This is a genomic window from Megasphaera massiliensis (assembly GCF_036305205.1).
In the GTDB taxonomy this organism is placed as follows: domain Bacteria; phylum Bacillota; class Negativicutes; order Veillonellales; family Megasphaeraceae; genus Megasphaera; species Megasphaera massiliensis.
The window spans coordinates 1-57459 of record NZ_JAXIXE010000009.1; the positions used below are offsets into that span (position 1 = coordinate 1).

At 51.6% G+C, this 57459-nt stretch carries 59 protein-coding genes, 1 pseudogene and 3 riboswitches (1 of these 63 only partly in view); of the genes and pseudogenes, 6 read left to right on the forward strand and 54 right to left on the reverse strand.

The window, feature by feature from the left end; all coding sequences use genetic code 11:
• Positions 1 to 178: 178 nt before the first annotated feature.
• The 15 genes and pseudogenes from UCI88_RS01370 to metK form a co-directional block, all read right to left on the reverse strand.
• Positions 179 to 591: pseudogene (locus tag UCI88_RS01370) on the reverse strand (HI0074 family nucleotidyltransferase substrate-binding subunit).
• A complete protein-coding gene (locus UCI88_RS01375) occupies positions 549 to 866 on the reverse strand; it encodes a nucleotidyltransferase family protein (RefSeq protein ID WP_288159831.1) in 318 nt (105 codons plus the stop codon). The pseudogene UCI88_RS01370 and the gene UCI88_RS01375 overlap by 43 nt, the downstream one beginning before the upstream one ends.
• 144 nt (positions 867 to 1010) lie before the next feature.
• The gene (ribH, locus tag UCI88_RS01380) at positions 1011 to 1475 is read right to left on the reverse strand and encodes a 6,7-dimethyl-8-ribityllumazine synthase (RefSeq protein ID WP_044504051.1); all 465 of its coding nucleotides are present in this window, start codon (positions 1473 to 1475) and stop codon (positions 1011 to 1013) included.
• A gap of 36 nt (positions 1476 to 1511) precedes the next feature.
• On the reverse strand, positions 1512 to 2153 hold the full coding sequence (locus UCI88_RS01385) for a riboflavin synthase (protein ID WP_044504052.1): 642 nt from the start codon (positions 2151 to 2153) through the stop codon (positions 1512 to 1514).
• Complete coding sequence (ribD, locus tag UCI88_RS01390) at positions 2134 to 3273, reverse strand: bifunctional diaminohydroxyphosphoribosylaminopyrimidine deaminase/5-amino-6-(5-phosphoribosylamino)uracil reductase RibD (RefSeq protein ID WP_044504053.1); 1140 nt, start codon at positions 3271 to 3273, stop codon at positions 2134 to 2136. Before ribD ends, UCI88_RS01385 begins: the two co-directional genes overlap by 20 nt.
• Before the next feature lie 104 nt (positions 3274 to 3377).
• Positions 3378 to 3509, reverse strand: a riboswitch (FMN riboswitch).
• 55 nt (positions 3510 to 3564) lie between these two features.
• Complete coding sequence (gene rpe, locus UCI88_RS01395) at positions 3565 to 4209, reverse strand: ribulose-phosphate 3-epimerase (RefSeq protein ID WP_256179974.1); 645 nt, start codon at positions 4207 to 4209, stop codon at positions 3565 to 3567.
• 2 nt (positions 4210 to 4211) lie between these two features.
• The gene (rsgA, locus tag UCI88_RS01400; protein ID WP_256179973.1) at positions 4212 to 5075 is read right to left on the reverse strand and encodes a ribosome small subunit-dependent GTPase A; all 864 of its coding nucleotides are present in this window, start codon (positions 5073 to 5075) and stop codon (positions 4212 to 4214) included.
• Positions 5076 to 5083: 8 nt separating this feature from the next.
• Positions 5084 to 7036 (reverse strand): Stk1 family PASTA domain-containing Ser/Thr kinase, encoded by a 1953-nt coding sequence (gene pknB / locus UCI88_RS01405; protein ID WP_044504056.1) that lies wholly within the window; start codon positions 7034 to 7036, stop codon positions 5084 to 5086.
• Positions 7037 to 7072: 36 nt separating this feature from the next.
• Positions 7073 to 7780 carry a Stp1/IreP family PP2C-type Ser/Thr phosphatase gene (locus UCI88_RS01410; RefSeq protein WP_044504057.1) on the reverse strand — a complete coding sequence of 236 codons (708 nt, stop codon included), beginning with the start codon at positions 7778 to 7780 and terminating at the stop codon, positions 7073 to 7075.
• A 69-nt stretch (positions 7781 to 7849) separates the two neighbouring features.
• Positions 7850 to 8878, reverse strand: a complete 1029-nt coding sequence (rlmN, locus tag UCI88_RS01415; protein WP_256179972.1) for a dual-specificity RNA methyltransferase RlmN — start codon at positions 8876 to 8878, stop codon at positions 7850 to 7852.
• A 1-nt stretch (position 8879) separates the two neighbouring features.
• The gene (gene rsmB / locus UCI88_RS01420; RefSeq protein ID WP_256179971.1) at positions 8880 to 10211 is read right to left on the reverse strand and encodes a 16S rRNA (cytosine(967)-C(5))-methyltransferase RsmB; all 1332 of its coding nucleotides are present in this window, start codon (positions 10209 to 10211) and stop codon (positions 8880 to 8882) included.
• 45 nt (positions 10212 to 10256) lie between these two features.
• Entirely contained in the window at positions 10257 to 11192 is a 936-nt protein-coding gene (gene fmt, locus UCI88_RS01425; RefSeq protein WP_256179970.1) for a methionyl-tRNA formyltransferase, read from the reverse strand.
• Complete coding sequence (def, locus tag UCI88_RS01430) at positions 11192 to 11653, reverse strand: peptide deformylase (RefSeq protein WP_044504061.1); 462 nt, start codon at positions 11651 to 11653, stop codon at positions 11192 to 11194. The genes fmt and def overlap by 1 nt, the downstream gene beginning before the upstream one ends.
• A 268-nt stretch (positions 11654 to 11921) precedes the next feature.
• Positions 11922 to 14282: a replication restart helicase PriA gene (priA, locus tag UCI88_RS01435; RefSeq protein ID WP_256179969.1), complete on the reverse strand. Its 2361-nt coding sequence runs from the start codon at positions 14280 to 14282 to the stop codon at positions 11922 to 11924.
• 110 nt (positions 14283 to 14392) lie between these two features.
• Positions 14393 to 15583, reverse strand: coding sequence for a methionine adenosyltransferase (gene metK, locus UCI88_RS01440; protein ID WP_256179968.1), 1191 nt, complete (start codon positions 15581 to 15583; stop codon positions 14393 to 14395).
• Between the two features lie 60 nt (positions 15584 to 15643).
• Positions 15644 to 15744, reverse strand: a riboswitch (SAM riboswitch).
• 194 nt (positions 15745 to 15938) lie between these two features.
• Between metK and UCI88_RS01445 the strand changes: the two genes are divergently transcribed.
• Entirely contained in the window at positions 15939 to 17549 is a 1611-nt protein-coding gene (locus tag UCI88_RS01445; protein WP_256179967.1) for a hypothetical protein, read from the forward strand.
• A 73-nt stretch (positions 17550 to 17622) separates the two neighbouring features.
• Here the strand turns inward: UCI88_RS01445 and UCI88_RS01450 are convergent, their stop codons facing one another.
• From UCI88_RS01450 to UCI88_RS01475, 6 genes are all read right to left on the reverse strand, one after another.
• Positions 17623 to 18291, reverse strand: coding sequence for an NAD(P)H-dependent oxidoreductase (locus UCI88_RS01450; protein WP_256179966.1), 669 nt, complete (start codon positions 18289 to 18291; stop codon positions 17623 to 17625).
• Positions 18292 to 18496: 205 nt separating this feature from the next.
• Complete coding sequence (coaBC, locus tag UCI88_RS01455; RefSeq protein ID WP_044504065.1) at positions 18497 to 19723, reverse strand: bifunctional phosphopantothenoylcysteine decarboxylase/phosphopantothenate--cysteine ligase CoaBC; 1227 nt, start codon at positions 19721 to 19723, stop codon at positions 18497 to 18499.
• Between the two features lie 16 nt (positions 19724 to 19739).
• A complete protein-coding gene (gene rpoZ, locus UCI88_RS01460) occupies positions 19740 to 19949 on the reverse strand; it encodes a DNA-directed RNA polymerase subunit omega (RefSeq protein ID WP_044504066.1) in 210 nt (69 codons plus the stop codon).
• A 16-nt stretch (positions 19950 to 19965) separates the two neighbouring features.
• Positions 19966 to 20580, reverse strand: coding sequence for a guanylate kinase (gene gmk, locus UCI88_RS01465; RefSeq protein ID WP_044504067.1), 615 nt, complete (start codon positions 20578 to 20580; stop codon positions 19966 to 19968).
• A gap of 4 nt (positions 20581 to 20584) precedes the next feature.
• On the reverse strand, positions 20585 to 20872 hold the full coding sequence (gene remA, locus UCI88_RS01470) for an extracellular matrix/biofilm regulator RemA (protein WP_044504858.1): 288 nt from the start codon (positions 20870 to 20872) through the stop codon (positions 20585 to 20587).
• A complete protein-coding gene (locus tag UCI88_RS01475) occupies positions 20872 to 21759 on the reverse strand; it encodes a YicC/YloC family endoribonuclease (protein ID WP_044504068.1) in 888 nt (295 codons plus the stop codon). Before UCI88_RS01475 ends, remA begins: the two co-directional genes overlap by 1 nt.
• 292 nt (positions 21760 to 22051) lie before the next feature.
• On the opposite strand from UCI88_RS01475, the gene UCI88_RS01480 reads away from it, so the two are divergent.
• Positions 22052 to 22291: a hypothetical protein gene (locus tag UCI88_RS01480; RefSeq protein WP_256179965.1), complete on the forward strand. Its 240-nt coding sequence runs from the start codon at positions 22052 to 22054 to the stop codon at positions 22289 to 22291.
• A gap of 123 nt (positions 22292 to 22414) precedes the next feature.
• Positions 22415 to 24121 carry an Rqc2 family fibronectin-binding protein gene (locus tag UCI88_RS01485; protein WP_256179964.1) on the forward strand — a complete coding sequence of 569 codons (1707 nt, stop codon included), beginning with the start codon at positions 22415 to 22417 and terminating at the stop codon, positions 24119 to 24121.
• A gap of 51 nt (positions 24122 to 24172) precedes the next feature.
• Here the strand turns inward: UCI88_RS01485 and UCI88_RS01490 are convergent, their stop codons facing one another.
• The 30 genes from UCI88_RS01490 to UCI88_RS01635 all read right to left on the reverse strand — a co-directional run bounded on the left by UCI88_RS01490 (position 24173) and on the right by UCI88_RS01635 (position 50504).
• Positions 24173 to 24808, reverse strand: coding sequence for a class II aldolase/adducin family protein (locus UCI88_RS01490; protein WP_256179963.1), 636 nt, complete (start codon positions 24806 to 24808; stop codon positions 24173 to 24175).
• 9 nt (positions 24809 to 24817) lie between these two features.
• Positions 24818 to 25582 carry an adenosylmethionine decarboxylase gene (gene speD, locus UCI88_RS01495; RefSeq protein ID WP_044504073.1) on the reverse strand — a complete coding sequence of 255 codons (765 nt, stop codon included), beginning with the start codon at positions 25580 to 25582 and terminating at the stop codon, positions 24818 to 24820.
• A 31-nt stretch (positions 25583 to 25613) separates the two neighbouring features.
• Entirely contained in the window at positions 25614 to 26114 is a 501-nt protein-coding gene (locus tag UCI88_RS01500; protein WP_044504074.1) for a metallophosphoesterase family protein, read from the reverse strand.
• The gene (locus UCI88_RS01505) at positions 26111 to 26701 is read right to left on the reverse strand and encodes an XTP/dITP diphosphatase (RefSeq protein WP_044504075.1); all 591 of its coding nucleotides are present in this window, start codon (positions 26699 to 26701) and stop codon (positions 26111 to 26113) included. The genes UCI88_RS01500 and UCI88_RS01505 overlap by 4 nt, the downstream gene beginning before the upstream one ends.
• 23 nt (positions 26702 to 26724) lie before the next feature.
• On the reverse strand, positions 26725 to 27387 hold the full coding sequence (locus UCI88_RS01510; RefSeq protein WP_044504076.1) for a coenzyme F420-0:L-glutamate ligase: 663 nt from the start codon (positions 27385 to 27387) through the stop codon (positions 26725 to 26727).
• Between the two features lie 13 nt (positions 27388 to 27400).
• Positions 27401 to 27943, reverse strand: coding sequence for a hypothetical protein (locus UCI88_RS01515; protein WP_044504077.1), 543 nt, complete (start codon positions 27941 to 27943; stop codon positions 27401 to 27403).
• Positions 27944 to 27978: 35 nt separating this feature from the next.
• Positions 27979 to 28782 carry a glutamate racemase gene (gene murI / locus UCI88_RS01520; protein ID WP_044504078.1) on the reverse strand — a complete coding sequence of 268 codons (804 nt, stop codon included), beginning with the start codon at positions 28780 to 28782 and terminating at the stop codon, positions 27979 to 27981.
• On the reverse strand, positions 28772 to 29221 hold the full coding sequence (locus UCI88_RS01525) for an acyl-CoA thioesterase (RefSeq protein ID WP_044504079.1): 450 nt from the start codon (positions 29219 to 29221) through the stop codon (positions 28772 to 28774). Before UCI88_RS01525 ends, murI begins: the two co-directional genes overlap by 11 nt.
• Positions 29222 to 29362: 141 nt before the next feature.
• Complete coding sequence (locus tag UCI88_RS01530; RefSeq protein ID WP_225069656.1) at positions 29363 to 29584, reverse strand: YkvA family protein; 222 nt, start codon at positions 29582 to 29584, stop codon at positions 29363 to 29365.
• 131 nt (positions 29585 to 29715) lie between these two features.
• Entirely contained in the window at positions 29716 to 30699 is a 984-nt protein-coding gene (locus UCI88_RS01535; RefSeq protein ID WP_044504081.1) for a hypothetical protein, read from the reverse strand.
• A 57-nt stretch (positions 30700 to 30756) separates the two neighbouring features.
• On the reverse strand, positions 30757 to 31494 hold the full coding sequence (locus UCI88_RS01540; RefSeq protein WP_256179962.1) for an SDR family NAD(P)-dependent oxidoreductase: 738 nt from the start codon (positions 31492 to 31494) through the stop codon (positions 30757 to 30759).
• Positions 31495 to 31504: 10 nt separating this feature from the next.
• On the reverse strand, positions 31505 to 32293 hold the full coding sequence (locus UCI88_RS01545; RefSeq protein ID WP_256179961.1) for a TSUP family transporter: 789 nt from the start codon (positions 32291 to 32293) through the stop codon (positions 31505 to 31507).
• Between the two features lie 67 nt (positions 32294 to 32360).
• Positions 32361 to 33509 (reverse strand): MGDG synthase family glycosyltransferase, encoded by a 1149-nt coding sequence (locus UCI88_RS01550; RefSeq protein WP_330023922.1) that lies wholly within the window; start codon positions 33507 to 33509, stop codon positions 32361 to 32363.
• A 110-nt stretch (positions 33510 to 33619) separates the two neighbouring features.
• Complete coding sequence (locus tag UCI88_RS01555) at positions 33620 to 33898, reverse strand: HU family DNA-binding protein (RefSeq protein ID WP_044504084.1); 279 nt, start codon at positions 33896 to 33898, stop codon at positions 33620 to 33622.
• Between the two features lie 48 nt (positions 33899 to 33946).
• On the reverse strand, positions 33947 to 34963 hold the full coding sequence (mazG, locus tag UCI88_RS01560) for a nucleoside triphosphate pyrophosphohydrolase (RefSeq protein WP_256179959.1): 1017 nt from the start codon (positions 34961 to 34963) through the stop codon (positions 33947 to 33949).
• Between the two features lie 157 nt (positions 34964 to 35120).
• Positions 35121 to 35603 (reverse strand): MarR family winged helix-turn-helix transcriptional regulator, encoded by a 483-nt coding sequence (locus UCI88_RS01565; RefSeq protein WP_044504086.1) that lies wholly within the window; start codon positions 35601 to 35603, stop codon positions 35121 to 35123.
• A gap of 103 nt (positions 35604 to 35706) precedes the next feature.
• Positions 35707 to 37440: a proline--tRNA ligase gene (locus tag UCI88_RS01570; RefSeq protein WP_044504087.1), complete on the reverse strand. Its 1734-nt coding sequence runs from the start codon at positions 37438 to 37440 to the stop codon at positions 35707 to 35709.
• 3 nt (positions 37441 to 37443) lie between these two features.
• Positions 37444 to 38511 carry a flavodoxin-dependent (E)-4-hydroxy-3-methylbut-2-enyl-diphosphate synthase gene (ispG, locus tag UCI88_RS01575; protein ID WP_256179958.1) on the reverse strand — a complete coding sequence of 356 codons (1068 nt, stop codon included), beginning with the start codon at positions 38509 to 38511 and terminating at the stop codon, positions 37444 to 37446.
• A 15-nt stretch (positions 38512 to 38526) separates the two neighbouring features.
• Positions 38527 to 39549: an RIP metalloprotease RseP gene (gene rseP, locus UCI88_RS01580; protein ID WP_044504089.1), complete on the reverse strand. Its 1023-nt coding sequence runs from the start codon at positions 39547 to 39549 to the stop codon at positions 38527 to 38529.
• A 13-nt stretch (positions 39550 to 39562) separates the two neighbouring features.
• Complete coding sequence (locus UCI88_RS01585; protein WP_256179956.1) at positions 39563 to 40708, reverse strand: 1-deoxy-D-xylulose-5-phosphate reductoisomerase; 1146 nt, start codon at positions 40706 to 40708, stop codon at positions 39563 to 39565.
• Between the two features lie 13 nt (positions 40709 to 40721).
• A complete protein-coding gene (locus UCI88_RS01590; RefSeq protein WP_044504091.1) occupies positions 40722 to 41549 on the reverse strand; it encodes a phosphatidate cytidylyltransferase in 828 nt (275 codons plus the stop codon).
• A gap of 20 nt (positions 41550 to 41569) precedes the next feature.
• Positions 41570 to 42337: an isoprenyl transferase gene (locus UCI88_RS01595; RefSeq protein WP_044504092.1), complete on the reverse strand. Its 768-nt coding sequence runs from the start codon at positions 42335 to 42337 to the stop codon at positions 41570 to 41572.
• Complete coding sequence (locus UCI88_RS01600; RefSeq protein WP_083122463.1) at positions 42330 to 42584, reverse strand: hypothetical protein; 255 nt, start codon at positions 42582 to 42584, stop codon at positions 42330 to 42332. The genes UCI88_RS01595 and UCI88_RS01600 overlap by 8 nt, the downstream gene beginning before the upstream one ends.
• On the reverse strand, positions 42581 to 43141 hold the full coding sequence (gene frr, locus UCI88_RS01605; protein ID WP_065360529.1) for a ribosome recycling factor: 561 nt from the start codon (positions 43139 to 43141) through the stop codon (positions 42581 to 42583). The genes UCI88_RS01600 and frr overlap by 4 nt, the downstream gene beginning before the upstream one ends.
• Before the next feature lie 46 nt (positions 43142 to 43187).
• Positions 43188 to 43913 carry a UMP kinase gene (gene pyrH, locus UCI88_RS01610; protein ID WP_044504093.1) on the reverse strand — a complete coding sequence of 242 codons (726 nt, stop codon included), beginning with the start codon at positions 43911 to 43913 and terminating at the stop codon, positions 43188 to 43190.
• 82 nt (positions 43914 to 43995) lie between these two features.
• A complete protein-coding gene (gene tsf / locus UCI88_RS01615; protein ID WP_065360530.1) occupies positions 43996 to 44643 on the reverse strand; it encodes a translation elongation factor Ts in 648 nt (215 codons plus the stop codon).
• A gap of 107 nt (positions 44644 to 44750) precedes the next feature.
• A complete protein-coding gene (gene rpsB / locus UCI88_RS01620; protein ID WP_044504095.1) occupies positions 44751 to 45488 on the reverse strand; it encodes a 30S ribosomal protein S2 in 738 nt (245 codons plus the stop codon).
• Between the two features lie 236 nt (positions 45489 to 45724).
• On the reverse strand, positions 45725 to 46726 hold the full coding sequence (locus UCI88_RS01625; protein ID WP_256179955.1) for a G5 domain-containing protein: 1002 nt from the start codon (positions 46724 to 46726) through the stop codon (positions 45725 to 45727).
• A gap of 57 nt (positions 46727 to 46783) precedes the next feature.
• Positions 46784 to 48952, reverse strand: coding sequence for a polyphosphate kinase 1 (gene ppk1, locus UCI88_RS01630; protein WP_225069667.1), 2169 nt, complete (start codon positions 48950 to 48952; stop codon positions 46784 to 46786).
• A gap of 7 nt (positions 48953 to 48959) precedes the next feature.
• On the reverse strand, positions 48960 to 50504 hold the full coding sequence (locus UCI88_RS01635; RefSeq protein ID WP_044504098.1) for a Ppx/GppA phosphatase family protein: 1545 nt from the start codon (positions 50502 to 50504) through the stop codon (positions 48960 to 48962).
• A gap of 410 nt (positions 50505 to 50914) precedes the next feature.
• On the opposite strand from UCI88_RS01635, the gene ppx reads away from it, so the two are divergent.
• Positions 50915 to 52450 (forward strand): exopolyphosphatase, encoded by a 1536-nt coding sequence (gene ppx / locus UCI88_RS01640; protein WP_044504099.1) that lies wholly within the window; start codon positions 50915 to 50917, stop codon positions 52448 to 52450.
• Between the two features lie 78 nt (positions 52451 to 52528).
• Here ppx and thiC read toward each other — a convergent pair whose 3' ends face one another.
• On the reverse strand, positions 52529 to 53830 hold the full coding sequence (gene thiC, locus UCI88_RS01645; protein ID WP_044504100.1) for a phosphomethylpyrimidine synthase ThiC: 1302 nt from the start codon (positions 53828 to 53830) through the stop codon (positions 52529 to 52531).
• Positions 53831 to 53904: 74 nt separating this feature from the next.
• Positions 53905 to 54008, reverse strand: a riboswitch (TPP riboswitch).
• A 153-nt stretch (positions 54009 to 54161) separates the two neighbouring features.
• Here thiC and UCI88_RS01650 point away from each other — a divergent pair.
• Both UCI88_RS01650 and UCI88_RS01655 read left to right on the forward strand, forming a co-directional pair.
• Positions 54162 to 54881 carry an SIMPL domain-containing protein gene (locus UCI88_RS01650; protein ID WP_044504101.1) on the forward strand — a complete coding sequence of 240 codons (720 nt, stop codon included), beginning with the start codon at positions 54162 to 54164 and terminating at the stop codon, positions 54879 to 54881.
• Between the two features lie 128 nt (positions 54882 to 55009).
• Positions 55010 to 55879, forward strand: coding sequence for a phosphoribosylaminoimidazolesuccinocarboxamide synthase (locus UCI88_RS01655; RefSeq protein ID WP_044504102.1), 870 nt, complete (start codon positions 55010 to 55012; stop codon positions 55877 to 55879).
• A gap of 59 nt (positions 55880 to 55938) precedes the next feature.
• Here the strand turns inward: UCI88_RS01655 and UCI88_RS01660 are convergent, their stop codons facing one another.
• Together UCI88_RS01660 and UCI88_RS01665 are read right to left on the reverse strand one after the other, a co-directional pair.
• Positions 55939 to 57003 carry an ABC transporter substrate-binding protein gene (locus UCI88_RS01660; protein WP_044504103.1) on the reverse strand — a complete coding sequence of 355 codons (1065 nt, stop codon included), beginning with the start codon at positions 57001 to 57003 and terminating at the stop codon, positions 55939 to 55941.
• Between the two features lie 14 nt (positions 57004 to 57017).
• A protein-coding gene (locus tag UCI88_RS01665; protein WP_044504104.1) for an ABC transporter permease crosses the window boundary here: on the reverse strand, positions 57018 to 57459 show its 3' portion. The gene runs 338 nt beyond the window's last position; the window shows 442 of its 780 coding nt (coding positions 339–780); its start codon lies off the right edge, out of view; its stop codon occupies positions 57018 to 57020.

The following is a 57459-nucleotide window of genomic DNA, read 5'->3' on the forward strand; positions in this document are numbered from 1 at the left end:
AGCTTGGATGGCAGAGCCCGATTTCCTATCGGCTAGCCAATCAAACTGCATAAAAAAATTCCGAGCAACTATTTCGGGTTGCTCGGAAATAAAAGTCTAACTTTTTGGGGTCACATCAAGAACAGCCGCCTCTTTTTACCGGTAAGGTTTCATGAAAGCGTTCAACAAGGCCATCATGTCACTTCAATTTCTCCAGCCATGAATGCATGACCGCGTCGTATTCAGGAAAGCGGCCCATCAAACTTTCGACGAAAGCCTCATCGTAGGTATAAGTCGTCAAATTCCGATCATCGACCATTTTTAAGGCCTGTTTCGCTTCTGCGTCGCTCAAAAGGCCCGTTTCCCGGCAGGCACGGATCACTTTTTCGGCGATGCGGCGTCGATGCCGTCTTGGACATAGAGGTGCTCCTTGGCACATTTCCAAATCAGTTCAAAAGAGAACTCAAACCGCTGAATCAAGGCGTCCCGCTCAATTTCATTCAAGGTGTCACGGGAGGCTAATTCGTGAAATTTCTCCAAGGCCCTGACGGCTAATCGATACCGTTCGGTTATGCTTTCCACAAAATGCCCTCCTCTCGAATTCGCCGGCATAAAGCGGCTCCGGCGTGATGCATATCCACCACATCGACGTGACGAGGAATCGTAGATTCTTCCAATCGTTCTCTCAGCAACGTAATTTCATAGGAAATATCGTCCCGGCTATCGATGGCTATATCAATATCGGAGCTCCGCTTCTGTTCTCCTCGTGCCCAGGACCCGAAGAGATAAACGCGCACATCTCGTTCTTTGAAATGCTGCAAAACCACTTCTTTTACGCGCTGTACAGGCTCTTCATAGATGCTGTAGACTGTCATAATAATCCCCATCTTCCGATAAATATCTTTCTCGTTTCACTATAGCAAAGGTTCCTTAACTTCGCAAGGGATTGGCAGGACAGACGCCAGACAGCAAAAGGCTGCCCTGCCGATATTGGCGGGACAGCCTTTCCAATCCGGGATGTTCCCGGCTTTTTATAACTGTTTGATGAGGTTGACCATTTCGATGGCACCGGTGGCGACGTCGAAGCCTTTGTTCCCCGCTTTTGTGCCGGCCCGTTCGATGGCCTGTTCGATGTTTTCCGTCGTGATGACGCCGAACATGATGGGCACGCCCGTCTTCAGCGATGCCTGAGCAATGCCTTTAGCCGATTCGCCGCAAACGAGGTCGTAGTGGCTGGTAGCACCGCGGATGACGGCACCGAGGCAAATGACGGCGTCGTATTTACCCGATTCAGCCATTTTCTGAGCAATCAGGGGGATTTCAAAGGCTCCCGGAACCCAGGCCGTCGTAATATCGTCATCGTTGACGCCGTGACGATGGAGGGCATCGTAGGCGCCGCCGAGCAGTTTGCTGCAAATAAATTCATTGAAACGAGCGACGACAATACCAAACTTCGCACCAGAACCGATTAATTGACCTTCTTTAATGTGTGCCATAATAACAACACTCCTATTCTAAATTATATATTGAAGTTAAAATCCATTTTCCAGCAGTTTGTCCAACGTCAGGCCTGATGAGGACTGAGGCGAACCGACTGTGAATCGATGGACGTATTTCCCAATGACATCTGTTTCCAAATTGACGATGGCTCCCGGATGTTTATCCATGAGGGTCGTATTGGCCATCGTATGGGGAATGATGGAAACGGAGAACTGACTGTTACCGACGGAAACGACGGTCAAACTGATGCCGTCGATGGTAATCGACCCTTTTTCAACGATGAAGATTTCCATATCTTTCGGAATGGAAATGGTGATGACCCGGGCAATGCCGTCATTGGCAATGCGGGCTACGTGACCGACGCCGTCGATGTGGCCGCTGACGATGTGGCCGCCAAGTCGTCCTCCGACCTGCATGGCTCGTTCCAGGTTAACCTTAGAACCGCTCTTAATCGTGCTGAACGACGAACGACGCATCGTTTCATGCATGACGTCAGCCGAAAAGGTCGAATCCGTCAAATCCGTTACGGTCAGGCAGACGCCGTTGACGGCAATACTGTCGCCGAGCTGTGTTCCTTCTAATACTTTATGAGCCGCAATCGTCAACCGAATAGAGTCGGGACGGCGGTCCATATGGGCAATAGCCCCTAATTCTTCAATGATGCCAGTGAACATAGGCACCCTCCCTATTGGCATTATATGCCGTAAGCAATACGTTATTTTCATGCATCTCTACAGAATCGTAGATAAGCGGCAGGCATTCATCGAGCTCATCGACGCCATAACCGCCGACCGACGGCAGGGCCCCGACACCGCCGATAATCTTATCGCCCATGAAGGCATAGACTTTATCGACGAGGCGGGCATCAAAGAAACTGCCCTGAACAGTACTTCCCCCTTCGACAAGGATACTGGTCAGCCCTTCTTCATGGAGTCGTTTCAAGGCTTCCGGAAGGTTGATGGACTGATTGTCTTGAAGTAGAGGTGCCAAAATGACCCGAACGCCGGCATTTTTTAAAGCCTTCATCTTTTCAACGGGGCAGGCCGACGTCGTCATGACGATGGTAGGCGTCGTCTTATCGGTTACGACCAGGGACTTCAGCGGCGTCCGTCCCTTAGCATCGAGGACGATGCGCACCGGCTGGTGCGGTGCCTCCTGACCTTCTCGTTCGATACGGCAGGTCAACAGCGGGTTATCCGCCAAGACGGTGTTGATGCCGACTAAAATGCCGTCGTAAATGGAGCGCAGATAGTGGCCGTAATTTCGGGCCCATTCGTTAGTAATCCATTTCGAATGGCCCGTCCGTGATGCCGTGCGGCCATCGAGGCTTTGGGCCAGTTTAACGGCAATGAAAGGTTTTTGGACCATCATGTTTTTGATAAATACTTCGTTGAGCTGGGCTGCTTCTTTCGACAACAGGCCCACTTCAACGGCGATACCGGCCTTGCGCAGGATAGCCGCTCCCTTACCGGAGACGCGGGGATTGGGGTCGAGCATGGCCATGACGACCTTGCCAACGCCCTTTTCGGCCAACGTCCGCGCACACGGAGGTGTTCGGCCGTAATGGGCGCAAGGTTCGAGGGTCACATAAACCGTCGCTCCCTTGGCCTTTTCCCCGGCCTCTCTCAACGCCCACACTTCGGCATGAGGGGTGCCGGCCTTATGGTGATAGCCGGTGCCGACGATTTCACCATCTTTGACGATGACGCAGCCGACGGCCGGATTTGGTGTCGTATAACCCAGAGCTGATTTTGCCAGTTCCAGGGCTTTTCTCATATACTCTGCCGGTTCCAATATATTCCTTCCCTTCTTCTTGGATTTGCAGGCGGGAAAACGAAAAAAGGCTATGGATGAAAAATCTCCATAGCCCTTTGAGCACAACAAAAAAAGACACTGTCGTCTGTCTTTTCCCATCCAGACTGTACTGTCGGTACCGAAATTTCATCGGTTCAACCCTTGCGGGTTAGCGGACTGTCACCGCCGGTCAGGAATTGAAAGCCCAGCTTTCTCACCTTGCCTCAAAGACTATTTCTATTCTTCTTTTCATGTACGATTTTAGCACATGAAAAGGAGAAATACAAGTCCTTATCGCAAGGACGCAATGGCGGCTTTTCGATCAGCCGCACCAAATACAGCACTGCCGGCAACGAGGAAGGTGGCGCCGGCATCTTTGACCATCTGAGCCGTCTTATCGTTGATGCCGCCGTCGACTTCGATGACAGCATCGGTATTTCCTGCATTCTGGAGGAGTTCCTTGGCCTGGCGGATTTTGTCAAGGCTATAAGGAATGAACTTTTGACCGCCAAAACCGGGATTGACGCTCATGATAAGGATGAGGTCCAATTGTCCGGCAACACAGGACAAGGTCGATACAGGCGTCGCCGGATTGAGGGCTACGCCGGCCTTCATCCCGGCTTCATGGATTTGCTGCAGAACCCGGTCCAAGTGGACACAGGCTTCTTGATGAACCGTCATATATTGGACGCCGGCATCGGCCAGGCCGTCGACATACGCTTCGGGATTGGTCACCATCAAATGAGCATCGAAGGGAAGTTTCGTAACCGGGCGCAAAGCCTTGATGACGGGCACGCCGAAGGTGAGATTGGGGACAAAATGGCCGTCCATCAAATCGAGATGGATACAGTCGGCCCCCTTCTGTTCGACATCTTTAATTTCTTCAGCTAACCGCGAAAAATCAGCGGACAATATAGAGGGACAAATCGTTATCATGATTATCGTTTCCTTTCTGCAATGGAGGTGATGATTTTACAGTACGTTTCATACCGTTCTTTTTGAATCTGACCGTCGGCAACAGCCTCTTTTACGGCACATTCCGGTTCGGACAGATGGAGGCACGACGAGAACTTACAGCCTGCGCTGTAGGGCTCCATGTCGGGAAATAAGGGCAGGACGTCCCGCGCATCAAGGTGTTCAAAATCAAGGGCGCTGAACCCCGGCGTATCGACGACATAGGTGTCGCTGTCGAGGCGCATGATTTCGGAATGGCGCGTCGTATGGCGGCCCCGTTTAATCTTCTCACTGACGGCTCCGATGGATAAGTCCTTGCGCCCCAAAAGTCGGGACAAAAGACTCGATTTACCGACGCCGGACGGGCCGGCAAAGGCCGTTACTTTCTGCGGCAACCGTTCATAGAGCTCGTCGAGACCTTCTCCGGTACGAGCCGACACGAGGTAGACATCGTATCCGCAGCGCTCGTAGAAATCCCGGTAGCTTTCAGCCAAGTTCCGGTCGAGATCACATTTATTGAAGCAGAGTATGGGCCGAATGCCGCTGTATTCACAGGTCATGAGCATCTTGTCGATGAGAAAACGGTTCGGATCCGGTGACTGGGCTGCCATGATGACCATCAATTGATCAAGGTTAGCCACCGCCGGCCGGCGGATTTGATTCCGCCGAGGCAGCTGAGCTTCGATGACGCCCTTGTCATTCTCCAGTTCCGTAATTTCCAGTTCATCACCGACTAAGATTTTCGCCTTGAGCAGTTTGCCCCGACGCCGGCATTCGACGAGATTGTCTCTGCCGACATCGACGTAATAATAGCCATTATAGTTCTTGATGACGCGTCCTTTTGTCATGTTCCTCCTTAGATATATTGATCCTGTACCAGCGAATTATTGATATAGACTTTGACCCGGGTCTTACCGGTCCCACTGACGCTCTTTGAAATGTTGTCGCCGCCGGATTGATTGCGGTCGTAGACGACGCGCGAACCATTATCATCGGACACGACGATTTGAACGTGCTGGTTCGAAGCGCCGGCAGGAACACTGATATTGACCGTTCCGTAGTGCGGCGTACCGGCCGGTTCCTGGTTATTGGCGCTGCCGTCCGAGCCGGTCGACTGCGAATTTTGGCTGCCGGGATATTCGACAGTCAGATTGACCACTTTGCCGTCTCCTGCGGCCTGAGCCGTAACGACGGCCTGAGAGCTGTCTTTCGAAGCATCGAGGTTGGCGACGGAGCCGACGGAGTAGCCGGCGCTTTCCAAGGCTTTTTCCGCCTCTTCGAGGGTCATGCCGCTTGTATTCGGAGCTTCGTTAGCCGCTTCAGCAGCCTTTTCAGCCTCGCTCTTGCGGCAGACGACGAGGTTGACCTTCGTCCCCTTGTCAACTTTCTTCGGCGACGCCGGGCTCTGACTGATGATCGTCCCGTCGGCATACTGAGCACTTTCCTTATAGGTTACCTTGCCGACGGACAAGCCGATTTCTTTCAACTTGCTTTCAGCCTCTTCCAGTGTCAGGCTCCTCAGATCCGGCATTAAGACCTGCTCACCCTTATTGCCCTTACTGACGGTCAGGTAAATCGTTCGGTTGGCCTTGACGACGGCACCGCCTGACGGCGTCTGGGCGACGACTTCGCCAACAGGGACTTCCTCGCTTTCTACCTCCTTGACCGATACGTCAAGTTTTTTATCCTTGAGGATTTTTCGGGCGATTTCCACCTGTTTCCCCGTTACGTTCGGAACCGTAATATCTTCAGTGCTCCAAAAATTACCAAAGGAAAAGAAGGCCCATACGAAGGCGACGAGAAAAACACCGAGCATACCGATGATGATCGTCTTTTGGGAATGATTACTGATAGAATCCATGAAACGAGTAAAAATATTCTTCTTCTTTTTCGGCGCTTCTTCAGGCAGCTCTTTTTCCTTTATGGGCTGGATTTTTTGAGTCCCAAAGTTATACGTCCCCTTACTGATAATCGGACGGGCACCATTGGTGTTGATAAAGCCCTGAGACAAGCGAAGTTCAGACATCATCTCGCCAATCGACTGAAAGCGGTCGTCGGGATTCTTGGACATGGCCTTTAGGATTACCTGTTCGACCAGCCGGGGAATGCGGCGATTGTACTTCGTCGGCAGGGGAATGTCGTCCTGAACGTGCTTCAAGGCAATGCTGATAGCTGTATCCCCTTCGAAAGGCACGATGCCGGTCATCATTTCATACATGACGACGCCGAGGGAATAGATATCCGTCCGCTCATCAATATGGCCGCCGCTGGCCTGTTCCGGTGAAAAATAATGAACCGAACCGAGAACGGTGCGATCGCTGTTTTCCACGGAATTGACAGCCCGGGCAATGCCAAAATCTGCGACCTTAATACGCCCCGTTTCAGTCACCAGAATGTTATGGGGCTTAATATCGCAGTGGACGATGCCGTTAGCATGTGCGTTTTCAAGGGCTTCGCCGATATTGAAAGCAATCTGTATCGACGTATTGATCGGCAAATGGCCGTGTTTTTCGATATACTCTTTCAACGTCTCGCCGCGTACAAACTCCATGACGATGTAATGGACATTTTCATCGTAGCCGACGTCGTATATATTGACGATATTGGGATGGGACAATTTAGCAGCCGCTTGCGCTTCCTGCCGAAAACGAACGACAAAATCGTGGTCGTCGCCGTATTTTGCATGAAGCACCTTGACTGCGACGATACGATCCAGGAGAATATCCTGGGCCTTATATACGCTGGCCATGCCGCCTGTGCCTACTTTTTCCAATATCTTGTATCTATTGTCTAAGATATGACCAATCATTTTTAACTATTCCACCACTTTCATAGTCGTTCCCGATTATATGGTTGTTAAAATTGCCGTGACATTGTCCTTGGCCCCATTTTCATAGACCTGGTCAAAGAGATCGTTGATGATCTCCCGTTCTGTCCGGCCGTAGTCGCCGATGGCATCGCAAAGTTCCGGCTTGCCAATGAAAGAGGTCAAGCCGTCGGAACAAATCAGAATACGGTCATTCGGCTGTACTTCAAAAGCCCCGGTATCGACGATGAGATTGGAGTCGACACCGACCGCTCTGGTCAGTACATGGCGCTGCGGATGATCCAGCGCTTCTTCTTCTGTAATCTTACCTTTATCGAGTAAAACCTGAACAATCGTATGATCGACAGAAATCTGTGAAAAGACTCCTTCCCGGTATAGATAGATGCGGCTGTCTCCGACGTGGCCCCAAAAGGCCATATGCCGGGCCAGGGTCACCATGGAAACGGTCGTCCCCATTCCCTTTAGGGACGGGTCGATCAAGGTTTTGCTGATGATACTGGAATTGGCATACTGAATTGCCTTTTCCAGCTGCACCGGTGCCGCATAATTAAAGTTCTTAAAATAGTAAGCAATGGCTTCTACCGCCGTCTTACTGGCGATTTCGCCGCCGACGTAGCCGCCCATACCGTCGGCTACGGCCAGCACGTTTCGCTCATGGCTGATATAAAAAGAATCTTCATTTACTTTCCGAACCAGGCCGATTTTGGATTCACCGTATGTGCCCAAATTCTCACGTCCTCTCACGGTGTTTCGTTATAGGTACACATTAATTCATATCATATTCCCTGTCACCTGTCAAATATTTTCACGTTTTATACGCAGCTGGCCGCAGGCCGCCTGAATCTTGCTGCCCATTTCCCGGCGCAGCGTGACCGGCACGCCGTGGCGCTGGAGGTAGGTAACGAATTCACTGATTGACTTATCATCAGGCCGATAGAGACCGACGTCATAGTTGTCATTAATGGGAATGGCATTGATGAGAATATTTTTACCACTGAAAAGGCGGGCCAATTCTTTGGCACAAGAATGGGTGCAGGTCAGATTTTTGATGAGAATATATTCATAGGTAACCTTCCGGCCTGTCTCTTCAAAATAATGATGGGCCGCCGTCAAGACGGCATCGAGGGGATACTTGTCGGTAATCGGCATGATACGACGACGAAGAGCATCATTGGGAGCGTGGAGGGATACGGCCAACGTAATGGGCATCCCTTCTTTCGCCAATTGGTACATCTTAGGCACGATGCCCGACGTCGACAAGGTCATATTGCGATAGCCTAAGTAGAGGGTATCCTTTTCGTGGATGAGCTTCATGAAGGCGATGACATTGTCGTAATTGAGCAGCGGTTCTCCCGTCCCCATGATGACGATGGAGTGCAGCTCCGGTGTCACGTGTTGACGGAACGCCAATAACTGCGCCACCATCTCTCCAGCCGACAGATTGCGGACAAAACCGTTTTTCGCCGAAGCACAGAAGGCACAGTTGACGGCACAGCCGACCTGCGACGAAACGCAGATCGAATTTCCGTAATCGTGCATCATGAGCACCGTTTCAACGGTCTGCCCGTCGTTAAGGCGCAAAAGCAATTTAACGGTCCGTCCGTCCGGTGCATCAAGGCGCGACACGACGTCGGGCATCTGAATAGGCAGGACTTCTTTTAAAAGGTCCCGATCCTTTTGCGGAAGGAGCACCATGTCATCCCAGGAAAAAACCGACTGCTTATATATATAATGAAAAATCTGATCGGCCCGGAATTTTTTCATCCCTTGGGCGACGAGGAAGTCCTGCAGGTCTTTTTTTGTCATATCGAATAGATTCATCATATCAAGACTCCTTCTTCATGCGAGCAATGAAGAACCCGTCCATGCCGTCACGCTGAGGAAGAAGCTGGATAAAGGGGCCTTCATGTCCCGGAACGGCCAGTTTCTCCGCAGCGTTTTCAACATGAAACTCCGGATGCTTCTGTAGAAATTCGTTGACGATGCCGCTGTTTTCGTCATCATTCAGAGTACACGTACTGTATACCAAAACGCCGCCGGGCTTCACGCACTGAGACGCACTTTCCAAAATGCGACGCTGCAGGGCCGGTAAAGTACGAAGATCGCTCAACTGCTTGCGCCAGCGAAGGTCGATCTTGTGGCGCAGGACTCCGAGACCGGAACAAGGCGCATCGATCAAGACGCGGTCTGCCCGACCGCCGTACTTCTGACCGATGGTGCAGGCATTCTGCAAGAGGGTGCGGACGTTTTTAAGGCCTAATTTTTGGGCATTATAGTCAATCAATTTCAATTTATGTTCATGGATGTCGCCGCCGTAGACGATACACGACGGACCGCCGATAGCCGCTAAATGGGTCGTCTTTCCGCCGGGAGCAGCGCAGACATCGAGGACCAGTTCATGGGGTTGAGGGTCGACGATATGGGCGACGAGCTGAGACGGTTCGTCTTGAATGATGGCCCGCCCGTCTTTAAGGCACTCCAGTTCGTGGATCCCCAAGTGACCGTCGATGTAGATACCGTCCGGCGAAACCGGCGTCGGACGAGCCTGAATCCCTTGTTCGGTGAGGTCTTTAAGAAGCTCATCCCGACTGGTACGGGTCGTATTGGCCCGAAGACACAGAGGCGGGATGGTATCGAAATACTGACAAAGCTGTTCCGTTTCCTCCGGGCCGTAATCTTTCAGCCAACGGCGAATGAGCCAGTCCTGCTGATGATACGTCAAGGCCAAGTAGGCTGTCATATCCTTTTCCTTATCCGGAATGACGAAGGAATTGCGGTTGCGAATGCTGTTTCGCAGCATGGCATTGACGAATTTTGCCATGCCCTTATTGCCAAACTTCGTCGCCATCTTGACCGACTCGTTGCAGGCTGCCGATTCAGGCACCTTATCCATGCCAAAAATCTGATAGAGCCCCAAGCGGACGATGGCCAGGCAAACCGGATCGAGCTTATTTAATTTGCGCGTACTAAGCTGGGAAATGATCCAGTCCAAATAATTAAGACAGCGCAGGGTCCCATAAACAAGTTCCGTATAAAATCTCCGATCCCGATCAGAAAATTTATGGGCCTGTATCGCCTTCGAGACGACGATATTACTATACCCTTCATCCCTGCAAATGGTCAGCAGGCTTTGAAAGGCAATTTCACGTACGTTCATGAATCCTCCTAAATAAAACGTATGGCCATGCATGCGGCATGCCGGTTATAACGGTTCTCCGACGGTCAGCGTAACCCCTTGCAGATACTGGGCCGCCATCAGACGCTTGCGGCTTTCCGGCTGAACTTCAGTAATGCGAAGAGCGCCCTTTCCGGTCTGGACGGTAAAGGATTTTTTAGTCACGGCAATGACCGTTCCCGGCACGGCATCCGCCCCTTCGACGACGTCGGCGGACCATATTTTCAGCCGTTTTCCGTCGCGGCACACCGTATAGGCACCGGGATGCGGATCTAAGGTCCGGATCAACCGTTCTAAGACGACGGCATCAGCCGTCCAATCGAGGGCCGCTTCTTCTTTTGTGATCTTCGCCGTATACGTGGCCTGACTTTCATCCTGGGCGACGGCATTTCGTTCATAGTTATCCAGGTCGTCGACGACGGTCATCAAGGTTGAGGCCCCCAGAGAGGCCAGTTTATCGAACAAGGTGCCCGTCGTTTCCTTGGCGTCTAAAGGGATGACGGCTTTTTTCAGCATCTTCCCCGTATCCATCCCTTCGTCGAGGAGCATGATGGTAACGCCGCTTTCAGCTTCGCCTTCTTTGATGGCATACTGGATGGGCGCAGCTCCTCGATACTTCGGCAAGAGGGAGCCGTGAACGTTGAGGCAGCCGTATTTTGGGATATCGAGAACGGCCTTGGGCAAAATCTTGCCGTAAGCAATGACGATGATGACGTCCGGAGAAAGGCTTTTCAGTTCAGAAATAACTTCATCGCTTCGCATAGAATCGGGTTGGAACACGGGAATCCCGAGTTCGACGGCTTTTTCCTTCACCGGCGAAAAGGTCACCTTCTTCCCTCGTCCCCGCTGTTTATCCGGCTGGGTATAGACGGCTGCCACGTCATGCTGCGATTGGGCCAAACGTGCTAAGGCCGGAACTGAAAAATCAGGCGTTCCCATGAATACGATGCGTAAGCTCTCCATTATTCCCCTACTTTCTGTAAATCCGTCGCTTTTTCAATAAATAAATGGCCGTAGAGATGATCCATTTCATGCTGGAAGATACGGGCCAAAAAGCCTTCCGGTTCATAAATGACCGTCTTGCCGTGGCGCGTCAAGGAACGGACCTTAATTTTAGAAGCCCGCTGAACTTTACCGTAATAGCCAGGAACGCTCAGGCAGCCTTCCGTATCGATGTTCGTTTCTTCCGACATTTCAAGGATTTCCGGATTGATGAGTTCAATCAATCCGTTGCCGTCATCGAGGACGATGAGCTGCAACGATTCATTGACCTGGGGCGCCGCCAAGCCGACGCCGTCGGCTGCATACATCGTTTCGGCCATGTCATCGAGAATTTTCTTTATATGTTTATTCACTTTTGCAACCGGTTTTGCCGTCGCTTTCAGGACGGGATCTCCGGCTTTTATGATTTTGAGTAATGCCATATATCTTTCACCTCATTGTTATAGTAAAACGCTTATCCGTCTTATTATAGCGGAAAAAGAGCCAAAAGGCTACTGTAAGAATTCAAATTAACCGTCACCAAGAGTGAGAAAGAGAATCCTTCCCCTTCTATTATATCAGATTCATACAAGGCCCGGGGCAGCGATGCTTCCCTTTTCTATGACCCGGCAAAGCCCTGCAAAAAGCGAAGCCTGTGTGGCATCACACAGGCTTTTATGTCAAAAATGTTTAAAAAAAGTTAAAAATCTGCTACATCGACGGGTCGACATCGATGACGACACCGGTCTGCCAACAGGCCGGAAGCTGACGCATCCCTTTCTTTATCGGTCCCAGGTCTGCCGCCGTCAGCGACAAGACCAAGCGATATTTATTGCGGATCTTTTTGATGACGTCTTCATAAGGACCGATGATAATAACCGTCTCTCCGTGATCCTTATTCCAGCTCGAAAGAGCCGCTGCCACGTCGTTGGCCTTGCGCCAGACTTCTTGTTCGTCGCTGTCGCTGACCAGGATCTTCGTCATCTCCTGAAAGGGCGGATAGGCCAATTCTTTACGAAACTGGATTTCTTGATCATAGAACGCGCGGTAATCCTGGCGGGCTGCACATTGGATGACGTAGTGATCCGGCGCATAGGTCTGCATGACGACGCGGCCCGGAACGTCGCCTCGGCCGGCCCGGCCGGCGGCCTGAGTGAGGAGCTGAAAGGTTCGCTCGCCGGCCCAGTAAGCCGGCAGGTTGAGCAGGCTGTCGGCCGACAAGATTCCGACGGCACTGACACCGGGAAAATCATGGCCTTTAGCGACCATCTGCGTCCCTAATAAGATATCGTATTCATGGCGGCGGAAGGCTTCGATGATGCGGTCGCCGCTGTGTTTGCGGCTCGTCGTATCCTGATCGAGGCGGACGATACGAGCCTCGTGGAAGAGCTCGTGGAGCTGCAGCTCCACCTTTTCCGTACCGCTGCCAAAAAATTTAATGTATTTGCTGCCGCAGGACGGGCAAACCGTCGGCACCGGCTTTTCGGCATCACAGTAATGGCACTTTAAATGGGATGACTGGCGGTGATAGACCATGGCCACATCACAGGTATCGCATTTGACAACGTAGCCGCATTTGCGGCACATGATGAATGTCGAATACCCCCGCCGGTTGAGGAGGATGATTGCCTGCTGACGGGCTGCCAAGGTTTCATTCAGCAGTCCGTACAGGGAATCGGACACGACGCGGTAATTGCCGCGGGCCAATTCCTCCCTCATATCGACAACGGTGACTTCCGGCAAGGGGCGGTGGCCGACGCGTTCCTTCAGTTCCACCAAGACGTAGTCCCCTTGAAGGGCCTTATAATAATCGCCTAAGGCCGGCGTCGCACTGCCGAGGATGACCGGACAGCCATAGTAAGCCGCTCGTTTCCGGGCTACGGCGACGGCATGGTAGCGCGGCGCCTCATCCTGCTTATACGAGCTGTCGTGGGCCTCGTCGACGATGAACAGGCCGATGGACCGGGCCGCCGAAAAGACGGCCGATCGGGCACCGATACAGATATGACTGGTCCCGTTTTGCATGCGCAGCCAGTTATTTCGTTTTTCGCCTTGAGACAATTGGCTGTGCATGACGACGACATCGTCGCCGAAACGGCGCAGGAAGCGGCGCACGATTTGACCGGTCAAGGCGATTTCCGGCACTAAGACGATGACCTGCTGTCCCTTAGCCAGTACTTTCTCGGCAAGCTGCATGTAGATTTCTGTCTTGCCGCTGCCCGTAATGCCATGGAGGACGTAGGTTTTTCCGCCTTCATCGCCTTCGATCACATGGAGGGCATCTTTTTGTTCCGCCGTCAGCGGCAGGGCTTCATCCGGTTCAAGCGTCGGCAGGATGTTTGTCGTCCCTGCCGGATGCTGCTCCCAACGGGCAAGGCCCGTCGCAGCCAGGCGGCGCATGAGGTCACGCGTATAGCCCTTTGACTGGAAGTAGGCAGCCGGCGCCGTTTTCTTTTCCTTCAGTTCCGCCAATAAGGCCTGCTGTTTAGGCCGGCCGTGAAGGGTACCATCGAGGTCATCCTTTTCAAAGGCCAGCCAGTCCTCCATTTTATCGGCAATCTTATTCTTTAAAAAGCTCTCACTGCAAAGACCATTTTCGGCTAAGAGACGAGACACGAGGTCACGACCAAATTTACGGCCGAGGGCTCCTTTTTCCACCTTTCCCTTATCGGCGACATAGAGCTGAACCGACCGGCCTTCTGCCGTCGTCGCCGGCGTCGGCCCCAGGGACAGGACTTCCCGGCGGACGAGGCCGCGCTTGTCGATCATGAACAACCGCAGGGCATCGGAAAGATTACAGACATAGTAGTCGCGGATCCAAAGGGCCGTTTCAATCATTTCCTCCCGAAATCCGGTCTGTGATGACAGGAGGCCCTCAATGGGCTTTAAGGTGAAATCAGTCGATTCGTCCAGCGCCTCATGGAGGGCGACGACAATCCCCTCTTCCCGGCGAAAGCCAAAGGGAACGATGACGCGGCTTCCGACGCGAACGGCCAGGTGATCCGGCACGGTATACGAAAAGGTCTGCTGTAACCGTTTGGCCGTCGTATTAATGATAATTTCAGCAATCACGGACATACCTCCTCATCAGGGCTGCAGCCGAAGTTCGTCGCTGCCGTCCGAGGGCATACGCCCAAAAACAGAAAGAGACTGCCGTCCCTGCGGCAGTCTCTGCATCTCAATTATAAGCCGGCTTCTTTACGGAGCGTATCCGCTTTATCGGTCTGTTCCCAAGGCAGGTTGAGATCGTTGCGGCCGAAGTGGCCATAAGCAGCAGTCTGTTTGTAAATCGGCCGCTGTAAGTCGAGCATGGCGATGATGCCAGCCGGACGAAGGTCAAAATTCTTTTCAATGAGTCCGACAATTTTTTCATTGTCGACTTTGCCCGTACCAAACGTTTCAACGTGGATCGAAACGGGGCGAGCTACGCCGATGGCGTATGCCAACTGGATTTCGCACTTATCGGCAAGGCCGGCAGCGACGACGTTCTTAGCAACGTAACGGGCTGCATAGGCGGCCGAACGGTCGACCTTTGTAGGATCCTTCCCGGAGAAAGCACCGCCGCCGTGACGAGCCATGCCGCCATAGGTATCAACGATGATCTTACGACCGGTCAGACCGGAGTCACCCTGAGGACCGCCGATGACGAAACGGCCCGTCGGATTGATGAAGAGCTTCGTCTTATCATCGAATAAGCCCTGCGGGAGTTCCGGTTTGATGACGAATTCGAGGAGGTCCCTTTCAATCTGTTCACGCGTGATTTCCGGGCTGTGCTGCGCCGAAATGACGATGGTATCGATGCGAACCGGTTTGCCGTCTTCATATTCGACGGTGACTTGGGTCTTGCCGTCCGGACGGAGATAAGAGAGCGTTCCGTCTTTACGAACACTGGCCAGGCGGCGTGCCAAACGGTGCGCTAAGGAAATAGGCAGGGGCATGTAGTCATCCGTTTCATTCGTGGCATAGCCGAACATCATCCCCTGGTCACCGGCACCGATGGTGTCGAACTGGTCCGTATTGCCTTCCTTCTTTTCGAGTGCATCGTCGACGCCCATGGCGATATCCGGCGACTGTTCATCGAGGGATACCAAGACGCCGCAAGTATCGCAGTCAAAGCCGTATTTCGCACGGGTATAACCGATGGAACGAATCGTTTCACGAACGATGTGCGGAATATCGACATAGCACGTCGTCGAAATTTCACCGACGACGTGGACCATCCCGGTGGTCACTAAAGTTTCACAAGCAACGCGGGCATTTTTATCTTTTGCAAGAATGGCATCCAAAATGCTGTCAGAAATTTGGTCAGCCATTTTATCCGGATGCCCTTCGGTTACGGATTCAGATGTAAAGAATTCACGATTTTTCACCATGAGGTTTCCTCCTTAAAAAAAATTCCCCTCATTCATGACTGTCATGAGAGGGGCTTCCAATCCCCATCTGCCAGTATAAGACTGCTGGAATTAGCACCTTTCACTTATGAAGGTTGCTGCGACATCATAGGGCCAGTCCCTCCGTCGTCTCTTGATGGTTCTTTATTTGATTTACTGGTTCATTATAATTCAAACCCCTCTATTTTGCAAGTTCTTTTTTGGTATAGCAAACATGAGTTCTGTCCTTCTAAAAAAAATTCCGACGTACCTGTTCGCCTCCGCACTTCCTGAAGAATATTTTTTTACATCCGTTACAGAAAACGTTATAATGAATAGATAGAAAGAAAGGATGATTATGATGACCAAATTGCGGCCAAGAGATATATTTTTCAACGACCCTTATTTTGACTTTGCCACCCACTGTAAAACGGCAGATCTGCGTTTGGCCAAGCGCGTAGAGATCTGGGATAAATGGTATCGTACGCAAGGATTGGTAAACACCTTACTCCAGCGAGAAAGCCTGGCCTTCATCCGCTATAACGGCACGGAGCGGGAAGAAGCCATGATTCTGCGGATATACGAACGGACGCCGGACCGTCTCCTCATCAATACCTATTATGCATCAAAACGAAATGCCACTGAAATCTATGCCGGTACGATTCGTCTGGAACGCTATGCCACAGCCCAGACGACAGGCGACGATTCCTACATGGGCATGATCGACCTCTTAATGTTGAAGACCGACGATGAACTCGTCGGGTTGAGCGATGTCTTTGAAGATATCCAACAAGCCAAACACATGGCCGCCCAATCCTTAGGCATCTACTTAATGGCTATCTACGACGGTCCCTGGATCGATGACAGCCGGGCGGACGCCGAAAAGACACCGGCCATGATTGCCGGCGAAGAACGAGAAGAACTCCTTCAGCTGCGCCAGGAAAAAGCTCAAATGGAAGCCGATCGGGAAGAACTCCTGAGGCTTCGTCTCGAATCGCAAAACCGCAAAACCGTTCTTTCTGAACTGGAACGGCTGCGTCAGGAACTGGAGGACGAACGAAACGGCCGCCAAGAAGATCTTCAGCACTATGAAGCGACCCTCCGCCAACAGGAAGAGTACACGGAACGGATCAAGGAAAAAGCCGCCATTCAGGTATCGGATCTGTTGACCCTGCGTCAGACCCTTAGAAAATACGAAGCCAACCCCGAATTGGCAAAAAAAGTTGCTTCAGCACCCGAAAGGACAAGCTCGGCAGCCGTACCGAAGGCCGATGCAGCCGTAAACCCGTCAGCGCCGATAACCGCCTCGACTCCGGTGAAATCAGACGCCCCGTCACCTTCGAAAGCAGCGGATCCGACAGCCTCGGCGGCACCGGCCCGGGCGACGGAACCGAAAAAAACAGCATCACCGGAAAAACCGACAGCGCCGACACAACCATCAGTTTCAGAAACATCGCCGGCTCCCGCGGCATCCGGCGATGGGCCAACCTCTGCGGAACCGATAAAAACAGCAGAACGGACCGCCACAGAAAAGCCGGGGAAAACGGCCGAACCGGCAACCGCCCCGCAGACTACGGACAACTCCGCTGCAACACAAAAAAAAGCCAAGCGTCCTTCCGAAGACCGCGGCCTCGAACTGCCGTCCTTCATGACCCAGCGTGACTATACACACAGCCTGGACCGCTTCCTGGCCGGACGCCAAATCGCCTTGGCCGGCGGTACGCCGGAATGGCAGGGCCGGATAAAACGCCGCTTCCCGACGGCTGCCGTCCTCAGCGGCTATACCGGCGACGACCGAATCCTGCGGGCTTCCACCCTCTTAGTCATCAACTTGAGTGAAGGCCAGACCGATCTGGTCAAATGGGCCATGGCCGCCGCCAGAGACATGGGCTGCCCCTGCCTTCCCATCAAGACGACAAATTTAAACGGCTTTGCCAAAGCCGTCGTAGAATATGCCAAAAAAGCATAACCAAAAGCGGCAAGAAATGGCAGATATCGTCTGCATTTCTTGCCGTTTTTTATGCCTTTGAGGAATAGGTACCTTATTTTACCCAGGTAACGACATCTTCCATGGCCTGCCGCGTCTTGGCATGGGGTTCTTCGTTGCGATAGCCAAAGCCGGCCATAACCGAAACGCCGAAGTGTTCCGTGTCGAGAAGGCCTTCATCGGCCAGCATGGCTTCTACCTTGCTCCGATTAAAGCCTTCAATGGGGCAGGAATCGACGCCGAGCATGGCTGCCGTCGTCAGCATGTTGGCCAGTGCCAAGTAGGTCTGTTTGCTGGCCCAGTCAAAGATGGCCCGGTCGCTTTCCAGTAAGTTGAAATCGTCTTTCTGGAAGGCCTCAAAAGCAGCTTTTCTCCCCTGCTCCGCCTCTTCCGGCAAATGCTGTACGTCGCGCATGATGTGGGTGATGTAAGGAGAGCTGTACAAGGTATCGACTTTCTTGCGAGCCAGCAGGATTACGAAGTGACTGGCCCCTTTCAAGCTGTTCTGGGCGCCCCAGGCGATGGGAAATAATTTATCCTTAATGTCCTGGCGTTCAATGACTAAAAACTTCCACGGTTCAAAGCCAAAGGAGCTCGGCGATAAACGGCCGGCTTCCAAAATGGTGTTGAAGTCGGCGTCGGATACCTTTTTCGAGGCATCGAAACTCTTCGTAGCGTGTCTGAAGTTAAAGGCTTTTAAAATATCGGCTGCAGCAATCTTCATGGGAATCATCCTTTCCATGTCATAGTATATGTTTCATTATCTTGATTATTTGTATCATTTAAATCTTGACGATTTAAGTATACCATAAGATTTTCAAAACGAAAAGAACGCACTTTTTATATATTTACTACGGATAAACTGATCTGGGTATATTTTTTATACTGTCAAAAAAAAGGCCATCCCAACCGGTCGGGATGGCCTTTCGTTATGCCTTTTGTTTGGAAGTTTTAGCTTTGATAATCGCAGCTGCCCGAGCTACGATAATGGAAGCCAGTTCATCTTTTGCCATCTTTTCCAAGGTCTCTGAAGAGCCGTCCGGAAACAGCAAGGTGGCAATATTGGTCGTCCCCTGGAAGCCGGCACCTTCGGCGCTGACATCGTTGGCTACGAGCATATCGAGATTCTTTTTCTGAAGTTTCTTGGTACCGTATTCGATGACATTCGTCGTCTCAGCGGCAAAACCGACCAGGACCTGATGGGTTTTACGCTGGCCAAGACCATAGAGGATGTCAGGATTCTTAGCCATTTCAAGGGTCAAGACATCGTCATTTTTCTTGATCTTATTTTCCGCCGGATGAGCCGAACGATAATCGGCAACGGCCGCGGCTTTAATGACCAAGTCGCAGTCGTCATAATACGATTCGACAGCCGCTTTCATGTCCCTGGTACTGCCGACGTCGATGCGCCGTGCAAGGCCGACAGGAGTTTTCAAGTTGTCCGTCGTACCGGCAACCAGAGTAACTTCGGCCCCGGCAGCAACCGCCGCTTTGGCAATAGCAAAGCCCATGCGGCCGCTGGAATGATTGCCGATGAAGCGGACCGGGTCGATGGGTTCCCGCGTGCCGCCGGCCGTAACAATGACTTTCTTCCCCTTGAGCAGGTCATTTTTACAGGCCAGCAATTCGATGTAATCGACGATGACGTCCGGGTCGGGCAGGCGGCCGATGCCGGTGATGCCGCAGGCCAGGTATCCGCTGTCCGGTTCGATGAGATGATAGCCGAATTTTTTCAGCTTAGCCATATTATCCTGGGTAATGGGGTTCAAATACATATTGCTGTTCATAGCCGGAGCCATCAGAACCGGCGCTGTCGTTGCCATGACTGTCGTCGTCAGCATATCGTCGGCAATGCCATTGGCGATCTTACCGATGATATTGGCCGTCGCCGGTGCAATGACCAGGACGTCGGCCCAGCGGGCCAGGGCAATGTGTTCGACGTTGAATTCAGGAACATCTTCAAACATGGAAACGGCAACGGGATTTCCTGAGATTTCCCGCAGCGTCAGCGGCGTAATCAACTCCGTTGCATGGGCCGTCATGATACACTTGACTTCAGCTCCTGACTTCCGAAGTTGACTGGCAACGGATGCGGCCTTAAAGGCTGCAATACCGCCCGTAATGCCAAGGACAATCTTTTTCCCTTCCAAACTCATGGCAAGTACCTCCGTGTCATTTAATGCCGTCGCGAGGGGCTTCATAAGTAATCTTATTCTGGTCGATTTCTTCCATGGCGATGGAAACGACTTTGTTCGTATCGACATTGACCAAGGCTTCATCGTGGTCGGTCAATTCACGAGCCCGTTTGGCAGCCAAGGTAACCAGTGTATATTTGCTGTCTACTTTCTGCATCAAAGATTCAAGGGTCGGTTTAATTAACATAGTTCATCTCTCCTAATCATTTATACAATTCTTTCGTATGGGCAATGTTTTTAGCATTGCGCATGACTTTACACTGTTCGGCTTTTATGATCGATGCCGCTTCATCGATGGCGGTTTCCAAATCGTCATTGACGATGACATAGTCATAGCGGTCGATCCAGTCGAGCTCTTCGCGAGCTTTGGACAAGCGGCCGTCAATAACCTCCTCGCTATCGGTCTGGCGGCTGCGCAGTCGGTGTTCCAAGACAGAACGGCTGGGCGGCACGATGTAAATAAAGATGCCCTTGGGATAGCGTTCCTTGACCTGCATGGCCCCTTGGATATCGATTTCCAGCATGACGTGCTGCCCTTCGTCCAGCATTTGGTAGACGTATTTTTTCGGCGTACCGTAATAATGATCGTAGACCTTAGCGTGCTCCAAAAAAGCATCTTCTGAGAGCAGTTGTTCAAAACGGGCATTGTCTGAGAAATAATAATTGACTCCGTCGACTTCTCCCGGTCGAGGCTGACGGGTTGTCATGGAAATAGAATATTGGATATTGGGAAACTGTTTGCGCAGGGCCGCGCAAATCGTCCCCTTCCCGGCTCCGGACGGGCCGGATACAACGATGAGCAGTCCGGAATCATTCATAGTATTACTCCCTTTCTTCTTCCGCTGCATCGATGGCATCAGCATCACTGCCTGCCGATACGATACGGTGGGAAATGGTTTCCGGCTGAAGAGCCGACAAGATGATCCAGCCGTTATCCATGACGATGACGGACCGCGTCTTGCGGCCAAAGGTCGCATCGATGAGGTTGTTTCCGTCTCGGGCATCTTGGATAAGGCGCTTGATTGGAGCCGACTCCGGGCTGATCATGGCTACGACCTTATCCCCCATGACGACATTGCCGAAGCCGATATTTAATAAATTGAAGTTCATCATTCGATATTCTGCACCTGTTCGCGGATTTTTTCAATTTCATTTTTAAGCTGCAGCACCGACTCCGTGACGGCTAAATCACCGGCCTTGGAGCCGATGGTATTGGCTTCGCGGTTCATTTCCTGAATGAGGAAATCGAGTTTTCGACCGACTTCACCGTCACTTTGAAGCATGGTGTGAAGCTGATTCAAATGGCTTTCAAAACGGACGACTTCTTCTGTCACGTCGACCTTATCAGAATACATGGCCACTTCCTGCAAGAGTCGGTCTTCGTCGGGCACGGGCGCCTGCGCCTTATCGATGAGCTGGCGAATTTTCTTTTCCAGCCGCTCTTGATAAGCCGCCGTCATGGCATCCTTACGACCGGCAATTTCTTCGACGAGGCCTTTCATGACAGCCGACCGGGACAGCAAATCCCGACCGATGTTGGCCCCTTCGCGAAGGCGCATGGCAACCATGCTGTCTAAGGCGCCCTGCAAAGCCGCTTCAAAGGGCGGCCAGCTGGCATCGGCATCGATAGCCGGCGGCGTTTGGACGAACCAATCTTTGGTCAGGGCCATGACCTCACCCAAGCCGACGGGACTACCGTCAAAAAAGCGATTCTTGGCTCCTTCAAGGGCCGTCTTAACGGCGCCCAGTGCAGCATCGTCAATATGGATTTCCGGCGCTGCCGGCGAGAGGTCTTGAACGGTCACAAAGACATCGACCTTGCCCCGCTTCAAGACGGCTTTAATGCCGCTGCGCAGGCGGTCTTCCAAAGCCAGGTACGCATGGGGCATCCGTATATTCAATTCCAAAAAACGTTGGTTCACTGCCCGCATTTCAATGGTAACAGCCAGTTTGCCGTCATTGCCGGTTCCCCTGCCAAAACCAGTCATACTTCGCATGTTAGAACCCCCTTAATAACCTATTCAATACCTCATTATAGCCTATCCGGCGTCCATATTGCAAATTTTTTATATCGATGCCACCGTATGCCCGTCTTTCATCGCCCTTACAGAAAGCTGCTACACAGCCGATTTTCCGGCACAGCCCCTTGCCTTTCTCCGCCCGTTTGCTACAATAAAGTAAAGAAAAGAGTGAATTCGACCTATCCCAGATTTTCGTTAAGAACCATTCTATCTGACGGAGCTGATTTCTGCCTTTCATCTCCCTGCCTTGCGTCAGGAGGTCTGCCTTATGAGCAAACATTACCCGAATTTTTCCCCCTTGCTGGACTGCATAGCCGCTTTCTTCGGAATGATATACGCCATTTGCCTTTTAATTTTGGTCCTTCTCCTGGCCGTCCCCATCGTAGGTGTCATCATCTATCTTTGTTCTTCCCTGCTGTTCCCGACAGACTGGGTGCTTCCCATCACAGCGGCCGGCACGATACTCTGTCTATTCATAACAGCGATTTCGGCATGGTGTGAATGGTGATTTTCCCTCATCCGCCCCTTCTTTTCTGAAGGGGATTTTTTATATCCCTTCACAGGACCTTTACAAACATGGTATGATAAAAAGGATTGAATTTTTTAGTGTACCAGATAAGGAGGTACTTCTATGAACTTAGACGGTATCACATTACACTGCATTACCAACGAACTGGCGGACATTCTCCAAGGCGGCCAGATATCTAAAATCTATCAGCTCGACGCCCGGTCCCTGTACTTCCGCATCTTTAATGATACAGGCCTTCACCATTTGGTCATTACTCTCGATGATTCTCCGCGCCTTTACATTGCCGACACGGTCCCGCCGACGCCGGATATCCCGACGGGGCTCTGCATGTTTCTCCGCAAGTATTATGAAAACGGACGCATCGCTTCCATTGCCCAACTCCATTTAGACCGACTTATCGAAATCGCCGTCGATGTCCTCGATATCTCCGGCAAGGTCGTCACCCGTAAGATCCATGTCGAACTCATGGGAAAATACAGCAACGTCATTTTCACGGAAGACGGAGTCATCATCGAAGCCCTCATTAAGACCGGTAAAAACAAACAGGCCGTCCGCACCATTGCTCCCAAGGAGCCCTATGATTTTCCGCCGAATTTCATGCGCATGGATCCCTTTTCCTTCTCTGCCCAAGAACTGACGGATATGATGGAAACCGGCGGCGACGAACCCTTAAAGACCTGGATGCTCAAGCGCTTCAACGGCATGAGCACCGTCGTCTTGACCGAATTATCCCACGACTCCGGCATCGACACGGCCACCCTCGTACAGGATCTGTCCCCGGCTGACCGCTTTGCTTGGTGCCGTACGGTCGAAGCCTTTGGCAAGCGCCTCGCCGGGATTTCCGGCGCCTACGTCTATACCGTCAAAGGCAAGGAAGTCATCTTCCCCTTGGAACTAAACAGCCTCTCCCAGTATCCGCGGCGTCACTTCCCCCTCATCGAAACGTATCTCAGCGAATACCAGGCCACGCACCGCAGCCTGAACGGCGAACAGGAACAGCTGCAAAAGAAGGTCGCCAAGCTCATTGAAAAGCAAAAACGAAAAATCAAGCGCATTGCCGATGAAATGAAAGAAACGAAGAAAATCGACACCTATAAATTGTACGGCGACTTGCTCATGATTTACGCTTATGAAAAGCACGACCATGAAAAACAAGTAACCGTCAAAAACCTCTTATCCGAAAACCAGGAAGACGTCACCATCGCCCTCGACCCGGCCTACTCCATGACCGACAATGCCAACCGCTATTACAAGCGCTATACGAAGCTGCGCAACCGCAAACAGATATCGGCTCAGCTCCACGAGGAAAACCAACAGCATTTAGACTATCTCTACTCCCTCGAATATGCCTTGGAAAACACGACGACGAAAGATGAAATCACGGACATCAAGGCCGAAATGAAACAGATGAACCTCATCAGCGGCCATAATAAAGATAGGCAAAAGAAAGAATCGGCTCAGGACATCTTAACCATCGACGCCGACGGCCTGACCATCTGGGTCGGCCGCAACAATCGGCAAAATGACTTCTTGACCTTGAAGAAAGCTCATCCCTACGACCTGTGGTTCCACGTCAAGGACCAACCCGGTTCCCACGTCATCTTAGCCTCGCACAACGCCGATCCGACGGATGCCCAAATCGAACGGGCAGCACAACTGGCCGCCTATTACAGTAAAGGCCGGGACAGCTCTAAAGTCGAAGTCGACTGCACCCTCGTACGCCATGTAAAGAAACCGGCCCACGCCGTCCCGGGCTACGTCATATTCACCAATCAGACGACATACATCGTCGAGCCCAAGAAAGAATAGCCGCATCGAAATCAGGACGACAAAAAGCTCTCGCAACTGCGAGAGCTTTTCTTATTTCTGTTTCAAATACCAGCTCAAAGGCTTGGCCTTTGTCGTCGTATGCCCCTTATCTCCGCCGGCCAACGAAAAGATCAGGGAATCACGATACATCTTCGCTACCGCTTCCAGCGTATCCAGGCGGTAGAAAGCTTCTTTAAGATCGGTTCCCAAGGTAACGGCACCGTGCCGTTCCATGAGGAATACTGAGGCTGTTTCAGCGGCAGCACCGCATCCTTCAGCAAGTTCCAACGATCCGGGAGGCGCATAGGGCACAGTCGGCACTTCGCCTAAGACCATGGCCCCTTCGGTCACGATGTCGGCTGCAAAAGGAATACCGGCTACGGTCAGGGCCGTCGCCGTAACGGGATGAGCATGGATGATGGCATGAACATCTTGCTGCTTCCGATAGATGTTGAGATGGAGGGCCGTTTCCGATGACGGTTTCCCCATCCCCTCGAAAACGATGCCGTCCAGATTGACGACCAGGAGGTCCTTCGGATGGAGCTCGCCCTTTGGAAGGCCCGACGGGGTAATGACGATAAGGCCGTCGTCACGGCGATAACTGATATTGCCGTCACAGGCAGCCACCAATCCGCCCTTCTTCATGGCCTTTCCGATGGCACAGAGTGTTTTCTTATTATCCAACATTCGTCCTCCTTAGCGCATAGACGGCATATTGCGGCCGTTGTAGATTTCCAGCATTTCCTGCCGGACTTGGCGGCGGATTTGCTGCTGTTCCCGTTCACTCAAATCGTCTTTGGTAATATTGAACAGGTAGTTATTTAAATCGAAGTCGTGGAGGACCATCTTCGTATGAAAAATATTCTCCTGATAGACGTTGACATCGATCATATCATAGCGATGCCGCGTCGCCGGCGCAATATAATTTTGAATGGAATTGATGCGGTGATCGATAAACAGCTTCTTGCCGTTCATATCCCGCGTAAAGCCGCGAACGCGGTAGTCGAGAGTAACGATGTCGGAATCGAAGCTGTCCAGGAGGTAATTGAGCGCATTGAGCGGCGAAATGCGGCCGCACGTCGACACGTCGATATCGGCCCGAAAGGTCATGATACCCTTTTGAGGATGGCTTTCGGGATAGGTATGGACCGTCAGGTGGCTCTTGTCGAGATGGCATACGACGTCGGCATCGTGAACCTCATCCTCCGAAATGAGGATGGTAACGCTCGCTCCCTGAGGATCGTAGTCCTGGCTGGCTACGTTTAAGATATGAGCGCCGATGATATCCGACACGTTGCGCAGGATATTGGTCAATCGTTCGGCATTATACTGCTCGTCAATATATTCGATATATTGGCGCCGCGATTCGTCACTGACGGCATAGCAGATGTCATAAATATTAAAGCTCAGAGTCTTCGTCAGGTTATTGAACCCGTAGAGCTTGAGTTTTTTCGTTTTCATGAATGGTAATCCAGTTCCTTCCCCAATGGGCTTATTTTCGGTCAATCTCGTGAAAGGCAATATCCGTAATGACCCCGTCGTCAATGGTCACGACGGCATAGGTCCCTTTTCGCCCGTCGCGGGGCAGACCGATGCTGCCGGGATTGACGATCCACAGGTCAGCCTCACGCTTGATGAAGCGGCGGTGGGTATGGCCGAAGACGACGAGGTCGGCATGCTGTTCGTTTCCTAATTCGACGAGTTTTTGCAGCCGCCGTTCTCCGTACCATTGGCTGCCGTGAATGGCGACAATACGAATGCCGCCGACGGTAACACAGCGGCATTCCGGATCGTTGGTATGGTTCAGATAGTCGTTATTGCCCAAAACGGCATAGACCGGCACGCCCGTATATATGGCTAAATCCTCGCCGTCGTCGCAGTAGTCGCCGCCGTGAATCCAGGCAGCCACATCGGGAGCACTGTCAGCCATGCGAGACAGGCATTCAAAACGGCCGTGGCTGTCACTGACCAAGCCTACCCGGACGGTACTCATGACAAGGCCTCGACGAGTTTCTTCAAGGCTTTCCCCCGATGACTGATTTCATTTTTTTCGGCCATGGACAATTCAGCCATGGTCTTCCCTTTTTCAGGAACGTAGAATAAAGGGTCGTAACCAAAGCCGTTGTCGCCGGCATAAACATCCTGAAAGAGACCGTCGCAGCTCCCTTCAGCCTGTACAGTGCGGCCGTCAGGCCAGATGAGGACCAAAGAGCAAATGTAGTGAACCGTCCGTTCTTCCGGCGGAAAAGCTGCCAGTTCCGCTATGAGCTTTTGATTGTTGGCTTCATCGTCGCAGTCGGGACCGGCATAACGGGCCGAGTAGACGCCGGGACGGCCGCCAAGGGCATCGGCGGCAATCCCCGAATCATCGGCCAGGCACGGAAGTCCTGTAGCCTTCATATAATACGAGGCTTTCAGCAGGGCATTTTCGGCAAAGGTCGTTCCCGTTTCTTCCGGCTCCGTAATCGACGGCAGGACATCGTGCACCGAAACGGCTTCATAGCCCAAAGGCTCTAAAATACTTTTGAATTCCCGTATCTTCCCGGCATTATGTGTTGCCAGTACAATTTTTTCTGCCACGGCACATCCCCCTTGTCCGGCTGTTATTTTTTAAGCATTTTTGCGTAATTCTTGATGACGACAATCGGCGTCTTTTGGGACGCATTGCCAAAAGGATTGTCGATGAGGATCCGGGCGATTTCTTTCGGATTGATGCCCTTGCTGTGACCGAGGACGGCCGAGCGCTTGAGGTCGTTGACGTCGGCAACGACGGCGCCGTAGCAGCCCATGCGCTGTTTGATTTTTTCAGCAACCTTATCCGGTTCAGCCGGCCCGTAGACGATGCATTTATCAAAGGGCGGCATGGTGCCCGTAACGTCATCGGTTAAGGACGCCTGACGGCATTTGGCATACCAGACGCCGTTCTTGCCGGCCAGTTTTGCAAAAAAGCCGACGATGAACCAGAACATCATCTTCCATTCCCCTTCAAGGTTCATGGCTGCCTGCATGCCGTAGAGACTGGCCATACTGCCTTCACCGGGAACGAAGCGCCGCATGAGGCGGGCCTGCCAGGACGGCGTCAGTTCTTCCGGCCGCGTATAACGGTGCTGAGTAATGGCGACGACACTTTCGGCCGTGCAGACCAAGTCATCGGGACCGACGACGTGTTTTGCATATTCTTCGATAACATCGACGATATCATCTTTATCCGTAAGGATTCTTGTTTTTACAGGGACTAATTCTACCGGTACTTCGATTTCTGCCATTGTATGAGACCTCCTAATTCAATTCCAATGCGTGCTGTACTTCCGTTGCCTTCAAGGTAATGCGGGCCTTATGGATGTACCATTCGCTGCGGGATACGACTTGATAGACGAGATCAATCGGCATATCAGGGAAGGTCTTCAAGTCTTCGCGGATGTTGCCTTCTTTGCTGGTCAGGGTAATGGTGACGCGGATCATGCCCCGATCGCGGGGATTAAAAATAACAGATTCCCAGTAGTTGTCATCGCGTTCGGCTGCCTTATTGGCAAGTTCGGACTGGACCGTAACCTTGTCGTACTGTTCACGCGGAAGGAGGGTCCGAGGATAAAAGTCCATGATGGTTCCCAGCTGCCGGCCGGCATTGTGGATAGGTACTTCTGTTTCGAAGACGGCCCGGTTCTGGGTAATTTCCTTCATTTCAAAAGGTTTCCGATGGCGGGCATCGATAACAAAGCGGGCGTCCCCCTGCCGCCAGGCAAAGAAGCGGAACAACAGGTACAGGACAGCAGCAATGCCGATGACGGCAATGATAACATTGAATAAGACATAGAAAAACACGGCGCAAGACTCCTTTATGTAAAATATAGATACGATTAAATGAGGGTGATTTCTTCAGCGGTAAATTCATTGGCCGGAATGAGGTGTTCTGCCAGGTGGGCACCGCGCTCCTTTTCGGCCGTAAAACAAAGGCGTAAATAGCCGTTTTCTTGGTTCGGGTTAAGCAACCCGTCTTTCTTTAAGACATCCAGTGTTTCCAGGGCCATTTCATGGGCCGGATCGACGAAGGCAATGGAATCGCCGCAAAACTCTTCAAAGAGAGGCTGGATGAAAGGGAAATGCGTGCAGCCGAAAATGGCCGTATCGGCACCGGAATGAAGGACCGGCTCCGTATACTGCTTTAAGGGACCGCGGATTTCCGGCCCGTCGAGGACGCCTCGTTCGATGAGATTCGCCAGGGCCGGGCAGGACTGTTCAACGATTTCAATATTGCCGTCCATATCGGCAGCGACCTTGCGATGACTGTGGTTGGCAATGGTTAACGGCGTAGCGAAGACGGCAATCTTTTGGGTCGCACTGATTTGCTTAGCCGTCTTGAGGCCCCGACTCATGCCGATCAAGGGATAGTCGACTTCCTTTACGACGGTATCATAGGCAACGGCCGTAACGGTGTTGCAGCCGATGGCGACAACTTTGACCTTCTGCTCGGTCATAAAATGCAGAATATCCCGCGTATACTGAAGGATTTCTGCCGGCGTCCGCGTCCCGTACGGGTTTCGTTTGGTATCACCGACGTAGATAATGTCTTCATGAGGCAGGAGCATCCGCAATTTTGCGACGACAGTCAGTCCGCCGACACCGGAATCAAACACACCGATCGGCCGTGAATTACCTTCCATGAACGGCTCCTTCGACGTCTGTATCTGCCTGTTCGGCAGCATACATGGCCTGTAGTTTCTTGTAATCTTCATCAGAGAGGCGGGCTACTTTCCCACTGTTTTTGTGGACAAATACGTTCTGCGTCGTTCCTGTCGCCAACAGGCGGCGGTCATCATGACGGACGATACGGTAGGAAAAGACCATCTGGGCCCGGCTGAGCTTTACCAGGCGAGTCTCGATGTCAATGATATCGGCATAGTTTATGGGGCTGATATATTCGCAGGACACACTCTTAATGGGATAGGTAATCCCTTGATCGAGGAGGTCGAATAAGTCGAGACCGGCAGCGGCAAAATATTCACAGCGGCCGCATTCAAACCAACGGATGTGGTTGGAATGGTGGGCAATGCCCATCATGTCCGTTTCATAGAACCGCACTTTTTCAACAACAGTAATCATAAATTCTTAACTCCTAACTTTATACACGCTCATATTATTTTACGATGATGACCTATGTTTGTCAAAGGAAAAGTCTGAAATACGAACGATAAAGGGACTGTCCTCATGCGACAGTCCCTTTATCAATCATGCTCCGGTCACTCACGTACTTTTCAGGAACGGGAACATGCGGCGTACCTTTTCCCGGTGTTCCGGTTTGACATAAGTCCCGGCTAAGTGCAGGGCTGCAGCGACGACAGCGGCATCGTCCAGCCAGCCAAATCCGGCAAAGACGTCCGGCACCAGATCAAAGGGCAAGATAACGTAGCCAATAGCTCCCATGAGAGCCAATTTAATAAATTTCGGCGTGTCTTTATCTTGCATACAATAAAAAATTGTCAGGATTTTCGGTAAAAATTTAATTTTTCTTCCTGCTGTGCGAATAAATAGGATGAATCGGCCCGGTGTATAAAATTGGGCGAAAAAGCTCAGTATTTTCCACATCGGCTTTCACCTTACTTCAGGTCTTCCAAAGACTTTTTAGCCTCTTCTACAGCTTCTTTAACCTTTTTTTCGACATCGTCGGCATCCATGTCGGATACTTCCTTGGCGGCGTCCTTAGCGTCTTTCGCAACGTCCTTAGCGGCATCTTTAACATCTTCCGCGGCATCCTTAGCATCTCTGGCAACGTCCTTGGCCTTGTCCATGGCGTCGGAGTCAACGACCTTATCGACGGTATCATCGAAAGCATCTTTGGCATCGCCGGCGGCATCTTTCAAATCTTCCGCTTTTTCATCGACGATTTCATCGACTAAGTCGTCCTTATGAACGACAGAGTTATACAGTTCTTCCCCTTTTTCTTTGACGTCCTGGATGCAGTCTTTGGCAGCACCGCCCCATTTTTTCATGAAGTCAATCGTTTCATCGCCGAGGGGAACGTTCTTCAGTGGGTTTTCTTTGAGCTTATCGGCTTGTTCACGAGCTTTGTCCTTCCATTCGCCCATCATTTCGATATACGGACCCATGTCGGTAGGCATGCCGTCTTTGAGCCAGCGCTGGGTGACCCGGCCCAGGCTGTAGGTAATACCGACAGCAACGGGGACCTGGATGATACTGAAAGGAATGAGCGTCGTCAACAGCGTACCGGCCACGCGGCTGCCGACTGCCCCTAAGAAGGCGATCAGGGCCCGTTCGCTCAATTTAACGTCATAGACTTTGGCAATACGGCTGACCAGGTACACTTCATTGGCCATGAGTGCTGCCGTTCCGATAAGCGGCGCAATGACGATGGCACCGGCACGGGCAGCAGCCCAGCGGCACAGCATTTCGACTTGGACGTCTTTGTCTTCCGTCGTCTGTTCCATGGCTTTGACAACACTGTTGGCAGCATCTTCAATCGGCTGAGAATGGCTCTGTTTGAAATCAGCCAGTTCCTGTTTCAAAGCGGCAATCTCTTCCTGCAACTGTTCTACGGTTTTTGCATTTTCTTCATTTGCCATACTTAACACCCCATTCTTTGACGAAATAAACACTATATTTTATATTTTCCCATGTTTCTACCAGCTTGTCAAACCCCCGTCTACGGGAAGTGCCGCAGCCGTAATAAAGGAGGAATCTTCACTGAGTAAAAAGGCAATGGCCTTAGCCACTTCATCGGCCCGTGCCAATCGGTATAACGGGTATTGTTCCTTCATGGTCTCCCGCTCCATATCGGGATGATCCCGGAGCTGTTTTTCGAGCATCGGCGTTTCGACGTCACCGGGACAGACGCAGTTGACCCGTATCTGGTGCGGTGCCGCTTCCAGGGCCAGGGACTTGGTAAAAGCGACAACAGCGCCCTTGGTCGCCCCATAGATGGAGCAGGCTATGTTCCCCTGGAGTCCGGCATCGCTGCTGACGGTTACGATACTGCCCGGCCGGCGGCGCAGATGCGGCAGGGCGTATTTACAAAGGGAAATGGTCCCGTAGACATTGACGGCAAAGAGCTGCTGCACGTCGTCAGGCGTCACATTTTCAAGAAGGCCTTGTTCGTAGATGCCGGCTGACGTCACCAAGCCGTCCAGACCGCCAAAGCGGCGGACCGTCTCGATCACCATCTTCCGGCAGTCTTCATCCCGGCTGACATCACCTTCTATATAATGGACGGCCCCCTTTCCCTCCAACTCCTGCAAGGCAGCCTGTCCCCTTTCCCGATTCCTGCCGCTGACAGCGACCTGCCACCCCCGGTCCAAAAGGACGGCAGCCGTCGCAAGACCTATACCCGACGTGCCGCCGCTGATAAGTGCCGTATTCATGATAACCTCCTCATAGAACGCCAAGATAAGAAAGGCCCAGCTTTCCGATAAGCGCTGCCGTCACGACGAGCATGACGACCCGAACAAAACCGGTTCCCCGGCGGATGGCCAATCGTGAACCGAAAAAGGCTCCCGTAAAGATGCACAGGGCCATGACGATGCCGTAGACATAGAGGATCGTCCCGGACCAGACCAAGATGACGAAGGCCGTCACGTTGCTCATGAGATTGAGCATCTTGGCATTGCCGGCAGCCGTGACGAAATCAAAGCCCAGGGCTGCAAAGGCAACGATGAGAAAGGTCCCCGTCCCGGGGCCGGCAAAGCCGTCATAAAATCCGATAGCCCCGGCAAAGAGGGCCGTAAAGAGCAAATTTCTCCCCGTCTCACCGGCATAGGTATTGACCGATCCCAGGTTACGCCGCGTAAAGACGACGACGGCGGCCGCCATGAGCGACAGGATAATCAACGGCTGAAGCCATTCGGCACTCATGTGCAGCATGACCAGACAACCCAAAACGGCCCCTGCAAAGGTGCAGGGCAAAGCCCGTTTCATCAAGTGCCGGTCGACTTTGCCGGCCTTAAAGAATTGCCAAGCACTCATAACGGCCCCAAAGGTGGCTGAAAACTTATTGGTCCCCAGAGCCAGGTGCGGCGGAAGGCCTGCCGCCATCAGGGCGGGGAGCGAAACGAGTCCCCCGCCGCCGGCAATAGAATCGACAAAACCGGCTAAGAAACCGCCGGCCATGATAAAAATCAATACGCCCAAAGATAAGGTCGTATGAAAAAGTTGAACTTCCACAAACAAGACTCCTTTTAGAAAAAAACTCCTCTTGTTTCGCAAAGCGAAACCGAGGAGGCCCTTTTCTTTATGGTTCGTATATCAAAGATGACGGCACGGCCGTATCTGTCGCCGGCTGCAAGAGGTGGACGATTTCCTTGCCGATGATCCGTGCGCCGTCACGATGGCAGTCGAGGCTGGCTTTCGACATCGCTTCCAATTTTTCCGGATGGGTAAATAAGTCCGATACGATGGAAACCAGTTCTTCTTGTTTCTTCACCCAAGCTGCACAGCCCTTGGCCTGCATATACTTGGCATTGGCCTCTTCCTGACCCGGAATCGGGCTGTATAGGACCATGGGCACTTGGATAGCAGCGCCCTCCGTACAAGTAAGTGCTCCGGGCTTGGTTAAGAGCAGGGACGCCCGGCACATGAGTTTTGAAATCTGGTTCGTATAACCGAGGATTTCCACATCATGATCGAGTTCGCCGCGCATCTTCGACAGTTCATCGTAAAGATCGGCATTATAACCGGTTACAACGGTAAAGCTGTCGACGACGGATAACCGATCCAGCAGTGCCAGGGATTGTCGGATAGACCCCATTCCCAGACCGCCGCCCATGATAAGGATATTCTTATTATTCTGATGCTCCTCATCCCAGTGCCAGCGTTCTTGGTCAAAAGCCTTCCGCACGGGAATGCCCGACACGACAATTTTATCAGCAGCGACGCCTTGTTCGACGAGCAGGTCTTTAATCTGTGTAGCTGCGACGCAGTAGACGTCGATTTGCGGGTACACCCACAGCTGATGGATAGCAAAATCAGTAATGACGCCGACTAAAGGAATATTCAGACGATGCTGTCGTTTTAACAACGCTGCCGCTCCAGCCGGAAAAGGGTGGGTAAAGACCAGGACATCCGGCTTTCGATCTGCTAAGACCTTGAGCAGCCGCCGTTTAAGGCCCCACGCAAAAAGGGTCTTGACGGCCAGGCCTTTTTTATATCCTTGCGACGAGTAATACATCAAATCGTATAACAGCGGAAAGACATCGAGAATCTTAATGTACGTCTCTTTGACGATGTTGTCGATGGACAAGATATCATTGGACAGAAAATCTACGTGTTCGACATCACATTCTTCAGGAATGGTCTTGACATATTCTTCTATAGCCCGTGCTGCCTGTGTATGGCCTGTACCGATCGAGGCCGACAGGATCAGGACTTTTTTCTTTGCCATATAGGATCCCTTCTTTTATAAACAGCCTTCGTTGCACCTTCCACTATATAGTACGATAACTTGTATGAAAAGAAAAGGGCCGTTTTTCATGCGGCCCTTCGGGATCGTACTTATTTGTTATTAACCAAATCTTTAAGCTGTTTGCCGGCTTTGAAAGCGGGAGTCTTGGAAGCTTCGATCTGGATAGGTTCATTGTTGCGAGGGTTGCGGCCTTCGCGGGCTTTACGCTGGCGGACTTCAAACGTACCAAAGCCGATGATCTGGACTTTATCACCCTGGGTGAGGCTGTCGCTAATGGCTTCGAATACGGCTTTTACGGCCTTTTCAGCGTCTTTTTTCGTCAAATCGGATTTCTGTGCTACTGCAGCGATTAATTCTGTTTTGTTCATGTTACTAGGTCCTCCTTTGGATCGTCACATCTTCCTAACACTAACAGTCTAGAGTTTTTCCTGCCGTTCTATCCGCTTGGCTTCCTGCCAGAATGAGTCCAACTCATCCAGTGAAAATGCCTCCCATGGCCGGCCCGACCGGTTGACCCGATCCTCGACATGAGCAAAACGGCGACGGAATTTACTGTTAGCCCGATGTAACGCACATTCCGGCTCTATATGATAGCGTCGGCATAAATCAGCAAATACGAACAAGACATCCCCAGCTTCTTCTTCCGCATGGACAGGATCGCCTTCATCAAGGGCCTGACGGAATTCAGTCCACTCTTCTTGGAACTTTTCCCAGACACCTTCGACATCGGGCCAGTCGAATCCGACTTTGGCCGCTTTCTCCTGAAGCTTGTCGGCAGTCAGGAGTGACGGCAGGCCGGGAACGACTCCGTCCAGCAGATGAGCGTGCTGCTGGCGTTGTTCTCCTTGCTTTAATCTATCCCAGTTTAACATACTCGTCCCTATATTTTCAAGGCTTTTTTGGCTAAAAACATAGGGATGACGCCGAATCATCTTATTTGTGATATCTTTTACGACATCCTGGGCCGAGAAAAGCCCTTTTTCTTCGGCAATTCGGGCATGAATGGCCACCTGATAGAGGATATCCCCCAGTTCTTCGCGGATACCGTCTATATCGTCATTGTCAATGGCATCGAGCATTTCATAGACTTCTTCGATGAGATATCGCCGCAGTGTCCGATGGGTCTGGGACCGGTCCCAAGGACAGCCGTCTTCGCGGCGAAGTCTGGCCGTAACTTCCGTAAGGGGCATCAAATCAAAAGGCAGTTGTTCCTTGGCCATTCCTTCTTCCTGCCGCTTCTGATCGATGAGGCGGCGCACGGCTTCAGCCATATCCGGTCCGCCGGGAACAGTGTGAACGACGGCATGAAGGCGGCTCTCTTTCAACAAGAGGTCGACGATGGGTGCATACGTTTCAGCAAAGCTTTTCCCGTCCTGCCCGTAGGTATCGAGGGGACGGTCATCTTTCCCTAAAGCGATGATTTTAATTTCCATGAAAGGTTCCCTCATTTCTGTCAAAATGGCTTACGCCTGTCATTATACCACGGCCTGCCCCATTTGTCGCGATGCGGCAAAGCCGGCTTTACCGCACGCAGGCTATGAAAAAAGCTGAAAAGGATACCCTTTCAGCTTTCGAATGATGATATGGGGATCAGCCGCTCAACTTAGTCAGCAAAAAGATAAGCTGCGTCTGTTCGGCTTCACTGAGGCGGCTCATGAGCATGGAAATGCGGAGATAATGATCTGGCAGCACATCGTCCATAAACTCCCGTCCTTGGGCCGTCAGGCGAACTTTCTTGCCCCTTTTATCGGTCTGATCGATGGCCACTTCCGTCAGTCCGTCGCGAACCATGCGCTTGACCATAGTCGTAATCGTCGCCCGAGTGACACCGGCCCGGTCGGCGAGCTGAGACGGCGCAATGCCGTCGGTCATCTGGTATAGAACGAACATGACCCGAAGCTTGCCCCGCGACAAATGGTATTGGCTGGCCAATACATCATTGATGGCAGCGCGGACATACTCCGCTGCCTGGGAAATGCGGAGCATGGCCAATACGGCCGACGGTTCAATTTCAGGAATCTTCTCTGCATATTTTTCCAATTCTTTCCGCGTAGGAAATACATCAAAACCCATAAGCGCACCCTCCTCTTCTAATTAGTGTACTAATTAAAAGTATAAAATAAAACGGAGAGGAATACAAGTTTTCTCCGTCTTATTTTACATCTGTTTTAATAAATTACATATTTTTGCTTCGTAACTCTGCTAAGATTTCCTGAACGCGGGCGACAGCCTGGTCGATGGGAACGACTTCTTCCTGACCGGTACGGCGAACTTTGATTTCTACCGTTCCGTCAGAGGCGCTCTTTTTGCCGACCGTGACCCGTACAGGGTAGCCGATGAGGTCGGCGTCGTTGAATTTGACACCGGCCCGTTCGTTTCTATCGTCGAGGAGGACGTCGGTCTTCATGGCCTGAAGGCCGCCATAAATTTCTTCAGCAATACGAACCTGGTCCTGATCTTTCGTGCTGACCGGTACGACGGCGACTTCAAAAGGTGCAATGGCGACAGGCCACATGATGCCGTGTTCGTCGTGGAACTGTTCGATAGCCGCCGCAATCGTCCGAGTAACACCGATTCCGTAGCAGCCCATGACATAAGGCTTAGCTTTGCCGTTCTGGTCGAGGAAGGTCGCATGGAGGGCTTCGGAATACTTGGTACCTAATTCAAAGACCTGGCCGACTTCGATGCCGCGGACGACGTGGATCGGAGCGCCGCAGTGGGGGCAGGCGTCGCCTTCGACCATGGTGCGGATAGAAGCGACGGTAACATCTTTGAAATCACGGGACGGATTGACGTTCTGATAGTGATAGCCTGCCTTGTTGGCGCCGGTAACGCCATTGGGAACGGCCATGGCCGACGGATCGACGAGGATGAAGAAAGTTTCATTATCCGGCTTATCGGCATCGATAGGGCTCATATAGCCCGGCTGAAGACCGTGAGCCTTTAATTCGTCTTCCGTTGCCGGTTCGATGGCATTGCCGCCGACAAAATTCTGGACGGCTACGTCGTTGACCGAATGGTCGCCGCGGACCATGCAGAGAACTGTCTTTTCACCATCGATAGTGAAAGCAACCGCCTTGATTGTCTTTTCGAGAGGAATGGACAGGAACTGAGCTAAATCTTCAATGGTGGCGCAGTTCGGCGTTTCAATCAATTCGACATCTTTGGCCGTTTCAGCTGCCATTTCAAGGGTCGGTGCAGTTGCTTTTTCGATATCGGCTGCATAGTCACACTGGGAGCACGATACGATTTCTGCTTCCCCGGCCTGGGCCAAGGCCATGAATTCATGGCTGTGATTGCCGCCGATCTGACCGCTGTCGGCTTCAACCTGTTTGAATTCCAGACCGCAGCGGGTAAAGACGCGGGTATAGGCGTCGTATTCGTCTTGATAACTCTTATGGAGCCCTTCTTCGTCGACGTCAAAAGAATAACCGTCTTTCATGACGAATTCCCGGCTGCGCATGAGGCCGAAACGCGGGCGAATTTCATCGCGGTATTTATTCTGCATCTGCCACAGCGTAACCGGCATCTGCTTGTACGAACGCAGTTCGTTGCGCACCAGTGTCGTGATCAATTCTTCGTGAGTCGGCCCGAGACAGAACTGACCGCCGTGACGGTCTTCCAGTTTGAACATTTCCGGACCATAGGCATTCCACCGCCCCGATTCGTGCCAGATTTCAGCCGGCTGGACGATGGGCATCATGATTTCCTGAGCGCCGATATTATTCATTTCTTCGCGGATAATGGCTTCGATTTTGAGTTCGACGCGGCGGCCAAGAGGCAGGAATGAGTATAAACCGCCGCCACTTTTACGAATGAGGCCGGCTTTCAGCATGTACTGATGGCTGGAGATTTCGGCGTCGGCCGGAATTTCCCGTAGGGTCGGGCTGTACAGTTTGGATGCTAACATGAGTTAAGACTCCTTTGCGATTGATTTTTCTATTTCTTCCAAAAGAGCAGCGACGAGCTGATCTTCCGGTGCCGTACGAAGGACCTTGCCATGGGCAAAGACGATACCGCTCCCCTTTCCGCCGGCAATGCCGAAATCGGCTTCTTTCGCCTCTCCCGGGCCGTTTACGACGCAGCCCATGACGGCGACCTTAATGGGAACGGTCAAGTGGGAAATGGCCGCTTCGACTTCTTTGGCAAGCTCGATGAGCTGTACCTGCGTACGGCCGCAGGTCGGACAGGAAATGAGGGTCGGTCCGAAACGACGCAGTCCGAGGGAGCTTAAAATGGTCTGGGCGACCTTGATTTCTTCCGCCGGATCATCCGTAAGGGATACGCGAATCGTATCCCCGATACCTTGGTATAATAAAGTCCCGATACCGATGGCGGACTTGATGCTTCCGTCCCGGACGAGGCCGGCTTCAGTGACGCCTAAATGAAAGGCATAGGGCACTTTATCGGCCAGTTCCTGATACGATTCAATCATGAGCGGCACGTCGGAAGCCTTGAGGGAAATGACCATATTTCGGTAATCGAGGCGCTCTAAAATACGAATATGGCGCAAGGCTCCTTCTACCATGGCCGCTGCCGTCGGATGGCCGCCATGGGCCTTCAGGATATCGGCCGGAAGGGATCCCGTATTGATGCCGATGCGGATGGGAATTTCCTTGGGCCTTACTTTTTCGACGACGCGGACGACGTTGTCATCGGCGCCGATATTGCCGGGATTGATGCGCAAGGCCTGGACACCGCTGTCAACGGCAGCCAGGGCCAATCGATAATCAAAGTGGATGTCGGCTACGATAGGAATATCGACGGCCTCTACGACGGCTGACAGCCCTTTGGCCGCTTCCATATCGGGGACGGCAAAGCGCAGGATTTCAGCACCATAAGAGGCCAGCCTTCTGGCATCGGCAATGGCCTCTGCGGTATGTGCCGGGCTTACCGTCGACATGGTCTGAATCGAGATAGGCGCACTGCCGCCAATGGTAACGTTTCCGGCCTGAACCGGAATCGATTGTCTGCGTTTCATCGATGACCTCCCTTTCTAAAAACGGCTGATATCCTGGAACATGGCAAAGAGGAACAGAGATCCTAAGAGTACCATCCCGACAACCTGAATGTAGTACAGGGCTTTCCCCGGCATGCGCCGGCGCATAATCCCTTCGAGAATCAACAAGATGATATAGCCGCCGTCGAGGAGCGGTACGGGCAGAAGATTTAAAATCCCCAGGTTGATGCTGAGGAAGGCCGTAAACATGAGCAGGTTAGAAAATCCCGAGGCCGCGACTTGTCCTGCAAGCTGGGCAACGCCGATGGGACCTGCCACTTCCGCCTTTTCCTGACCGGTTATCATCTGATAAATTCCAACCAGCATGAGCCGGCAGATTTCCCCCGTCCGCTTGACTGCCATGATGCCCGAATCAAGGAATCCGTGGCGTTCTTCCGTGGTCATAGGCATGACGCCGAGCATGACTTTTTGAGACGCGCTGTCGACTTCCGGTATCATTTCGACATCCTGACGCTTCCCGTCCCGCTCGATTTGAACGGTGACGACGGCGTGACTGTAAGGTGCTACGGCTTCCGAAATATCGCTCCATTGGGAAATGTCTTTATTGCCGATGCGAACGATGCGGTCCCCTTCCGTAAGGCCGGACTGTTCAGCCGGCGAACCGGAGATTGTCGAGCCAACGACGGCTTCCGGCGACACGGTCACCGTACCGATGGCAAAGAACAAGCCCCAAAAAAGGACGATGGCCAGCACAAAATTCATGATCCCGCCGGCGGCGATGACCACCAGCCGAGCCGGAACGGATTTATTCAAGAAGGATTTTTCATTGAGCGGCTCTTCTTCAGACATGCCGGCAATGCGGTTAAACCCGCCGAGGGGAATGGCCCGCAGAGAGTATTCCGTATCGCCGCGGCGTGTACTGTATATTTTGGGTCCGAAGCCGATAGCGAATTCATCGACTTGCATGCCGGCCCATTTTGCCGTGGCAAAATGGCCTAATTCATGGATGAAGACGATGATGCTGAACACAAAAATGGTCGCTAAAATAGTAATACCCACAGAATTCACCTTTCTATAATAAAGAAGCAGCACAGCGGCGAGCCCAGGTATCTGCCTGGCGGATCGTTTCGAGGCTTACCTCGCCCTTGACATCGTGCCGCTCCATAACCGTATGGACAATTTCAAAAATACGCGTAAAAGAAATTTCCTTACGCAAAAAAGCATAGACTGCCACTTCATTGGCCCCGTTCAAAACGCAGGGCATCGTCCCCCCTATCCGGCCGGCTTCATAAGCCAGGCCGATGGAGGGGAATTTTTCATCGTCAGGCGGGAAAAATTCCAAACTGCCCAAGGTCTTCCAATCGATAGCTTTGGCCCCGCGGACAGAAAGTCTGTCCGGATAGGTAAAGGCGTACTGAATCGGCAGACGCATATCGGGCATACCAAGCTGTGCCAGTACCGAGCCGTCGATGAACTCAATCATAGAGTGGACGATACTCTGCGGCTGGATGACGACTTCAATCCTATCAAAGTCCATGCCAAACAGCCAGTGAGCTTCGATGACTTCAAGGCCCTTATTGAACATCGTCGCCGAATCGATGGTAATCTTGCCGCCCATATTCCACGTCGGGTGCTTTAAGCACTGTTCGACAGTAATGGACGGAAAGTCTGCCAAGGGACGGTGAAAATGGGGGCCGCCTGACGCCGTAATCAAAAGTTTTTCGACTTCGTCGGCCTTGCGGCCGTCGAGACATTGGAATATGGCGCCGTGTTCGCTGTCGACGGGGAGGATGCGGACACCCTTACGGGCCGCTTCCTTCATGACCAGTTCGCCGGCAGCCACGAGCGTTTCTTTGTTGGCCAGGGCAATATCCATTCCCCGGTCAATGGCCCGCAAAGTCGGTTCAATACCGGCAGCTCCCACGAGGGACGTGAGGACGATGTCTGCCTGACATTCATCGATGAGCTTCAGCAAGCCCTGGCTTCCGGAAAAGACGCGGCACGACGGGCCGACAGCATCTCTCACCTTTTCGGCGGCCCCTTCCTCGACCATACAGGCCAGGTCGAGGTGATGGCGTTTTATCTGGGCGGCCACGTCCTTAAAGTGTCCGTAAGCCGCCACGCCGACCAGTTTAAATACCTCCGGATGTGCTTCGATAACGTCGACAGCCTGGGTCCCGATGGAACCGGTACTGCCGAGAATCAAGATTTTTTTCATATCGTCCCTTCTTTTAAATGACCAGCATTAAATAGACATACATGGCAGGCGCCGCAAAGAGGAGACTGTCGAAACGGTCCAAGACGCCGCCGTGACCGGGAATGATATTGCCCGAATCTTTGACACCCGAAACCCGCTTTAAAATGGATTCTGCCAAATCGCCGAGAGGTGCCATGATGCCGATGATGACGCCCAGGGCTAAGGCGTGGAGAATGGAAAACTGAAAAATCAGTGAAAAAATGACTGCCACGACCAAGGTCCCGATAAAGCCACCGATGGCCCCTTCCCGAGTCTTACCGGGGCTGATAGACGGGCACAACTTTACCTTGCCCATCATCTTGCCGACGGCAAAGGCCGCCGTATCGCTGGCCCAGGTCGAGAAGATCAGCAGAAAGACGAAGAACCGAGCCGGCTCTACCATGACCGTGCTAAAGTTGTCGCTCATGAAAGACACGGCAGAACCGCTGCGCAGGGCCAGGAGGGCCAAAAAGCCGCTGCAGATGTACAAGAGACCGTACAGGGCATAGGCACTGTCGACGGGCTTTACCTTATCGTGGAAAAAGACCGTCCGCAGCATGAGCCAGACCAAGAGGACCAGTCCCAAGAGAAACATCAGTTTCGTACTGCCAAACCAGTAAGCTCCCAGCATGGCTAAAAGCCATACGGCTCCGCCGGTATCGGCCGTAACGACCTGAAGCTTGCGGACCATGTTGCCGTATTCATACCAAGCGACGACAGCCAAGAGAGCCATCATCAGGAAGAACAGCCAATTGCCTTCATAGACCACAAAAATGGTAAAGGCACCACCGATGATGCCCGTTAAAATTCGTTTTGCCAACATAGATAACTACCCTTCCTGCCTTATTTTAAACCGCCAAAGCGACGTTCTCGGCCTTGAAAGGATGAGATAGCTTCGACAAGCGTTTCTTTCGTAAAATCAGGCCAGCAAAGAGGCGTAAACCAAAATTCGGCATAAGCCATCTGCCAAAGGAGAAAGTTGCTGACCCTTTTGTCATCGCCGGGACGAATAAGCAAATCAACGTCATTGTCCGGTGCCGTATAAAGATAGCTCGACAACCGGTCTTCATCAATATCGCCGACGTCACAGCGACCGGCCTTGACATCGTCAGCCAGGCGGCGGACAGCCTGAACCATTTCCAAACGACCGCCGTAATTGACGGCGACATTCAGGATAAGGCCCGTATTGACCGCCATATCGGCTTCCGCCTGAGCGAAGGCCTCCTGCAGTTCCGGATGAAGACGTGACTTGTCGCCGATGATGTGCAGCTGTACGTTATGTTCCTTAAGCTGGAGTAAATTATGGCTGAGATAATTTTTCATCAGCTTCATAATATACGAAACTTCCTCTTCCGGCCGCTTCCAGTTTTCCGTCGAAAAGGCATAGACCGTCAGGACTTTAATCCCCAGTTCATCTGCAGCGATGACGATCCGCTTCAGCGTATCGGCACCGGCACGATGGCCGTAACTGCGCGGCATCCCCTTGCGTTTGGCCCAGCGGCCGTTGCCGTCCATGATGATGGCTACGTGACGGGGAATGTTATTCATATCAAGGCCATGATTCCCTGCCGTTTCAGCAGGTTCTGTTTTATTGCCAAAAAAGTTAATCATCTTGCATGTCTCCCTTGGACAGTGCGTCGGCCACGGATTCGCTCATCTCGAGGCTGTCATTGACCAAAAGCGATATGACACCGTCATCACCGGCTTTAGCGCGGATGACGTAGGTCTGCTCCGGGTCGCAGCGGAAAAAGCGGGACCGCGACACCGTCCGTTCTACGACGTAAGGAATATTTTTCTCCTGTAATACAGATTTGGCATACCGTAACGGCATGCCAATAAAAATCCGTATATCCATCATACAGCCATGACTTCTTTTTCTTTTTTTGCTTTGATTTCGTCGATGGCCTTGATTTTTTTATCGGTCAGTTTCTGGATATTGTCCTGACCTTCCTTGCTGTCATCTTCCGAGATTTCCTTTTTCTTTTCCATCTTCTTGATGAGTTCGTTGGCGTCACGGCGGATATTGCGGACGACAACTTTCGAGTCTTCGGCGACCTTGCTGACTTTCTTGCTCAATTCCTTACGGCGTTCTTCCGTCAATTGAGGAATTTCCAAGCGAATCATTTTCCCGTCATTATTGGGATTGAGGCCTAAATCGGACTTTAAGATGGCTTTTTCGATTTCACCGAGCATCTTTACTTCCCAAGGAACGATGGTCAGCATCCGCGGCTCCGGAGCCGATACGTTAGCCACTTGGTTCACCGGCGTCGGCGTCCCGTAGTAATCGACCATGACCCGGTCTAAGAGGGACGTGCTGGCACGGCCCGTACGGATGGAGGTCAGTTCCCGTTTCAACGCTTCAATCGTCTTGTCCATCTTGGCTTCGTGCTGAGCGAGCAGTTCTTTTACTTCCACATCAATCACTTCCTTATTTTATTTTTATAAGTATATCATACAGCGTTTAGTCTTCTTTGTCGACCAAAGTACCTAAATCTTTTCCGCTGGCAGCGGCGACAATATTCCCGGGCTTGTCGATATTAAAGACGACGATAGGAATATTATTGTTGCGGCACAAAGTCGTTGCCGTCGCATCCATAACCTTGAGATCCTTGTTAATGACGTCAAGATAGGTCAGGCGCTTGTACATCTTGGCATCGGGATTGAGCTTGGGATCACTGTCATAGACGCCGTCTACGCCGTTTTTAGCCATGAGGATGGCATCGGCTTCGATTTCAGCAGCACGCAGGGCTGCCGTCGTATCCGTCGAAAAATAAGGATTGCCCGTACCGGCACCAAAGATGACGACCCGGCCTTTTTCCATATGGCGGATCGCTCTGCGGCGGATATAGGGTTCTGCAACCTGCTGCATATTAATCGCCGTTTGAACGCGGGTAGCGACACCGTTCTTTTCCATGGCATCCTGGAGTGCCAACGAGTTCATCACCGTGGCCAGCATGCCCATGTAGTCAGCCGATACCCGATCCATGCCTTTGGCAGAACCGGACAGGCCGCGCCAGATATTGCCGCCGCCGACGACGATGGCGACTTGAATATTGAGCTTATTGACTTCGACGATCTGTTTGGCAATCGTTTCTACCGTTTCCGGGTCGATGCCGTAGCCTTGTTTGCCGGCCAATGCTTCGCCGCTCAGTTTCAATACGATACGATTATATTTTTTCGGTTCCATAAAAGAAGGGCCTCCTCTGTATGTTGGCAAATGTTCAATTAGAAAATAAGAGAACACGGGTTGGGTGTTCTCTTATGAAATCTTATTTAGCTTGTGCCATTACTTCAGAAACGAAATCATCATTCCGTTTTTCAAGGCCTTCACCTAATTCGTAACGGGTGTAGCGGCGGATATCGATTTTTTCGCCGATCTTAGCAACGGCTTCGGTAACGACCTGCTGAACCGTCTTGTCAGAATCTTTGATGAATTCCTGATCGAGGAGGCAATTTTCTTTGTAGAATTTTTCGATACGGCCGACGATCATCTTTTCGACGATCTTTTCCGGTTTGCCTTCATTCAGAGCCTGCTGGCGAAGGACGTCTTTTTCATGTTCCAAAACGTCAGCCGGAACTTCTTCACGTTTGAGGTATGCCGGTTTTGCAGCAGCGATCTGCATGGCAATATCTTTGCAGAGTGCTTTGAAATTGTCGGTCTGAGCGACGAAGTCCGTTTCGCAGTTGACTTCGACGAGAACACCGATGCGGCCGTTGCCATGGATGTAAGAATAAACCAAACCTTCAGCAGCGATGCGGTCTGCTTTTTTAGCAGCTGCAGCTAAGCCGTGTTCGCGAAGCAAGTCGACGGCTTTGTCCATATCGCCGTTGCTTTCGGTCAGTGCTTTTTTGCAGTCCATCATGCCTGCCCCTGTTTTTTCTCTCAATTCTTTTACCATTGCTGCTGTAATAGCCATGAGTATTCCTCCTAAAAGTAAGTTTAATATACCGTTTGAATAAAGGTAAGAAGCGAAGGCTCCTTACCTTTATGTATAACCATTTAATTCTCAGAGAATAAGTTGTCTTATTCTGCAGCTGCTTCTTCCGTCGTTTCTTCAGCTGCACCGGCTTCAGTCTGGTTGCCCTGGTTGCCTTCGAGGACAGCGTCAGCAATTTTGCCGGTCAAGAGTTTTACGGCGCGGATAGCGTCATCGTTGGCCGGAATCGGGTAGTCGATAACGTCGGGATCGCAGTTGGTGTCAACCGTAGCGATGATAGGGATGTTGAGTTTGCGAGCTTCTGCAACGGCGATTTCTTCCTTTTTCGGGTCGATGATGAACAAAGCATCAGGGAGCTTCTTCATATCTTTAATACCGCCGAGGTATTTCTGAAGTTTTTCCATTTCATGTTTGAGGAGCGTAACTTCTTTCTTCGGCAATACTTCGAAAGTGCCGTCTTCAGCCTGTTTTTCCAACGTTTTCAAGCGTTTTACGCGTTTTTCAATCGTCTGGAAGTTGGTGAGCATACCGCCGAGCCAACGTTCGTTGACGAAGTACTGGTTGCAGCGTTCTGCTTCGCTCTTAATCGATTCCTGAGCCTGTTTTTTCGTGCCTACGAATACGATTTTGCCGCCTTCAGCTGCCAAATCGCGGACAAAATTGTAAGCTTCGTCCATTTTCTTAACGGTTTTCTGCAAGTCGATGATGTAGATACCGTTACGTTCGGTGAAGATGAAACGAGCCATCTTCGGGTTCCAACGGCGGGTCTGGTGACCAAAATGAACGCCGGCTTCCAATAATTGTTTCATAGATACTACTGCCATAATGTGTGATTCCTCCTGTTTTTTCCTCCGCCCGGTCATCGCCCATCTTCACCCGTATTCCTAAGAAACGGGCACAGTGCTGGACTCGCCAAGCGTGTGTATTTTGAATCTTGGTATTCAAACCTTGAATATTATATCACATCTCCCCATGGAGGGCAAGAGGTGAAATACCGCTTCCCTGCCTGCAAGATGCGCAAAAAGGGACCTGACGCAGCAGGCCCTTTTCTTGGCACATATTATTGTAAAATATAGACCGGTACCATGCGGCGGCCAAAGGCCATGCAAACATCGTAGTCTTCCATGCAGAGATCGATGCGGTTGCCGAGGATGGCCCCGCCTGTATCTTCGGCACGAGCTACGCCGTAACCGGGAATGTATACCGTCGAGCCTAAGGGTATGACGTTGGGGTCTACGGCAACGACGCCATAGCGGGCACGGGTTCCCATGCGGGTAATCCCCAATCCGTCGCCATCGGTAGGCAAATAAGCCGTCGCTTCCATGGCGATGACTTTTTGGTAATGCGAAATGGAACCGGTGTTGATTTCAACCGTTGCCTTGGTGCCCACTTTGCGGACCATAGGCTGCATTTCTGAAATGAGCTCTGTTGAAATCGTCTCTTTATCGGCAACCTGACCGTCGACGCTGACGATGTTCAACTTCACTCGCTTGCGGCCATTTTGCCCTTGCTGGACAACTTGTTCTTCCCCCTGCCCTAAGTTTTCATCGGGAATACTTTCTACAGCATAGGGTACGACGTCATCTTCCGTAATCGTCTTGCGCGAGACGTTGCCGATGACGATGTTTTGTCCGGCCTGGAGGGGCTTTTGAATGTCGCCGTAAGGGCGGTATTTTTCTTTTGAATACCCGTACTGCTCGGCTACTTCCTGGGTATTGCGCTTAGCCGTATACACCGTCTGCGATTGGCCCCTGTAGACGAGGGTCACGGGAATGGCCCGGCGTACTTTGACGTAACTGCCGTCGTCGAGTTCCGCCGTCGACATGGTGACTTCGTCATGATCCCCCATCTCGATATTATACTCACGCAGCAAGGCATCTGCATTGACGGCATGGGTATACACCTGGCGGGTCGTCCCGTCGGCCACAAGGGTTACCGACTTTCCTTTATCGATGAAGCCGGTCAGCGAGACGAGGACCAATAAGGCAATCATGGTCGCATACATCTGCGTGATCGGCCCTCTTCGCTTAAAGCTCAGTATACTGAATTTTTTCCACTCCATGCCATGCCTCCTAAAACGTTTCTTACCATTTTAGCAAAGGCCGCAGGCATTGTCAATTTAGTTGTCGCCCTGTTCCGTCGGATCCGTCGGACGCGGGCGAAGGACGATATTGCGCAGCTTCCGCACTTCACGCTTGCGGTGTGCCGGAAGTTTTTCCGCTTCACGCTGGCAGGTATCCTGGGCATTAACCGCTTTTCCTGTTCGTTCGTCAGCCAGATAACGGTACGAACCGTCTTGATTCATGGCGTAGGCTTTGACGTTGTCATCAAAATAGAGTTTCAGGATATGTTTAATCTGTTCTTTATGAGGTGCAAATTCGACAGGTGTCATCAATTCGACGCGTTCATTCAGGTTTCGCGGCATCCAGTCAGCCGAGGAAATGAAGACGTCTTCACTGCCGCCGTTATAGAAGTAGAATAAGCGGCTGTGTTCCAGGAAGCGGCCGACGATGCTGTGGACTTCAATGTTGTCACTGATGCCGGGGAGGCCCGGACGAAGGACGCAGATACCGCGGACGATGAGGTGGATCTTGACGCCGGCTGCCGAGGCTTCATAGAGTTTAGCAATGACTTCTTTATCGAGGAGCGAATTCATCTTAGCGACGATGAGCGCTTTTTTCCCGGCTTTGGCCCAAGCGATTTCCTGGTCGATTTCCTGATAAATGGTTTCCCGCAGGTTCAACGGTGCCACAGCCAGTTTATTCCATTCCGGAGGATCGGAATAGCCTGACAAGAGGTTAAAGAAAGCCGACGCGTCGACTCCGATGAGGGTATTAGACGTCAAGATACCGACGTCAGTATAGATGCGTGCCGTCTTGCCGTTATAGTTGCCCGTTGCCAGGTGGACGTAGCGGCGGATACCGTCCTCTTCCCGGCGGACGACGAGGGTGATCTTCGAGTGTGTCTTGAGCCCCATAATACCGTAAATGACGTGGCAGCCGGCTTTTTCCAGCTTACGGGCCATGAGAATGTTGTTTTCTTCGTCAAAGCGAGCCTTGACTTCCATCAGGACCGTGACCTGCTTGCCGTTTTCGGCCGCCTGAGCCAGGGCTGCGATGATCGGCGACTGACTGCTGACGCGGTACAGGGTCTGTTTAATGGCCAAAACGTCGGGATCGATAGCGGCCTGATGGATGAAGTATTCTACCGTTTCAAAGGTTTCATACGGGTGGTGCACCATGATATCCCGTTCGGCAATGGCCGACCAGATATCGGTACTGCCCATGGCCGCCAGTTCCGACGACGGCTGTGGTTTTACCGGCGGATAGCGCAGTCCGTCGAAGCCTTCGATGCCGACGAAGGAGAAGAATACCTTGCAGTCAAGGGGCCCCGGGATATAATAGATATCCCGTTCTTCCAGCTGCAATTCGTCGCGCAGGAATTCGCGGATCATGCGGCTCGAGGAAGCTGCCAGCTCGAGGCGAACGGCTGCCCCCTTGCGGCGTTTTTTCAAACTCTTTTCTACTTCGACCAACAGATCTTCTACGTCGTCGTCGATAGCCAGGTCAGCATCACGGGTAATCCGGAAGGGAGCCACTTCTAAGATCTCACAACCGAGGAAGAACCGATCGGCATAGGCCGCGATGATGTCTTCCAAAAAGAGGAACTGATGGCCTTCGGCCTGCTCTCCCACAGGCGACACGCTCTGGGGAACTTCGATGATGCGGTTGATGACCGACGACGGCACCGGCAGGATGGCCGTCTTGACCGACGGATCCCCGTGCTTGCGACGAAGGAGGACGGCCAAGTCCAGATTCAGGCTGGACAAGAACGGGAAAGGATGGCTGGAGTCGACGGCCATGGGCGTAACGACGGGATAGATTTCGCGGCCGAAGAACTCGTCGAGCCACATATGCTGGTCTTCGTTGAGGTCGTCGACACCGATAAAGTGAATGCCGTGATCCTGTAATTTCTGCTGAATACCATCGTAATAGCGGTACTGGTCGGCGACGAGTTCGTGGACCATGGACTGGATGGCATCGAACTGTTCCGCCGGGGTCATGCCGGCAATATCGATATGTCTGACACCACTTTCGACGAGGTGTTTGACACCGGCGACGCGAATCATGAAGAATTCATCCAAGTTCGAAGAAGCAATGGCGATGAAATTCAGCTGTTCCAACAAAGGGTTCGACGGCACGATAGCTTCGCGCAAAACCCGTTCGTTGAATTTGATCCACGTACATTCGCGATTTAAATAATATTGAGCATCTGTAAAATCTGGCATAATTATCTTATCCTTTCACTAATTTCGTCGAAATGCCAAAGACTTCGGAAAAGTTGACAGCCATCTTCATATAGGTCCAGCGTTCCAAAGAAATATCGGAATCGGCCGTATAATAGACGATCAATTCATCTTCACCGAGTTCGGCCCGAAGATCACTGATTTTGCCTAAATGGCTCTTATCCAAAGAGTCAGCCAGTCGGAAAATAGCCGTTAATTTTGCGGTAATGACTTTCTGACGGGGTGTCAACTCGTGATAGACGGCCGATGACTCCTGCAAAGTCCCATCGAAGGCGTAATACAAGACGGCGGCCAGGATCTGTTTTTCATCGTCGGCCAAGCCGAAGATATCCGTCTCTCCGATGAGGTTATACGTACAGAGATTGTGTTTGCGGATATTGATAAATTTACCCGTTTCATGAAAAATCGCAGCCATCTGCAACAAGTATTTCGTTTCATAACGAAGACCGATGAATTTGTACAGGGCCTCAAAGAGAACGTTGCAGTAGCCTTCGATTCGTGTCGAATGGATGGAATCGTACAAGTATTTATTCGCCATGCGGCGCATCATATCGAGGCGCAGGGCCTGTAGTTTTTCTATGTAAGGATGCTTCGTTTTTTGAGCCACATAGTACATCGTGTAGCCTTCAGTAAAGGTCGTCGGCATGACGACCAGCATGTCGATGTCCACCAGCCGAAGGAGTTCATAGTACAAGAGAATCGTCGGCATAATGACGTTGGCCAGGTTCTGCGACAAGCCGAAACGCTTCATGAGTTTAAAAGGGGTAACGCCTTTTAAAGAATAGATGAATTGACGCAGTTCCTGCGCCGTAATCAGGAACAAGCCGTCGTCACTGGCCTTACCCATGATCCGTGCGATAAGGCTGCCGCCTCGGCCGGAGAGTACGATATACTTGATATCGTACTGCTGAACGCCCTTCCACAAGGGGTACAAGGTGCCGTAAATGTACTCGCGGACCGCCGTCGGGAAGGTCAGCTCGTTGCGCTGCTTTTCGGTAAAGTTTTCCAAGATGCGCAGAGAACCGATGTTGATATTCTGCTGGAACAAGAGGTGGTCTTTCTTCCAGCCCGTCAGGCCAACGCCGCCGGATGTGATGTCGAGCAGCATAACTGCCTTGTCGGCAAAGTTGAATTTCCCTTTCAGCACATTATAATAAAGACCAAAGAACTTGTAGAAAATCTCCTTGGTCATGTGGGTTACTTCAACGTGGAACCCTGTGCGGATACGAATCTGGTCGAGGACATTAATCAAATTATCGGCTTCACTGATAGCCGTCGTCGATAAAACGCGAACGTCCTTTACATCATAGTCGCGAAGCAGCTGTCGGAATCCCAGTAAGACCTGGCAAATTTCATTCAGTGATTGAAAGCTGACGTGGCGGCTCTGAAATACCATTTCGCCATATTTTACTTCTTGAGCTACGTTTTCGATGATCTCCATATCGTCGAGCGATGAATAAGAGATGATTTTCATCGTCATATTGACCGTACCGAGATGGATGATACCCAAAACATTCCGGGTCTTTTTTTCCATTATTCTCCCCACTTTTCTAAACAATATCCTCGCAGTTACGCGGAGGCTACTTCTATTATACATGAAAGTTAGTTTGGTTATGTATATTTTTTGTAAAAAATCATCGTTTTTCTTTACATTTATCTTTCATTGTTTCCTGTACAAGGACATAAAAAAACGTCTGCTTTTCCGCCGAAAGGAAGTTATTCGATCCGCTGTCAATGCGTATTTATCCCAGTTTTTTCTCAAATTGGCCAATGGATAAACGCCTTGTTATAACCAGGGTGCCATAAAACAAAAAAAGCAGATATCCGCATAATGCGGACAAAAAAGTTAGTGTGAAGGAATTTTTCTTTTTTTTACTAATTTATTTGTAGTATAATAGAACGGATAACCGATTCCGGTAAACATATAGAGAAATGAGGTATATCATGGAAAAATTAGCCATTATCGACTTGGGCTCCAACTCCATACGTTTCGTCGTCATGCAAATCACAGACAACCAGTCCTATTCCCTGCTGTATCAAGAAAAAGAAGCCATCCGCTTAGGACACGGTCTGAACCAAACCGGCGCACTCAGTGAAGAAGGGATTCAGCGGGCTTTGACTTGTCTCCATGTCTATAAACATATTATGACCGTTCTCGGCATCAAGGAATGTCGTGCCGTCGCCACGGCGGCCGTCCGCAATGCCAGCAACGGCGAAGAATTTCTAAAGCGCGTCAATGACGAAACGGGCATCACCATGAACATCATCACCGGTGAGCGCGAAGCCTACCTCGGCTATTTAGGCGTCATCAATACCATTGCCATGAAGGACTTTCTCCTCTTCGACTTAGGCGGCGCCAGCGTCGAAATGACCTTAGTCCAGGACGGCGAAAACATTCATTCCATCTCCCTCCCCATCGGGGCCGTTACCTTGACGGAAAAATTCAACACCCAGGGCAACCCAGACGAGGAAGCGATTGCGGCCTGCTTGAAATATATCCGCAAAAAGATGAATGAAGTCGAATGGCTCCCCCATATCAACCTGCCCATTATCGGAATCGGCGGCACGGCACGTAACATTGCCAAAATTGACCAGCGGGCTACGAATTATGAGTTATCGAAACTCCACAATTACATCATGCCCTTAGAACACTTTGAAAACATCTTTGAAACCCTCTCGACCCATTCCAGTGCCAACCGTAAGAAGATCCCCGGCCTTTCCAGCGACCGCTCAGATCTCATCGTCGCCGGCGCTGCCGTCATCAAAGCCATCTTCGATGTAACCGGCAGTTCGGAAATGGTCGTCAGCGGCTGCGGTCTCCGCGAAGGCTTATTCTTTGAATACTATGCGTCGTACTGCAACCTGCCGTCACCTCGTTTCGACGACATCCTCGACTTCAGCGTCAAGAATTTTATCGGCACCCTTAACGGCTTTATTTTAAACAAGGGACACTATGAGCAGGTCACGCGCATTGCCACCCAGCTTTTCGACGAGCTCCAGCCCCTCCATGGCTACGGCGAACGCGAACGACTGCTGCTGCAGACAGCGGCCCGTCTCCACGACGTCGGCAAGATCGTTAACTTTTACGACCATGCCCGCCATTCGGCCTTCATGATTTCCCAAGCCCCGCTTTACGGCCTCACGCAAATCGAACAGATCCTGACCGGTTTCATCGCCGGCTTCCACCACGGCATCAGCCGCAAAATTCTCCGGGCGTACCGCTATGACCACATGGCCTCGGCCGAAGACTGGGTCATGATCCGCAAGCTGTCGACCATTTTAGCCTTGGCCGAAGCCTCGGACCTCACGTACGAACAAATCGTCACCGATGTCGACGTCACCATGGCCGAAAACGTCGCCGTCGTCATCTTATCCACCAAGCCCGACTCGACATATAACGCCGCCGATTACGAAATGAAGCAACTGAACAAGCAATTTAAAAAAGAATTTGGCGCCTCCCTGTTATTGGTCTGGCGATAAAAACTTATACATGCCAAAGGGGCTGTCTGTGAACGTCATTCACGGACAGCCCCTTTTATAATGGGTGATTTTATGTAATTAGCGGATCGATACGTCTTCACCGGCCAGGATGCGTTTCATGGTACGAGCCGGGCACATCTTGCCGCACATCGTGCAGGTCCCTTCGCATTCGGGCTTGCTCGATTCATAATACCGGCGGGATTTTTCCGGATCGATAGACAGGGCAATCATGGTGTCAAAGTCGACTTCGACGCGGGCCTTGCTCATAGCGTCGTCCCATTCCTGGGCGCCGGGAATACCTTTGACGAGGTCGGCGGCGTGAGCTGCAATGCGGGCAGCGATGATACCTTCCTTAACGTCTTCGACGGTCGGCAGGCGCAGGTGTTCTGCCGGCGTAACGTAGCACAGGAAGTCGGCACCGCTCGATGCCGCAATGGCACCGCCGATGGCACTGGTAATATGGTCATAGCCCGGAGCGATATCGGTAACCAAAGGCCCGAGGACGTAGAACGGAGCCCCGTGGCAGAGTCTTTTTTCAAGCTTCATGTTAGCAGCGATTTCGTTGAGCACCATATGGCCCGGGCCTTCGATCATGACCTGGACATTGTGGTCCCAAGCCCGTTTCGTCAGTTCGCCGAGGGTAATGAGTTCTTCGATCTGAGCGGCATCGGTCGCATCGTGGGTACAGCCGGGACGGCAGGCATCGCCAAGGCTCAAGGTGACGTCATATTTTTCACAGATGTCGAGGAGGCGATCGTAATATTCATAGAAAGGATTTTCCTGGTCGTTCATTTCCATCCAGGCAAAGAGGAGCGAGCCGCCGCGGGAGACGATGTTAGTCAGGCGCGGATTGTCTTTGATGCGCTGTGCCGTCTTGCGGTTCATGCCGCAGTGGATGGTCATGAAGTCGACGCCGTCTTCGGCGTGCTGTTCGACAACAGAAAAGAATTCGTCGACGCTGATGTCTTTCAGGTCTTTATCGAGCATGCCGACAGCGTCATACATGGGAACGGTCCCGATCATGGCCGTCGACATTTTGACTAATTTGCGGCGGAAGTCCCGAGTCTTACCGAAGTTCGACAAGTCCATGATGGCTTCGGCCTTCATATCGATGGCGTTCTGCACCTTCTGCAGTTCTTCTTCATGGTTGTTGTGTTCCGGCGAAACGCCTAAGTTGACGTTGATCTTGGTGCGGCAGTCCTGGCCGACGGCTTCAGCCGACAGGCTTTCATGCATCTTATTGGCCGGAATGGCGACCTTGCCGCTGGCGACGAGGGCCATCAGTTTTTCAATAGCCATCTTTTCCTTTTCAGCGACGACCTTCATCTGCGGCGTGACGATTCCCTTGCGGGCCGCATCCATTTGTGTTGTGTAATCCATTATAAAATCCTCCTATATAGAAAATGACGATTGCCACAAAAAAAGCCCACCGCGCGGCCTCCGCAGGTGAGCTTTATAATCCCGTAAAGCTTCCCTCCGGCGGCATTATCCGCATCAGGTAAAGGGTCAAGTGTAATCCAGCACTTTTCTCAGCCCGAAGGCTCCCCTAGCTTCTTTTATGTATCTTAAAATATTATAGTATGCCCGGCCAAAAAATGCAATACTTCTGTAACATTCTAAGTAGACAAATGTCCTGATTTTCTTTTGGGAGTGGATATGTTCTGTCAGATATGATATAATCGATACAATCATTACAAAGGAGGTTATTTACATGAAAAAAATGTCTTTAAAAGGCCTCGTCGTGGCCGCTATGCTCGCATCCTCTCTCTTTGTTACTGCCCCTCAGGCTTTCGCTGAAGGCCCCCAGCCGTCCGTCGTCACCGTCACCGGCTATGCCCAGCAGGAAGTCGCTCCTGACACGGCATATATTACCATCGGTACATCCAGCACCGATGCCGACGCTCAGCAGGCTCGTACCAAGAACAATCAAGTCATGAACAACGTCACCAACGCCATCAAAGCGATGGGCATCCCGGCAGACAACCTCAAAACCACCGGCTTCTACATGTCGCCCAACTATGATGTAAAAGGCTCTAAGGTCACCTCCTATACGGTAACCAACAGCCTGACCGTCAAAGTCAGCGATCTCAGCCTGATTTCGCAGGTCATCAGCAAAGCCGGCAGCCTCGGTGCCAACCAGATCGATAACATTCGTTTCACCAACGAACATTCCGATCAGATTAAGGACAACCTCATTAAAGAAGCTGTCCACAATGGCCAGCGTGCCGCTCAGGCAGCCGCTTCCGCCTCCGGCACCCAACTCGGCGCCGTAAAGGAAATCAACATTTCCGGAAACAGCCCGTCCTACAGCCGCGCTTACAGCAACGTAAGAATGTTGTCGGCCAAGCTGGAAGATGCTGAATCTACGCCTGTCGAAGCCGGTACCAACACCCTGAGCCAGACAGTCAACATCACCTATTATCTGAAATAAACCGCTTCCCGTATGGGGACGAAATAAAAAAGGAGCCTTCGGGCTTCTTTTTTATTTCCTTAAAATATGCTATGATATTAGTGTTCAAAAAATAATTGAATAGTTCTGAATCATGGAGGCCAGACAAGATGAAAGAATACACCCCTTTTAAATCCGGTAAAGTACGTGAAGTCTATGACGCAGGTGACAGCATTATCATGGTTGCAACGGACCGCATTTCCGCTTTCGACCATATGCTGAAAAACAAGATCACCAAAAAGGGCGCCATCCTGACGCAGATGTCCAAATTTTGGTTCGATATGACGTCCGACATCATCCCGAACCACATGATCTCTGTCGACAACGCTGACATGCCGGAATTCTTCCAGCAGGAACAGTTCGTCGGCAACAGCATGAAATGCCAGAAACTGACGATGATCCCTATGGAATGCATCGTCCGCGGTTATATCACCGGCAGCGGCTGGGAAAGCTACCAGCAGAACGGTACGGTTTGCGGCATTAAATTACCGGCAGGCCTCACAGAATCAGAAAAACTCCCGGAACCGATCTTCACGCCGAGCACCAAGGCTGAACTCGGTGACCACGATGAAAACGTCTCCCTCGAAGAAGGCGCCGCTTACATCGACAAAGTATTCCCGGGAAAGGGCATGGAATACGCTGAAAAGATTCGCGACTACACCATTGCCCTCTATAAAAAATGTGCCGAATACGCCCTCTCCAAAGGCATCATCATCGCCGATACGAAATTCGAATTCGGTCTCGATGAAAATGGCACCATCGTCTTAGGCGACGAAATGCTTACGCCGGACAGCTCCCGCTTCTGGCCCCTCGAAGGCTATAAAGCAGGGCAAAGCCAGCCGTCGTATGACAAACAGTTCGTCCGTGACTGGCTCAAGGCCAACCCGGACAGCGACTACCTCCTGCCTCAGGACGTCATCGACAAGACGATTGAAAAATACGAAGAAGCCTATGAAATGCTGACAGGCAAAAAAATCTAATCCCATCCAGGCATCAAAAAAAGGACTGCACCCATCGGGTGACAGTCCTTTTTCGTTATCTACCAGACTTTTACCTGAATCCACTGATCGTTATAATACTTATCTTCCCGTTCCCCTAAGTAGCGGTACGTTTCCTGTCCGGCATAGGCTTCTTTTGGCGGGAAGACGACGGGATTATCCTTATAATCTTCATCTTCTTCCATCTCCGGAACGGCGATATTCGGCGTCGAATAGGTCAGGTATTCAAAGTTCTTCAGAGCAATGTCGGGACGGCTCATGAAGTCGATGAATTTATGGGCATTTTCGACGTGGGCCGCATTTTTAGGAATGACCCAGGAATCAATCCAAAGGTTGGTTCCTTCCTTAGGAATGACGTATTCCAAATTCCGATTGGCCAAGATCATCCGCAGGGCTTCGCCGGAAAAGACGACACCCATGGCCGCTTCGCCGGAGACGAGTTTATCTTTCACATCGTCGATGCCGTAAGCCTGAACCAAAGGCTTCTGCGCAATGAGCAGGTCTCTGGCCTGTGCAATTTGGGCCGGATCCGTCGTATTTAGGGAATAGCCGAGGAGTTTCAAGGCGACCATGAAGGAATCGCGGGGCGAATCCTGCATGATGATTTCGTTCTTATACTTTTCATTCCACAAAATGGACCAGCTGTCGACAGGGTCATCGACCATGGTCTTATTATAGACGATGCCGACGGTGCCCCAACAGTACGGAACGGAATAGCGGTTGCCCGGATCAAAGAACTCCGACTGCTGCCAGAACTGCTCTCCGACATACTGCCGCGCATTGGGCAGCTGCGAATAGTCGAGGGGCTGCAGCAACCCGTTGTGAATCATCTTTTGAATCATATAGTCCGACGGGCAAATGACGTCATAGCGTTCGGCGCCTGCCGCCACTAACGGATACATACTTTCATTGGTGTCGAATTCATCCATGATGACGCGGATGCCCGTTTCTTCTTCAAACTGTGTAATCGTATCGGGGTCGACATAGTCCCCCCAGTTATAGACGTAGACGACGTTGTCTCCGTCTTCCTCCCCTTCCAGGAACCCGCAGCCTGATAAGGCCAAGACACAAAAGAGTCCCATGAGGAGCAGTCGAATATATTTCATGACAGGCCTCCCTTTTATAAATCTCGTCCCAAGGCCAATCGCTTGCGGTTCATCGTGAGCAAGACGGCAAAGACCAAGACAAAGACGAACACCAGTGTCGACAGGGCATACATTTCCGGATGGATGCCGAGTTTCAATTCTGCGTAAATTTCAGTCGGCAGCGTATCGATGCCGGCGCCCTTCGTAAAATGGGTGATGATGAAATCATCGGCAGACATGGTAAAGGCCAGCATGAATCCGGCTAAGAGACTGGGACGCAGCTCCGGCAGGACGACGCGGCGAAAGGCAACAAAAGGCGTGGCTCCAAGATCTCGTGCCGCATCGTAGCAGCTGCGGTCGAGGGACAGGAACTGAGGCATGATGCACAAGATGACATAAGGCAGGTTAAAGACGACATGAGCCATAAGGATGGAACCATAACCAAGGCGCAGACCCATGCCGAGAAAGAGCAGCATC

Bases quoted from the DNA above. Each gene is read 5' to 3' on its own strand.
- UCI88_RS01375 (WP_288159831.1), bottom strand. From the start codon at position 866: ATGGGGATTATTATGACAGTCTACAGCATCTATGAAGAGCCTGTACAG.
- ribH (WP_044504051.1), bottom strand. From the start codon at position 1,475: ATGGCACACATTAAAGAAGGTCAATTAATCGGTTCTGGTGCGAAGTTT.
- UCI88_RS01385 (WP_044504052.1), bottom strand. From the start codon at position 2,153: ATGTTCACTGGCATCATTGAAGAATTAGGGGCTATTGCCCATATGGAC.
- rpe (WP_256179974.1), bottom strand. From the start codon at position 4,209: ATGATAACGATTTGTCCCTCTATATTGTCCGCTGATTTTTCGCGGTTA.
- rsgA (WP_256179973.1), bottom strand. From the start codon at position 5,075: ATGACAAAAGGACGCGTCATCAAGAACTATAATGGCTATTATTACGTC.
- pknB (WP_044504056.1), bottom strand. From the start codon at position 7,036: ATGATTGGTCATATCTTAGACAATAGATACAAGATATTGGAAAAAGTA.
- rlmN (WP_256179972.1), bottom strand. From the start codon at position 8,878: ATGATGAATCTATTCGATATGACAAAAAAAGACCTGCAGGACTTCCTC.
- rsmB (WP_256179971.1), bottom strand. From the start codon at position 10,211: ATGAACGTACGTGAAATTGCCTTTCAAAGCCTGCTGACCATTTGCAGG.
- fmt (WP_256179970.1), bottom strand. From the start codon at position 11,192: ATGGAGAGCTTACGCATCGTATTCATGGGAACGCCTGATTTTTCAGTT.
- def (WP_044504061.1), bottom strand. From the start codon at position 11,653: ATGGCATTACTCAAAATCATAAAAGCCGGAGATCCCGTCCTGAAAGCG.
- metK (WP_256179968.1), bottom strand. From the start codon at position 15,583: ATGGTGAAAAATCGTGAATTCTTTACATCTGAATCCGTAACCGAAGGG.
- UCI88_RS01445 (WP_256179967.1), top strand. From the start codon at position 15,939: ATGATGACCAAATTGCGGCCAAGAGATATATTTTTCAACGACCCTTAT.
- UCI88_RS01450 (WP_256179966.1), bottom strand. From the start codon at position 18,291: ATGAAGATTGCTGCAGCCGATATTTTAAAAGCCTTTAACTTCAGACAC.
- coaBC (WP_044504065.1), bottom strand. From the start codon at position 19,723: ATGAGTTTGGAAGGGAAAAAGATTGTCCTTGGCATTACGGGCGGTATT.
- rpoZ (WP_044504066.1), bottom strand. From the start codon at position 19,949: ATGTTAATTAAACCGACCCTTGAATCTTTGATGCAGAAAGTAGACAGC.
- gmk (WP_044504067.1), bottom strand. From the start codon at position 20,580: ATGAATGATTCCGGACTGCTCATCGTTGTATCCGGCCCGTCCGGAGCC.
- remA (WP_044504858.1), bottom strand. From the start codon at position 20,872: ATGAACTTCAATTTATTAAATATCGGCTTCGGCAATGTCGTCATGGGG.
- UCI88_RS01475 (WP_044504068.1), bottom strand. From the start codon at position 21,759: ATGCGAAGTATGACTGGTTTTGGCAGGGGAACCGGCAATGACGGCAAA.
- UCI88_RS01480 (WP_256179965.1), top strand. From the start codon at position 22,052: ATGAGCAAACATTACCCGAATTTTTCCCCCTTGCTGGACTGCATAGCC.
- UCI88_RS01485 (WP_256179964.1), top strand. From the start codon at position 22,415: ATGAACTTAGACGGTATCACATTACACTGCATTACCAACGAACTGGCG.
- UCI88_RS01490 (WP_256179963.1), bottom strand. From the start codon at position 24,808: ATGTTGGATAATAAGAAAACACTCTGTGCCATCGGAAAGGCCATGAAG.
- speD (WP_044504073.1), bottom strand. From the start codon at position 25,582: ATGAAAACGAAAAAACTCAAGCTCTACGGGTTCAATAACCTGACGAAG.
- UCI88_RS01500 (WP_044504074.1), bottom strand. From the start codon at position 26,114: ATGAGTACCGTCCGGGTAGGCTTGGTCAGTGACAGCCACGGCCGTTTT.
- UCI88_RS01510 (WP_044504076.1), bottom strand. From the start codon at position 27,387: ATGGCAGAAATCGAAGTACCGGTAGAATTAGTCCCTGTAAAAACAAGA.
- murI (WP_044504078.1), bottom strand. From the start codon at position 28,782: ATGGAAGGTAATTCACGGCCGATCGGTGTGTTTGATTCCGGTGTCGGC.
- UCI88_RS01525 (WP_044504079.1), bottom strand. From the start codon at position 29,221: ATGATTACTGTTGTTGAAAAAGTGCGGTTCTATGAAACGGACATGATG.
- UCI88_RS01530 (WP_225069656.1), bottom strand. From the start codon at position 29,584: ATGCAAGATAAAGACACGCCGAAATTTATTAAATTGGCTCTCATGGGA.
- UCI88_RS01535 (WP_044504081.1), bottom strand. From the start codon at position 30,699: ATGGCAAATGAAGAAAATGCAAAAACCGTAGAACAGTTGCAGGAAGAG.
- UCI88_RS01540 (WP_256179962.1), bottom strand. From the start codon at position 31,494: ATGAATACGGCACTTATCAGCGGCGGCACGTCGGGTATAGGTCTTGCG.
- UCI88_RS01550 (WP_330023922.1), bottom strand. From the start codon at position 33,509: ATGGCAAAGAAAAAAGTCCTGATCCTGTCGGCCTCGATCGGTACAGGC.
- UCI88_RS01555 (WP_044504084.1), bottom strand. From the start codon at position 33,898: ATGAACAAAACAGAATTAATCGCTGCAGTAGCACAGAAATCCGATTTG.
- mazG (WP_256179959.1), bottom strand. From the start codon at position 34,963: ATGGAAATTAAAATCATCGCTTTAGGGAAAGATGACCGTCCCCTCGAT.
- UCI88_RS01565 (WP_044504086.1), bottom strand. From the start codon at position 35,603: ATGGGTTTTGATGTATTTCCTACGCGGAAAGAATTGGAAAAATATGCA.
- UCI88_RS01570 (WP_044504087.1), bottom strand. From the start codon at position 37,440: ATGTTAGCATCCAAACTGTACAGCCCGACCCTACGGGAAATTCCGGCC.
- ispG (WP_256179958.1), bottom strand. From the start codon at position 38,511: ATGAAACGCAGACAATCGATTCCGGTTCAGGCCGGAAACGTTACCATT.
- UCI88_RS01585 (WP_256179956.1), bottom strand. From the start codon at position 40,708: ATGAAAAAAATCTTGATTCTCGGCAGTACCGGTTCCATCGGGACCCAG.
- UCI88_RS01590 (WP_044504091.1), bottom strand. From the start codon at position 41,549: ATGTTGGCAAAACGAATTTTAACGGGCATCATCGGTGGTGCCTTTACC.
- UCI88_RS01595 (WP_044504092.1), bottom strand. From the start codon at position 42,337: ATGATTAACTTTTTTGGCAATAAAACAGAACCTGCTGAAACGGCAGGG.
- UCI88_RS01600 (WP_083122463.1), bottom strand. From the start codon at position 42,584: ATGATGGATATACGGATTTTTATTGGCATGCCGTTACGGTATGCCAAA.
- pyrH (WP_044504093.1), bottom strand. From the start codon at position 43,913: ATGGAACCGAAAAAATATAATCGTATCGTATTGAAACTGAGCGGCGAA.
- tsf (WP_065360530.1), bottom strand. From the start codon at position 44,643: ATGGCTATTACAGCAGCAATGGTAAAAGAATTGAGAGAAAAAACAGGG.
- rpsB (WP_044504095.1), bottom strand. From the start codon at position 45,488: ATGGCAGTAGTATCTATGAAACAATTATTGGAAGCCGGCGTTCATTTT.
- UCI88_RS01625 (WP_256179955.1), bottom strand. From the start codon at position 46,726: ATGGAGTGGAAAAAATTCAGTATACTGAGCTTTAAGCGAAGAGGGCCG.
- ppk1 (WP_225069667.1), bottom strand. From the start codon at position 48,952: ATGCCAGATTTTACAGATGCTCAATATTATTTAAATCGCGAATGTACG.
- UCI88_RS01635 (WP_044504098.1), bottom strand. From the start codon at position 50,504: ATGGAAAAAAAGACCCGGAATGTTTTGGGTATCATCCATCTCGGTACG.
- ppx (WP_044504099.1), top strand. From the start codon at position 50,915: ATGGAAAAATTAGCCATTATCGACTTGGGCTCCAACTCCATACGTTTC.
- thiC (WP_044504100.1), bottom strand. From the start codon at position 53,830: ATGGATTACACAACACAAATGGATGCGGCCCGCAAGGGAATCGTCACG.
- UCI88_RS01650 (WP_044504101.1), top strand. From the start codon at position 54,162: ATGAAAAAAATGTCTTTAAAAGGCCTCGTCGTGGCCGCTATGCTCGCA.
- UCI88_RS01655 (WP_044504102.1), top strand. From the start codon at position 55,010: ATGAAAGAATACACCCCTTTTAAATCCGGTAAAGTACGTGAAGTCTAT.
- UCI88_RS01660 (WP_044504103.1), bottom strand. From the start codon at position 57,003: ATGAAATATATTCGACTGCTCCTCATGGGACTCTTTTGTGTCTTGGCC.